Below are 46,809 nucleotides of genomic sequence, written 5' to 3'. Positions count from 1 at the left end.
TTCTCGCCACCAGCAACCCGTCCGCCACGACGGCTATCAATCTTACAGGCAACGAGTTCGCTCAGACGATCGTCGGCAATGCCGGCGCCAATGTCATCAACGGCCTCGGTGGCGCTGACAAGATGGTTGGCTACGGCGGCAATGACACCTACCACGTCGACAATGCCGCGGACCGGGTGTTCGAGGCAGCGGCTGGCGGCACCGACAAGGTGTTCACTTCGGTGAGCCATGCCCTTTTGGCCGGGTCGGAGATCGAGTTTCTCGCCACCAGCAATCCGTCCGGTACGTCTGCAATCAACCTGACCGGCAACGCTTTTGCCCAGACGATCCAAGGCAATGCCGGCGCGAACATCATCAATGGTGGCGGCGGTGCCGACATCTTGACCGGTAACGGAGGCAACGATGCTTTCGTGTTCAACAGCGCTCTTGGAGCCGGCAATATCGACAAGGTCACCGACTTCAACAAGCTCCAGGACAAGATCCAGCTCGACGATGCCGTTTTTGCCGGGCTTAAGCTTGGAGGCCTTTCATCCGACGCTTTCTTTGCCGGTACGGGCGCGCATGACAGCTCTGACCATATTATCTACAACAGCTCAACCGGAGCGCTCTCTTTCGACAGCGACGGGATCGGCGGCGCATCTCAAATACAGTTCGCCACTCTCTCTCCAGGTCTATCGCTTACGGCAGGTTCATTCCTTGTGATCTAAACCACCCGGGACGGCGGACCTTCGAACCGGTCCGCCGCTCCGTACTTGTTCAAGCACCCGTTTTTTTTTCCAAAGCGGGGTGCCCGTTTCCGCCGGTCCCGACGTTACTGCCTCGCCCCACGCTCAGCGCGATTGTTCAAGGCGATGAGGTTCTTTGCCCGCGAAGCACTCGGGCTGCTCATTGCGATATCGCGGTCCGATTTCCATGATGAGGACGGTCCCGGGCAAGAAAACCAACTCGCTGAAGATGTCATCCCGGTCGATATCGCCCCAGCCGAGCGGCATGTGCAGGTCGCCCAGCCCTAGCGCTGCATCCTCCTGCGGCAGGTAGGTCCGATGGAGACCCTGCGGGCGCCCGAAGGAATCATGGACATGCAGGTGCCCTGCCACCGGCGCCATGGCCTGCAGCTGCTCGCGGAAATTCAGGCCGCGATGGGTGGGTTCAATAGCCGTCAGCGGTCGGTCCACCAGCCGCTGGCGCGAGCGGCATCGAAGCACACTTTCCTAGGATGGGTGCCTTTGAGCGCGGCTTTCAGAGCGGCAACGCCACGATTGTACTCTTTAGTTTTGTCATACTTCCTATCCTCAACAAGAAAGTCGCCAAAACGTCTGTCGTTATAGATCGATTGAGAGCAAAACAAATAAGCCGCCATCTGATATCCATGATCGAAGGCAACCGAGTTGGCGTGGGCGGCGGTTGGAACGAACGAGTTTGCGCAAATCACCATTGCCGCGAGCGGCATCATGCAAATGCAAGATAATTTCATTGTTGTTGGCCCTCTCCCAAGACGCAACGAACTTGCCGAAGTTTTTGCCTTGATGCAAGACAGTCATAAATCGCCCTCGAAGGAGCTCGTGCTCCACATCCTTCTGTGCAACCAGTCGCAGATCTTAACCCGCAATGGCGTCGATAGCTGGTGGAACTGGCAAGATGCGCCGGATGAGGCAAATCAATTCGAACGCCGGAGGCCTCTGCAGAATTTCCGGGTTTTGCGTTTCATCGGTGCGGCGTGCTCGCAGGAGCCCAGGAAAAGATCGGTGAAGTTCGCAACACGTTGAATTCTCGGCGACACGCAGAGGTTACAGCCCGCCTGTATGCACCCGCAGTGGCTCAGATTTGTCTGGGTACGGTCTACTCGGCGCCTGGAGAAGGCGAAGATTCCCGGATCGAGCCGCTTGGGCACTGCGCCAGGGCAGAGCGATCAGATTCGTGTCATACCGTCAGAGGCAAGACACTCGCAATTTGGGGGAACAGATGAAGGAAGAGAACGACGTTCAGAAGCTGGTGCGCACGCTGCGTGCTCGAGCACCTGATGACGCGGCTGAATTGCTTGCCCGTGAGTCTCCCGAGCTCATCCAGGACGCACTAAAGTTGTTGCCGGATAGGCACGCCCGGAAGGTGGTGGAGCATTTGCCGCCGCATATGAGGCCTATCAAGGCTCATAGCGATGGCATCGCGATCCCGGAGTCGCTCGTCGAGCTGATGGACCCGATCCCCGGCAGCGTTCCTGTCGGTACGGCGGTCGCCGCCGCAGTGGACGCCGTCAGACGCACTCAGGTGCCGACCGAGCTCACTTATCTCTATGTCACCGACGAGGGCGACAAACTGGTTGGCCTCGTAGTCCTGCGCGATCTGATGCTGAGCGAACCGGACGCAACCGTGGATCAGATCATGCTGCCGAAACCGTTCGCCCTTCCCGTCAGTATGTCTTTGAGCGAAGCCTGCAAGGCGGCGGTACGCCGCCACTATCCGGTGTATCCCGTGGTGGACGCGGAGAACCGGCTGCTCGGGCAGGTTCGCGGCTGGCGGCTGTTCGAGCAGCAAATCATCGAGATTTCCGCCCAGTCTGGCCAGATGGTGGGTGTCCAGAAGGAGGAGCGTTCTTTCACGCCGCTGATTTCAGCCTTCCTGAAGCGTCATCCGTGGCTGCAGCTGAACCTGCTGACGGCCTTCATGGCCGCTTTCGTGGTCAGTTCGTTCACAGGCACGATCGAGAAGATCGTCGCCTTGGCAGCGTTCCTCCCGGTCTTGGCCGGGCAGAGCGGAAACACCGGCTGCCAGGCACTGGCTATGACGCTGCGTGGCCTTGCCCTGGGCGATGTGGACAAACGGCCGAAGCTGCACCTGGTGATGAGGGAGGGCGCGCTCGGGATCGCCAACGGCGTGCTCGTCGGTCTTGTGGCGGCTGCGGCGATGTGGTTCTACGCCTCGCGGCAACCGGAGTCGGCAGCCCAGGCGCCCATGCTGGCACTTGTGATCCTGCTCGCAATGTCCGGATCTTGCCTCATGTCTGGAATCTCCGGCGTGCTGATCCCGTTAGGGCTGCGGCGGGTCGGCGCCGATCCGGCCGTAGCTTCGGCGATCTTCCTCACCACCGTGACCGATATCGTAGGCATGGGCCTGATGCTGGGGCTGGCCACCATGCTCGTGCTGTAGTTAGGGGCGCGTCCGCCGATGCGCGTCCTGCACAGGACGCGGTCGGCGGGATCACACCGTGGGATTTTTTGGGGCTTTGAAACGCCGTGACTGAGCAGGTTGCGATACAAACGGATTTTGCGCATCGTTTGAGCGCAGGCATGGGCCTTCTGGCCCGGGAACTCACCGCGGGTGTGACGACCGCGGGCGTAGCGCTGCCGATGTGCGTCTCCTCCGGCGTCCTTGCCCTATCGCCGCTCGGCGCAGATCGGGTGGCGGAAGGCGCGCTTGCCGGCGTCATCGCTGCCATTGTCGGCGGCGTTGTCGCGTCCGCATTTCAACGGTCGTGCTTCGTGACGACCATGCCCAGTAATTCGCTGATCCAGGCCAGCCTGCTAGGATCCCTGCTCGTCGCTCTCGACGGCAACACGACCCAAGCGCTGCTTGCCTTCGTCGGCTGCGTGATGCTGACCGGCTTTTGGATGATCCTCATCGGCGCAACCGGTCTCGCCCGGATTGTCAAGCTTGCCCCCCATCCGGTTGTCGCCGGGTTCGTCTCGGGTGTCGGCATCCTGGTCATCAAGAGCCAGACGCCGATGCTTCTCGCAGTTTCCTCCTGGAGCGGCATCATCGCGGCGGATTTCAGCCTGGCCACGGTCACAAGACTTCCATTCGGTCTTGCGCTGATCGCGGTCATGGCGATGATCACGCGGCATGCGCCCAAAGTTCCGGCGCTGCTTGCCGGCCTGATCATCGGCTATGTCATCTACCATGCTGTCCGTCTGTGGGGGCCCGACGTTGAGCTCGGCCCTGTTATCGGCTCGATCGACATAGAGGGCTGGGCACCGGTAAGCATGACTGAGGCTGCCTCAACGCTCCGGCTGGGGCTGAAACATATCTGGTGGACCCTGATTGCCGGCTCGTTGACCCTGGCGATCGTGGGAACGCTCGACACCGTCTTTACCCTGCGCACTGCGCGCAACCTGGCCGACGTTCAGGTCGGCCAGGACCGCGCCCTCGTCGGGCTGGGCATCGCCAATCTTGTCTCTCCCCTCATGGGCGGCCTGTTCGTATCCACGTCGGCCGCGCTGACCGCCGCCAACTACCATGCCGGCGGGCGCATGCGCACCTCGACGTTTGCGAGCCGGGCGGTGCTGCTTGCGGCCATCCTTGCGTTCCCGAATCTGATCTTCTCGATGCCGCTGGTTGTGCTGTCCGCCATTCTGGTCTTCGTCGGCATCAATACCATCGACCGTTGGGCACTGCGGACGGCGCGGCAGGCACTTCTCGGCGACAGCGCGGCGGGCCGCAGCCAGGCACGGCGCAATATGGCCGTGGTCGCCGCTGTGGCACTCGCCACAGTCCTTGGCCAACCCGTTATCGGCGCCGTGGTCGGTGTGGCGCTGGCCTGCATCGTCTTCATGATCGAAATGAGCCGGCCGGTGGTGCGGCGCAAGGAGATCGTCGGCAAGACGCGCTCCAGGCGCATTCGCTCCACTGCTCAGACCGAGTTGCTGGCGATTCACGAGCGCGAGCTGGCAGTCCTCGAGCTGCAGGGGGTGCTATTCTTTGGCAATGCCGATGAGCTCGCGGAGGAAATTGACCGGCTGCCTAGCGTGGTGCGGGTGATCATTCTCGATTTCCGCGCCGTCAGCGACGTCGACGCCTCCGGCGCGTTGACCTTGCAGCAGATCTCCGCTCGCTGTGCCCGGCGCGGTCAGCGATTGTTCTTCAGTGATCTCAGGGATGCCGAGGCCCTGGAGGAGTTTACGTCACAAAGCGATAGGCCCAACATCTACCCCGATCTCGAGGCAGCGCTGGAGCGCTTCGAGGAGGAAATCGTCGAGCGGACCGACAGTGCTGCCCGCTCGGTGATAGAGGTGCCGCTCGAGCGCACCGATTTCGGCATGACCATGGCGCCGGAAGATCTGAAGATGCTGATGAGCTATCTCGACCGCGTCGAGTTCCCCAAAGGCGCCGTGCTGTGCCGCGCTGGCGATCAGGCCGACCGACTGTGGATGCTGACGCGCGGCTGTATCAGCGTCTGGGTGGATGCGCCTGGCGGGCGGCGGCGGCTGGCAAGCATCGGGGCTGGATGTACCGTCGGGGAAATGGGCTTCCTTACCGAGCGACCGCGCTCGACCGACGTGATCGCGGACGAGGACGTTGTTGCCTATGAGCTGACCTCGTCGGCCGCCAACAAGATATCAAAGGCCAAGCCGCATATCGCGCAAGCCGTGTTGAGAAGCATTGCCCGCCAGCTCTCCGATCGCCTCCGCAATGCGACGGAAGACCTTCGGATGAGCCATATGTGACATCGATGGGCTAGGCAGCGACCAAATGCGCGCAGAATCACGCGAACTATATTGATCTTGAAGAACGCTAGATTCGCTATCCGGAGATGAGTTTTGTTAGTTTATGCCGCTACCGAATACTTCGGCCAATACAGCAACGCTGCGAAGATGTTCTGGCAACCAGCGCAGCCGAAATGTGAATTGACCCTATTGTTTGTTGCGCGGCTGCAACAGCTGCTGAAAACTCGGACGAGTTCGTCACAGGTCAGTCGCCTTTTTCTTGTAGTCGTGCTAAGTCGTTCGCACTAGTCGGGTTTGGGGTGGGTTCTCGGCATGCAATCTTCGTTTCGAACGGTCGTCGGCTGCGCCGCAGCGCTGCTTTGTATCGGCGTATTGCCGGCCGGCGCGCAGGGTCTTTTTTCGGCCTATGACGATGCGTTTTCAGCCCGCATCGCCAGTCCGGCCGACAACGGAACACTCGCCCAGTTCGTCACGGTTGCCGTCAACGCCGGGCAGTACGATCAGGCGATCTCCTCAATCGAGCAGTATCTGATCAAATATCCCCGCGATGCACGCGCCCGGCTGGCGGCCAGCCGGTTGTACTATCATGTCGGCTCCTATGAATTGGCCCGGCGGCAGGTGCAGTACGGCATCGAAGTCGGCGGCCTAACCGCAAGTGAGCAGCAGGAAGCTGTTCGCCTGCTCGCCCGCATCGAGCGCGCGTTGCGTGGCATCACCTGGGAACTCGCCCTGACCGGCGGCGTGTTCAGCGCATTTACCGATTTTGAGCCCGGCGGGGCGCAGGACGACGACAGCTTCGTCTCGCCCTATGGGCGGGCGGAAGGCTTTGTCCGGTGGGACCTCGGCACGCCAAGTGCCGACGCTCTCGTCCTTTCGGGGTCGTTGACGGCGACACAGCGCTTTTTCACGGAAGACCTGTCGGTTCCAGGTAGCAAGGAGACCTTCATCCACGGCAACGCCGCGATCACCTGGGACAAGGGACTGCCCAATAGTGGGATCGATTCGCTGCGCCTGCTGCTTTCGGCGTTCACCGTTACAGATCGTTTCGACAGCGATATCCACGAAACCGGCATTGGCCTCAGTGGACGCTTCGTCGTTCGCCCGACGGTCGAGACGACGCTCTTCGCCGGTGGCGGCTACATCGATCTAAGCGCCTCGCAAGGCATTTTCGCCGATAGCAGGGTTTTCTATGAGGCAGGCGGCAGCTACCGCTTCCGCAATGGCCAGGCGCTCGGACTGCGCTTTGTCGGCTCGAATGACTTCGCCTCCGGATCTGGCGAAATCGGCCGCAGCTACACGGGCGAGGTCCGCTATGGCGGCCTGTTGATGAACGTACCGGATCTTTTCGCATGGTCGCACCAGGTCGCCTTCTCGGCCGGCCATAGCGACACTCCCGATCTGTCCATCGGCATCGGCACAAATATCAAGAGCGACTTCTGGCGCATTGCCTCGGAAAGCGATTTTCAGCTGACGGAGTCGCAGAAGATCAGCGTCGATCTTGCCTATCGCGAAACCAACTTCGACATCGCCAGCCGCGACCGAAAATCGTTCGAAATGCTCATGAGCTACACGTTGACGCTCAATTGAAAGAGGCCGCGATGAGGACCCCGTACCGTCAGATCGCCATTTTTGTCGCCTGCCTTGCCTTTGCGGCACCATCTGCCGCTGAAACGGTCGGGTCGATGACGGCCTACCAGACCAACATCGTCCGCAACAACGGCGGGACAATGAACGTCGGTGCCGGCGTCGAACTCGGCGACCAACTGCGCAGCAATCCCACTGGTCTTGGAATGCTGGTGTTCCGGGACGAATCGAGCGCCAAGATTGGTCCAAACACCAGCCTGACGATCGATGAATTCGTCTACAATCCGGGCTCCGGATCGGGAAAGATCGACATCGGGATGAATAGCGGCCTGGCCCGTTTCTATGGCGGCCAGGTTTCGAAAGGCGGCGTCATGCAGGTTGCAACGCCGCACATGGTGCTCGGGGCCAGAGGCGGCATCATCGAAGTGCTGGTGGCAGCTGGCCAGACCGTCGGCATACTGCGCGCCGGCCGCATGACCTGCACGATGAATGGCAAACGGCTGGTCATCACAAACCCGGGCTTCGCCTGCACGTCGGAAAATGGCAAGCTGCTGACCGGCTACGGCGGAATCGACACCTTCCCGATATTGGACAGCATCGACCGGATAGCCGGCACCGGCCTGCCAGGCGCACCGGGTCCGGGATTGGACGTAAGCGCGATTTGTGCGTCGGCACTCGGCGGTTCGCTCAAAGTCTGCGACTCCACCGACGGGGCATTGCCAGGAGTGGTCATGGAGTTCCCCGACAGCCCAACGCCACCTGTGGGCGGCGGCGTGGATGAGGATGGGTGTGAGGGTGAGGGTTGCTGCTACTACTGCAATTAAGCCCGGCGGCACGACATGAGCCTCTTGGTCGGTTCGGGCTGGGCTGATTGGCGGCAAGCTGCCAGGCGCAAAATATCCGGTCTTGCGGTCGTGCTCCTGCTGCTCGCTTGCCATTTGGCTTTCGACGGGCCGCTGTCGCGCCTCCGCGAACGCACGTACGACTTCTACCAGTTTCTCGCCCCGCGCCAGGCGACGAGCAATCCTGTCGTGATCGTCTCGATAGACGACGCCAGCCTCAAGGCACATGGGCGATGGCCCTGGAACCGTGGCCTCTTGGCCGATCTCGTCGATGGCATCACCGAATCCGGCGCCGTGGTCATCGGGCTTGCGCTGGTGCTGCCCGAGGCCGACACCTCGCCTGACGGCATCGCCGGAGACAAACGACTGGCAGCGGCCCTGTCGAAAAATCGAACGGCGATTGCCGTCAGCCTGGGCAACGAGGCGACGGTTTCAGAAGCAGAGCCCAAAGCCGGCTGGTCGATCGTCGGGCAAGTACCCGACACACTTCCCGGGTTCACCGGCCTGACCGGCTCGCTTGCCGAATTCTCGAACGCCGCCGCGGGCCTCGGCGTAATTCGCACCTTGCCCGATCCCGACGGCGTACTGCGCCATGTGCCGCTGCTCTGGCTTCGCAATACCGCTCAAGGCGTGCAACTGTGGCCGTCCTTCGCGCTCGAGCTCCTGCGCCTTTACGCCGGGCAGGACGGCTACATAGCCCGGATGAATGCCGCCGGGTTTGACGCGCTCAGGATGGCCGGCGCCATTGTGCCGCTCGAGCCGGAGGGGAGCATCCGCCTCTGGGAAACCGCCACCGACACGCCCCGCCTATCTGCCGGAACTATCCTTTCGAGCCATGGCGATCCGCGGCTGCGGGACGCCATCGCCATTGTCGATTTGTCGGCCGTGGGACTGACGCAGTACCTGCCCACCCCGACGCGTCCAGCGCGACCAGGCGCGGACATCCACGCCGATGCAATCAGCCAGATGCTTGCCGGGCGCTACCTTGCAGAGCCAACGCACGCGCGTACGCTCGAGCGGCTCTGGTTTGTCCTCAGTGGCGTCGTTTTCATCGGGCTTTCCGGAGTGCTCGCCGGGCGTGTCGTGCTTGGCGCCCTCGCTCTGGCGCTGCTGGCCGTCACGCCGTTCGTGTTCGGCGCTCTCGAATACAGCCTGCAGGGTGCACTCTATGACCCGCTGCAGCCGGCGCTTGCGACGATCCTGGTAGCCGGCTTCGAAGGCTATGTCCTCTACAGGCGCAGCGAGCAGCGCCGATCCACCCTGGCACGGCAGTTCTCCCAATATCTGTCGCCTTCCGTGGTGCAGCGCCTTGCAAGCTCGGACACCGAAGCGATCCTGTCCGGCGAGAAGCGCGAGATCACAATCCTGCTCAGCGACATACGCGGCTTCACGACGATGAGCGAACGACTCGATACCCAAGAGATCGCAACGGTGGTCAACCATTTCCTCGGCATTGCGACCGATGAGATCCTCAAGCGCGACGGCACCATCGACAAGTTCATGGGCGATGCGGTGCTGGCCTTCTGGAACGCACCGCTTGATCAACCCGATCATCGCGAGCGCGCGCTCGACGCGGGCCTCGCCCTGATCGAGCGGGTGAAGCGCGAAGACGCCGCCTTCACTGCGGACGGCCATCCCTCCATCGAAATCGGCGTCGCCATCGAGACCGGCATCTGCTCGGTAGGCAATTTCGGCTCCGAACGGCGCTTCGATTACACAGCGATCGGTTCGCCCGTGAACCGCACAGCACGGCTCGAGTCGACGACCAAGAAGCTGGGCATCCCCCTGGTGCTTGGTCCCGGCTTTGCCAAAGGAGCATCGATGCCCGTCGTCCAGGCGGGCGCCTTTGAGCTCCAGGGTTTCAAGGGCGAAGTGCCGGTTTTCACCGTTCCGGAGATGCACAAAGGTATGAGCCGCGAGAAAGCAGTTCAGAATGGCGAGCAATCTGGCGGCGGCCCAGCCATGCTGGACGGTTCACCGCCGTCCCCAAAAACAGCTCCTCCTGATCCTGCACCCCGAAACTGATCGGCTCCCGCGGATCGCGGGGTGCCGACCTGCATCACGACCTGACTACCCGCTTCGGGAGGCCTCGCAAATTTGCGTGGCCTCCCCCGGTTCGTCATTCGCCGCGCATGGTCGCCTGGAAGGCCGGCAGGTGCTTCTTCTGCGCCTCGAGCATTCTCTCGCGATAGACGCCATAGATGACGTCGGTATCGTGCAGCGTGACGCCGGCAATTGTCGGCGAGGCGAAAACCGGCAGCTCGATACCGCGTTTCGAAAGCGCCTCGGCCGTGCGGGCGATCAGCTCATGCGCCAGGATCATGGCAAGCACGGTCGACGAACCGGAGACCGGCCGGCTCCAGCCCTCGACCGGCACGATGGCATCCTCGATCGGCGAGCAGGTGTCGATGACAAGGTCGGCGGCATCGGCAAGCCGTTTGCCGGAAGAATGCGTCGCCGGCTTGTCGAGATTGTTCTTGCTGGTCACCGCGACGACGAAGATGCCGCGTTTTTTCGCATAGAGCGCGGTGTCGATGCCCGACGAATTGCGGCCGCTGTGGCCGAAGATGATGATCGAATCGCCTTTGTTCAGTGGCTGGTGATCGAGGAATTTCTCGGCGTATTTCTCCGTCCGCTCCAGCCACAGAAGCTCGCGCACGCCGCCGGCGCCGAGCACGTTGTGCCACATGACGCGCGGGTCGGTCAGCGGATTGAAGCCGACATAGCTGCCGTAGCGCGGAAACACTTCCTGGACCGGCAACACCGAGTGCCCCGAGCCGTAGAGATGAACCAAGCCACCGCTCTCGAGCGTGTCGGCAAAGCGCCTGGCCGCCTCGCCAAAGGCTTCGGCATTGGCTTTCGACGCCTGTTCGATGAGGGCGGCAAGGCGAGGTATGTAAAGATCGGACACGTCGGTACTCCTGTTATGTGTCGGCTTCGGTAATGGCTCAGCTTCTTGCGTTTGGCGCGGCGCGGCCGGCGCGCAGCGTCGAGCGGATTTCATAGCGGTCGCCGCGCATGACCGAGACGGTGAATTCGAATGGGCCGCGCTCGTCGGTAGTGATGCGCTCGACCACGAAAGCGGGACTCCCCGTGGGCAGATCGAGCAACTCGGCATCCGCCGCCCCGACCGCGCCGACACGGTAGTTTTCGCGCGCTGCGACCGGCACGATGCCATAGTGGCGTTCCAGTGCTTCGTAGAGCGAGCCCTGCAGCAGGCCGGCATCGAGAAAGCCGGGCACGCGCGCGGCCGAGAGCTGCGCCGTCTGGATGCCGATCGGCTCGTTGTTGCCGAGCCTGAGCCGCCGGATGCGCACCACCGGGTCGCCCTCCTCGATCTCCAGCGCTCCGGCCGCGGCGACATTGGCGGTGGTCAGGCTGCAGTCGAGCAAGCGAGAGCCGGCGACCACGCCCATATTGCCCATTTCCTGGGTGAAGCTGGTCAGTTCGCGGGTGCCGGCGACCAGCGTGGTGGAGCGCACGAAGGTGCCACGGCCATGTTCGCGCCTGAGCAGCCCGTGCTCCTCCAGATTGCGCAGTGCGTGACGCAGCGTGATGCGGCTCACCCCGAACAAGGCGCACAATCTGTCTTCGGCCGGAATCTGGTCACCGGTGGCCCACTCGCCGCTCTTGACGATGGCGCGGATCGCTTCCTCCACCTGATACCAGAGCGGCTCGGGCCTTCTGCGGTCGGGTTGCTGAAAGCTCGGCTCGCTCATCTTATCTGCCTCCACTGTGCTCCGGCGAGACCGGCCAGCGACGCGCCGACGAGACCGGCACGGGAACCGAATTCGCCGGACCGCAGAACGACATCGCGCAGATGCGGCGGCAGTTGACGCTGCAAAGCCGAAAGCAGCGGCGGTCCTACCACGTCCAGCGCATCGGCAAGACCGCCGGAAATCAGGATCGCCTGCGGATCGAGCAGCGCCACGGCACCCGCAAGGGCAGTGCCCAGCCGGCGCGCCGGCAGCTCCAACGCGTCAAGTGCGGCCGTCTTGCCAGCCCGGGCGGCCTCGACCAACCTGCCGCCATTGGCCAACCCGATCTGGCGCGCCGCGGCGTCGAACGCACGCCCGGAAGCGAAGCGCTCCAGCCAGCCGCTGCGGTCCTCGCCTTCGTCCTCGATGTCGGCGCAGGCCCAGCCGAATGAGCAGGCGCCGCCACGTGCGCCGGCGACGATGCGGTCATTGGCCAGAACGGCGGAGCCGATGCCGGTGCCGATCGCCAGCAGGATGGCATCGGACAGGCCTTTTGCGGCACCTTCGACCGCTTCGGCCAGCATGGCGATCTGTGCGTCATTGCCAATGGCAATAGGCAGACGAGGAAACAAGGCCGCGACATCGATGCCGTCCAGATAGGGCAGGTTCGGAATCCAGCGGCAGACCGAGCCTTCGACAAGCCCCGGCACCGCGAGGCCGAGTGCCTCGACCGGGCTGGCCTCGGCGCGCAACGCGTTGATGCGGACGACGAAGGCATCAAGGCTGGCCGGCGCGGGCTCGCGGCTCAGCATCTCCAGCCAGCGAACATCGCCGGTATGGATAGCGGCGCGCAAATTGGTGCCGCCGAGATCGATGGCGAGAACGCGTGTCATCGAGAGCGGCTCCGACTGGCGGTCGCCCGGTCCTCGGAGCGCCAGTTCCACAAGGTGTCGTCGGCTCTGGTCGGCATTGCGGTACATAGCCCGGTGCACGCGGCGGCAAAGCCGCCGAGCAGACTGAGCGCGGCGTGTCGATGAATCGAAAACATGCTCAGTCCCGCTCTTGTCGACATCCGCATCCCTGTGGCTTAATGTCATTATAACGACATGACGTCGATCGCAAGATCCTCGCGGCATGTTTTTGGCCTGGCGGCACGGAGGAACAGCTCGAACTATTTCAGCTAATTGTCTGTTTTCAAAAGGCTATCTCGCACTTTTTAGATCGAAGTAAGAAATCGCCGCAGCGCCGGCAGGAACTTTCCACGAAGATAGCGCTTGCATCATTACTTCAAGTTGTCATAACGTCATTGATATCGCTGTGCGGCTACGCGGAGGATCCGGATGTCTTTGGCTTGGATTTCGAAACTGGCACTGGCTGCAGGGTTGTTGACATCGCCCACCGTCGGCTGGGCTCAGTCGGTCAACATCTCCTATCTGACCCACTGGTCGCCGGAGACGGTGGCGTTGCTGGACGCCGCGGCCAAGGACTACGCCAAGACCAATCCGGATGTGACCGTCACCGTCCGCGCCGTTCCCTTCGGCGACCTCCTAACGACGCTTCGTTCCCAGGGCGGCAGTTCCGATGGGCCGACGATCGGCGGCATCTACGATTTGTGGCTGCCCGAACTGGCGCGAGACAAGCTGGTCGCGCCGGCCCCCGACACGGTTGCCGGCGAGGTCAAAAGTGCGTGGCCGGCCGGTGTCGTCAGCGCAGCCTCCGTTGGTGGCACGCTCTACGGCATTCCGAACGAGATCGACGTCTATGCGCTGAACTACAATAAGGAGCTGTTCAAGCAGGCAGGCATTACGGCCGCGCCGAAGACCTGGTCCGAGTTGAAGGATGCGGCCCAGAAGCTGACCAGGAAAGATGCCGGCCAGCAAGGTTTCGGCATAATCAACTCCTGGGCGGCGGGCGTCGTCCATCCCTTCGCCTCGCTGCTGGTCTCCAATGGCGGCGAGCTGGTCAAGGACGGCAAGCCAGTGCTCGACAGTGCTCAAGCCGGCGAGACGTTCCAGCTCTACGAGGACCTGATCAAATCCGGCGCAAGCGACCCCGCGATGGCCACCGCCGACGCCAACACCACCGGCCCCTTCCTCGACAATTTCGTCTCCGGCAAGACCGGCATGATCATCATGGCCAATTGGTGGGAAAGCGCGTTGAAGACCGGCATGGGCGGCAAGTTCTCAAACATCGCCACCGCACCCATCCCGGTCGGCCCGAGCGGTGGCAAGCCACACTCGATCTCCTATTCGTGGATGACTGTCGTCAACGCCAATGCCGGTGAGGCCGAGCAAAAAGCGGCATGGGATTTTCTGGCATGGCTGAACAATCCGAAATCCGGCAAGAACGGCGCCTCGGCAATGTCGGATATTCTGATGTCGATGGGAATCCTGCCGTCGCGTGCCTCCGATATCGAAGCCCATAAGGACAAGCTCGGCTCCGAGTTCCTGTCCGGCTATGTCAGCGTGCTTGCCGACGCCAAGCCCTTCCCTGTCGTGCCGGGAGGCCAGGAGTTCAGCGAGTCGCTGCAACAGACGCTCGAGGCGTTGCAGTATGGTCAGCTCTCGGCCAAGGATGCGCAGGCGAACGCGCAGGCCGATGCCGTCTCGATCCTGGAGCGTGCCGCCAAATAGCGAAGGCGCTGTTTCGAGAGCCGACGCTTTGGAAGCGGAGCGATGATCAAGACCTATCGTGCCTCGGCGGGCATCATGCTGGCGCCCGCCGTGACATTGATCGGCATTTTCATTCTGCTGCCGATGCTGCTCACCATCTGGCTGTCGTTCCAGGACTGGTCGACGCAAACACCTTTTTCCAATGCGAGCTTCATCGGCTTCGACAATTTTCGCGAAATATTCGGGCCGACCTCGGTCGGGCGGGATTTCAAACGAGCGCTGCTCAACACCGCGATCTACACGGCGCTGTCGGTGATCCTCCTCCTGCCTCTTTCGGTAGCGTTCGGCTTGATGGTCTACCAGCGCGAGGTCGCAGGCGGCACGGCGCTGCGGACAGTATTGTTTTCCACCTACATGGTGCCGATGATCGCCGTGACGCTGGTCTGGTCGAAGCTCTATTCGCCGAGCGAAGGGCCCCTCAACCAGATGCTCGGCCTCGCCGGCATCGGCCCGCAACCGTGGCTGTCCTCGCCAAGATCGGCGTTGATCTCGATCGTCGTCCTCAATGTCTGGCAGCAGATCGGCTATTTCACGGTGCTGGCAGTTGCCGGGCTGACCCAGATCCCGGGCAGTCTTTACGAGGCGGCGACGCTGGACGGCGCCAACCGGCGCGAACAGTTCCGCTTCATCACCTTGCCGCTATTGCGCCGCACGCTCCTGTTCAGCGCCGTCATCGCCATCATCAACGCCGTGCAGGTGTTCGAGCCGGTCGCGCTGATCACCCAAGGCGGGCCGGTCGGCTCGACCAACGTGCTGACCTACCATATCCGCCGAGTCGGCATCGAGCGCGCGCAAGGTGGGTTGGGCTCGGCCATGGCGGTGATGCTGATGCTGGCACTGATCGTCGTTGTGTGCGCGCTGTTCGCGTATGCCAACCGGAAGGACGACGAATGAGCGCGCCGAGCCGTTCGGGATGGTCGAGCCGGCTGGTGCGCAAGCGCCCGGCAGGCCGCAGAGCGCTGCTCGCGACGCTGATGCTGCTGGTTGCCGTCGCCTCAGCCTTCCCGCTGTTGTGGATGATGCTTTCCAGCCTGAAAACGCCGGCCGAAACCATGCAGGTGCCACCGGTGTGGATACCGCACACGCCGAGCCTCGAAGCCTATGAGAGGGTGTCCGGCGTGATCAATGTCGGCCGCTCGATGTGGAATTCTCTGGTCATCGCCACCATCACCACCACAGGCATTCTGGTCACCAGTATGATGGCTGGCTATGCCTTCGCCAAGCATCACTTTCCGGGCCGCTCGCTGCTGTTTTCGGTCCTGATCGCCACCATGTTCCTGCCGCCGATCGTCACGCTGATCCCGCTTTATCGTCTCGTCGGATCAATCGGGCTGAACGCCAGCCTTGCCGGCATCATCGTACCCAATCTCGCCAACGCGTTCGGCATTTTCCTGATGCGCCAGTTCATCGCCGGCGTGCCGGACGATCTGATCGACGCCGCACGGATGGATGGGGCGTCAGAACTGCTGATCCTGTTCAAGATCGTCGCACCGAGCGTGGCACCGGCGATCGCGGCATTGGCGCTGTTTGCCTTCGTCTATCACTGGAACAGTTATCTCTGGCCGCTCACCGTGCTGCAGGGCAATGCAGAGGATTATCCGATCGTCATCAGCCTGAGCCGTTTGCTCAGCTACAACAGAGGCGCCCTCAATACCGGACTGGTGATGGCCGGCGCCACACTCGCCGTGCTGCCGCCATTGGTGCTGTTTGTCTTCCTGCAGCGCTTCTTCGTCGATTCGATCGTCGGCTCGGCGATCAAGGGATAGTGTCAGCGGCACCGATTGAGTTCAGCAGGCATCCTTGGCCTGGCCGCGCCACAACGCTTTCGGCCATCGCCTGGTCAAAACGAAGATCGCGCATCCTCGATCAGTCCGCGGTCAGCACGACCTTGACACTCTGTGAACGGTCGGCGGCAAGTCGGAACGCATCGGGGGCGGAAGAAAGCGTGCGCTCGGCAGTCACCAGCTTGAGGACGTCGACCTCTCCCGAGACGATGAGATCGACCGCCCGGCTGAACTCGCTGCCGAAGCGGAAGGTGCCTTTGAGGTCGATCTCCTTGGCCATCACCGCGTTGGCAGGCAGCGGGATCTGGCCACCGGGAAGATTGCCGACCTGGACCACCGTACCGCCGCGCCGGACGCTGGAGATCGCAGCGGCAAGGCCGGCCGCGCTGCCCGAAATCTCGAACGCCACATCGAGCGAACCGCCGGCCGAGAGCGCGTGAAGCTCGGCGTTACCGCCGGAAAGGTCCATCGTCCTGTCAGCGCCAAGCCGGCGAGCGAAGGCGAGCGGCGCGGCGGCGATGTCGGCGACGGTCAGTTCAGCGCAGCCGGCAAGCCTGGCCGCGAGCATGGTCAAGAGACCGATGGGGCCGGCACCGAACAGGACGACGTTGCGGCCCCTGATGTCGCCCGCCCGCGCGACGGCGTGCAGGCTGACCGCCAACGGCTCGGCAAGTGCCGCCGCCTGGTAGGCCACGTCAGATGGAACCTTGAAACATTGCGCGGGCGTGGCGTCGAACAGACTGGCGAAGCCGCCCTGCATATGCGGTGTCTTCGATGCCGAGCCCATGAAGTAGATGTTCTCGCAGAGATTGACGCGGCCTTCCAGGCATCGCGCGCAATGCCCGCACCAGCGCGACGGATTGACCGCGACGTGGTCGCCGACATCCAGGCCGGGCGCGGCGCCATTGATCTCGACGATTTCGCCTGAGATTTCGTGGCCGAGGACAAGCGGCGAGGTCACCACGAAGTCGCCGGTACGGGCATGGCGGAAATAATGCAGGTCGGAGCCGCAGATGCCCCCTGCCCCGAAGCGCACCCGCACCATCCCTAGTGCCAGCGGTCCCGGCGGATGCTCCACGACGCGCAGGTCCTGCGGGCCGAACAGCGTCGCGGCAATCACCTGGCCACTCACCGGATCAAGCCCATCTCGGTCGGCAGCCAAAGCGTGATGGCGGGTATGAAGGTGATCAGAAGCAGCGCCACGATAAGCGGCACCAGCCACGGCAGGATCGCCATGGTGGTGCGCTCGACCGAAAGCTTGGCGACACGTGACAGCACAAACAGCACCATGCCGAGCGGCGGGTGCAAAAGCCCGATCATCAGGTTGAGCGTCATGATCAGCCCGAAATGCACCGGGTTGATGCCGTAGACGGCGGCGACCGGCAGCAGGATCGGCACCAGAATGGTGATCGCGGCGATCGTATCGAGGAAGCAGCCGACCACCAGCATCAGGATGTTGACCAGAATCAGGAAGACCCACTTGTTTTCGGTGAGCGCGAAGATGAAGGTCGAAAACAACTGTGCCGCCTGGCTGACGGTGAGCAGCCAGGCGAAGATCGATGCGGCGGTGACGATGAAGAGCACCGAAGCGGTCGTTTCGATCGTGTCGAAGCTGGCCTTGGCAAGCAAACGCAGCGTCATCGTGCGGTAGCGAACCAGGCCGAGGAAAAGCGACCAGATCACAGCCGCCATCGCCGCTTCGGTCGGCGTGAACCAGCCCATCGTCATGCCGCCGATCAGGATGACCGGCGTCATCAGCGCCATGACCGCGGAGAAGTCGAAATACCAGTCCGCCGCGATCAGCACCAGCAGCGCGATACCGACCGCGATGTTGATCGACAGGCCAAGTTGCACAAGCACGTAACAGCCAATCGGAAAGGCCGCCACCACCAGCACCTCGCCCGCCGCTTCAGCGAGCCGCCGAAGCTCGAAAGGTGTGTCGGAGCCCCAGCCGCGACTGTAGGCAAAGATGGCAACCGTAATCATCATCAGCACGGTCATGACCACGCCGGGCAGGATGCCGGCCATGAACAGCGCGCCAATCGAGACATTGGCCATCATGCCGTAGATGACGAAGGGCAGCGAGGGCGGGAAGATCGGCCCGAGCGTGGCGGAAGCGGCGGTGACGCCGACCGCAGCGTCGATCGGATAGCCGTGGTCCTTCATCGCCTTGATCTCGATGGTGCCGATGCCGGCGGCGTCGGCGAGCGCGGTGCCCGACATGCCGGAAAAGATCACCGATCCGATGATGTTGACCTGCGCCAGGCCGCCCTTCATCCAGCCGACCAGGGCAAGGGCGAAAGAATAGATGCGCCCGGTGACGCCGGCAATGTTCATGAGGTTGCCGGCCAGGATGAAGAAGGGAACGGCGAGCAGCGGAAAGCTCTCGACCCCGGCGATCATGCGCTGGGCCGCGATGATATCGGGCGCGACGCCGTAGATGACGAGGTAAAGGATCGAGGCGGCCGCCATCGAAACAGCGACCGGCACGCCGATGAGCATCAGGACAAGAAAGCCCCCTACCAGAAGCAGCATCGCTCAGACCCCCGCCGTCTCGAACGCACCGGGACGCTCGAGCACTGAATAGCCGCGCCTGTAATTGCCGACGAAGACCTGGATCGAGCGCAGAAGCATCAGCACGAAGCCAGCCAAGACGGCGTAGAAGAACCAGCGCCGCGGCAGGTTGACTGTGACCATGCGCTCATGCGCCACGATCATGACGTAGCGCCACATCAGCCATGTTCCGTAGGCGAAGAATGCTATGCGGATAATATCGACGGCGAGCGCCAGCCAACGGCCAACGCGCTCCGGCAGATAGTGGTAAAGCACGTCGACATGGATGTGGCGCGAAAGGCGCACGCACATGGCGGCGCCGAGAAAAACGACGACGACGAGCGCGTTGATGGCGATCTCCTCGGTCCAGGCAAAGCTGTTGTTCAGCGCATAACGGGTGAAGAACTGCAGGAAGACACACACGACCATGCCCCAGAACACGGCAAGCGTAATCCAGTCCTCGATGCCGTGGTCCGACAGGTCGACGTGTACCGGCACCTCCTCGAAGGCGTGGGCAATTTCTTCGACGGTGATCTCGGTGTGGTGTTCCTCGGCCATTGGCGCGGGCTCCCGAAGCTGGTGGGTCGTCAAGGATTGGAAAGGCCGTCCGGCGTAATTTTGAAGCCGGACGGATGGGCAGGTTAAAGCGGCGAATCCGATTGCCGCCCTATCCTCTTGATTGAGCATTCGATTTCCCGATGCCCTACTTGATGGCGCGGATCGCTTCCCAATCGGCCTTGTTGTAGCCGAATTCCTCGAAGGTGACCTTCTCCAGCACATTCTTCTCGAAGTCGGCACGGTCGACATCGGTTACGGTGATGCCGCGGTCCTTGAATACCTGCACCAGTTCCTTTTCGCGGGCGACGATCTTCGCCGTGGCGCGGGCGGCAGCCTCCTGCATCACCTCGGTGAAGATCTTCTTGTCCTCGTCGGATAGCGAGGCCCAGCGCGACGCCGATACGATGGTGTTGAGATGATCGACGATATGGCCGGTCAGCACGATGTTCTTCTGCACCTCGTAGAATTTCTTCGCCTCGATGGTGGTCAGCGGGTTCTCCTGGGCCTCGACCGTGCCGTTCTGCAGGGCGAGATAGACCTCGGCGAAGGCAATCGGCGCGGTGTTGGCGCCGCAGGCACGCGGCATGGCTAGATAGGCGGGCACGTCGGGGACGCGCATCTTCAAGCCCTGCATGTCGGAGCACTTGGCGATCGGCCGGTTCGAGGTGGTCTGCCGCGTCCCGTAATAGGTGGTGGCGGCGATGTGATTGCCGGTCTTGTCCTCGTAGCCCTTGGTCAGGGCCTTGTAGACGTTGCTCTTGGTGTATTTCAGCAGATGGTCGGCATCGCGGAAAGTGTATGGGAAATAGGTGACGCCGATCGGTGGATATTCGCGCGCCGCGAAGCTCGATCCGGAAATGATGATATCGACGGTGCCGAGCATCAGGCCCTGGTTGATGTCTGCTTCCTTGCCAAGCTGCGAGGCCGGATAGACGTCGATGGCGTAGCGTCCCTGGGTGCGCTTCTTGATCTCGTCGGCCGCCCACACGGATTCGGTGTGGAAGGGCTCCGTCGTCTCGTAGACATGTGCCCATTTCAGGACCGTTTCCGCCGAGGCCGACGCCATCGGTATGGCAATTGCGGCGATCGCACCGAGCAGAACTGCGTATTTTCTCAACATCTAATTCCTCCCTGGTTGGATTTGACGGCCGGATCTCCCCCCGGCCAACTGCTATTCCGCAACCTCCTTGGCTGCGGCTCTCTCATCGAAATTGCGTGAGAATCTGATTTGCGACTGGCGCAGATGCTGCTGCATGGCGGCCTTGGCCCGCTCGGGGTCGCGCGCGGCAATCGCATCGCGCACGACACGATGCTCCTTTGCCGCGATCTGCCAGGAATCGTTGGTCTCGAAATAGATCGACAGGCGTTCGAAGTACGGGTTCATGCGCTGGTCGAAAAGCTCGCCGATGAAGCGCACCAGCACCGCGTTCTCGAGAATGCCGGCGACTGCAGTATGGAATTCCCGGTCGAGCGTAATGGTCATCTTGTTGGGGTGACGCATGGCCTCCATCCGGCGCAGCACGTCGTCGAGCCGTTCGATATCTGCAGGCCGGACATGGAGGGCCGCTTCGGCGGCGATCGCGCCTTCGACGAATTCGCGCGCGCGCAACAGCTCGAACGGGCCTTCCTCGATTTCGGGTTCGGAGGCGGCGGCGCTCGGCGGATCGGTGACGTAGATGCCCGAGCCGACGCGGATGCGTATGCGGCCTTCGACCTCCAGCGCTATCAGCGCTTCACGGACCGTCGGGCGGGAAATTCCGAGCTGGTCGGCCAGATCCCGCTCGGTCGGCAGACGGTCGCCGACGGAAAACTCGCCGGCATCGATCAGCTGCCTGAGCTGATCGGCGACCTGTCGGTATAGCCGGCGTGGTTCAACGGCCTGGATCGGCATGCGCGTCTAATTCCCTCCCCGGCTCGCCCCTGGTACATTGGTCTGACCCATTGACCGCAAGCTTAGACGGACGATGCAGAGAGTCAAGCTCGACAGAACCGCGGCCCGCGCAGCGGAAGGCGGCGGCATTGCGCAGGCATTCCATGCGTCAGCGCCGTCCTCCGCGAATGATCAGGACGTTCCCGGCGGCGACGAGGACGAGCCCGATGATCGCGTAAGCGGTCCAGGCATAGCCTTCCAGCGCGGTGGAGATCAAAAGCGCAAAGACGGGAAATATGACGGTCGCATAACCGGCGCGGGCGCCGCCAATGCGTCCGAGCAACGTCAGGTAGGCGGCGAAAGCCATGACCGTTGATATGACGGCGAGGAAGACCAGCGAGCCGATATAGGAAGCGGTCGTCGCGAACACGAACGGCTCGCCGAGGAGGAAGGCCAGGAACGCCGACCACAGAGTGCCATAGAGCATGCCCCAGGCGCTGGTTGAAACGAGCGGCAGGCCGCGGCGCTGGTTTGCGACGGAGACGAGATTACCGGCGCAGAAGCTCAGCGTGCCACAGAGGCACAGCAGAAGGCCCACCAACGTCCTGCCTGAAAGCCCGTTCGCGGCAATTTCGGGAAAGAACATCAGCGCTATGCCGGCGAAGCCAATAACGCCGCCGGCGAGAATGCGCGGCGCCGGGCGCTCGCCGATGACCAAGGCACCGAGCAGCATGTTGATGACCGAGGCGAGCGAGAAGACGACCGAGAGCAATCCGCTGACGAGATAGCCGGCGGCGTAATAGAAAAACAGGAAGTTCGATGAGAAGATGAGGATGCCGAGCACAGCAAAGCGCAGATGATCGGTGATCGGAAAGCGGAGCCGCCCGCCGGAAAAACCCGCCCAGGCAAACATCAGCAGCGTGGCGATGGCGAAGCGCCAGACCAGATTGACCTCGTTCGATACGCCGCTGCCGACCTGAAGTTCGATCGCGAACCACGATGCGCTCCAGGCGATGACCGTCAGCGCGTAAAGCCCGTAGTCGACGGGTTCGAAGGGGCGGTCGCGCGTCGTCGTGCGCTTTTCCGCGGTAGCCGGCTCCGGGGCGCCGTTTGGTTCTCTTGTTACCGACATGCTGGCCAAGACTCTTCCGCTCATAAGGCGCTTATAGACCAACCGTCCGCCTTCGCCGCTTCTGACCCCAGACGACGAGACCGAGCAACAGCAGTGCCGGGATGGCGAACCAATAGCGCGACGGCCGTTCCGCAGGGACTAGCACCTGATTGATTTCGTCGCCCGGCTGCAGGCCGAATTTGGCCGCCTGGCTGCCCAGTCGCACCACGCCGACCGTCACGTTATCGCCAAGCGCACTGACGTCCAAGCCCGCGGCCTTCAGGCGTTCGGCCGATGAATTTCCAGGCCCGAGTTGTAGCCGCACCAGCTTCGATATCTCATCGCCGTTGAGGTTCAGTGTCGTCAGGCGCAAGCGAACTGCGCCCCCCTCGGCTGTCTCGTCGACGATACGGCCGAGTTCGGAGGCAGGCACTGCCCGATAGGGTTCGCTCACCTGATCGAGCAAAAGTCCCGGCCTGAACAAGATGAAACAGGCCAGCAGCAACGCAATCGTCTCGTACCAGCGGTTGCGCACGAGCATCCAATTCTGCGTCGCTGCTACAAACGAGACCATGGCCAGCGTCGACGTCACCACCATCGCGACGAAGTCGAACGGACCTTCGAGATCGATCATCAGCAGTCCGGTGTTGAAGATGAAGATGAACGGCAGCAGGCCGGTACGGATCTCGTATTTGAAACCCTGAATCCCGGTCTTCACCGGATCGGCGCCGGAAATTGCCGCAGCAGCATAAGCCGCCAGCCCCACTGGCGGCGTCACGTCTGCCATCAGCCCGAAATAGAAAACGAACATATGGACGGCGACCAGCGGCACGGCAAGATCGTTCTGCGCCGCCAAATCGACGATGACCGGCGCCATCAAGGTGGCGACGACGACATAGCTTGCAGTGGTCGGCATGCCCATGCCGAGAATGATGCAGATCACCGCGGTGAACAAGAGCATGACGATGAAGCTGCCGCCCGAGATGAATTCGACCAGCTCGGTCATCACCAGCCCGATGCCCGTGAGCAGAACCGTGCCGACGATGATGCCGGCCGTCGCAGTGGCAATGCCGACCGTCGTCATGTTCCGTGCAGCGGCGGACAGGCCACCGACCAGATCGTCGAAACCGCGAAGCCAATGCCGTGCCAGCGCACGGTCCTTGCGGAAAAAGGCGGTGAGCGGCCGTTGCGTCACGATCAGCGCCATCAGGGCGACAGCGCCCCAGAATGCCGACAGGCCGGGCGACAGCTCCTCCACCATCAGGCACCAGATCAGCAGGATCACCGGCAGCAGAAAATGCAGGCCGGTGCGCGCCGTCTCGCCGAAATGCGGAATCCTTACGATCTCGCCCTCCAGATCCTCCAGCGGCAGGTCGGGATAGCGCGCACGGTAGGCGACAAGGCCGATGTAGACGGCGATCAGCGCGGCACTGATCATCCAGGTCGCGGCCGCGCCGAAAACGATCTTCGTCCAGCCAATGCCGTAATAGACAAGCCCTGCGAGGACGATGAAGCCGCATATTGCCCATCAGCCCACGCAGCGCACCCTGAAATGCGGAGTGCGCGCTGCGTGACGGCAGGCCCTTCATCCCCGTCTTCATCGCCTCGATATCGACGATGTAGAACAACGAGCCGTAGGTCAGCAGCGCTGGGTAGAAGGCGTGCTTGACCACCTCGGCATAGGAGATGCCGACATATTCGGCGATCAGGAACGCGGCGGCGCCCATCACCGGAGGCATCAGCTGACCATTGACGCCGGCCGCACATTCGATGGCGCCCGCCTTGACCGCAGAATATCCGACCCGGCGCATCAGCGGGATGGTGAAGGTTCCGGTGGTCACGACATTGGCGATCGACGACCCAGAAATCATGCCGGTCAGGCCGGAAGCGACAACGCCGGCCTTGGCCGGACCGCCGCGGTATTTGCCGAGCAGCGAGAAGGCAAGCTGGATGAAAAAGCCGCCGGCGCCGGCGCGCTCCAGCAATGTTCCGAACAGAACGAACATGAAGACGACATTGGTGGACACACCGAGGGCAACACCGAAGACCCCCTCCGACGTCAGCCACATCTGCGAGGCTGCGCGCGATAACGTCGCGCCCTTGTGGCCAAGCAGGCCAGGAAGGTGAGGCCCGGCGAAGATATAGATCAGCATGATCGCCGCGATGACGGTGATGGCAGGCCCGACGGCGCGACGCGCGGCCTCGAGCAGGATGAGGACGCCGGCGATCGAGACGACCAGGTCAGCCGTAGTCGGAAGACCCGGCCGATGGGCGATATCGCTGTAAAAGACCAACAGATAGAGGGCGGACGCCGCCCCGGCGATGCCTAGCACCCAGTCGGGCAGCGGCACCCGGCTGCGCGACGAGGTCTTGAAGGCCGGAAACGTCAGCATCGCCAGAAACAGGGCGAAGGCCAGATGGATGGAGCGGGCGATGCCGTCGCTGACGACACCAAAATTGAGCATGAACGGAAGGGGCGAGGCATACCAGAGCTGGAACAGCGACCATGCCAGCGATACGCCGAGGATCAGCTTCGCGGTGCGGCCGGTCGGCTTGCGCCCACCGGTGTCGGCTTCGGCGACGATCTCGCTGAGCTTGTCAATGTCGATAGCGGGTTGGTCAGGCGCTGCCGCCCGCTGGCTTTGATCTGTCATCGTTCCCCACAATTATTTGCGATGCGGGGCGCCCGTGGGCGCCCCGCATCGGAGGCCTCAGAGCCAGCCCTTTTCCTTGTAGTAGCGCTCCGCGCCCGGATGTACCGGCGCCGACAGACCGGTCTCGATCATCTCCTTGGGATCGAGATTGGCGAAGGCCGGATGCAGCTTCTTGAAATCGTCGAAATTTTCGAAGACCGACTTCACCAGTTCGTAGACCACCTCATCGGGCGTGCTGGCGTTCGCCACGACGGTGGCGCGGACGCCGAATGTCTTCACGTCGTCCGGATTGTTGGCGTACATTCCGCCCTTGATGGTGGCGACCGAAAAGTAGGGATGGGCTGCTAACAGCGCGTCCACTGCCGGACCGGTCAGCGGGATGAGTTTGGCGCCACAGGCCGTGGTCGGATCCTGGATCGCGGCGGAAGGATGACCGACGCCGTAGAAGAAACCGTCGATCTTGTTGTCGCACAGCGCGCTGCCCTGCTCGTCCGCCTTCAGCTCAGCGGCAAGCGAGAAATCGTCTAGCGTCCAGCCAATCTGCTTGAGCAATTCCTCCATCGACGAGCGGGTGCCTGATCCGGGATTGCCGACGTTGAAGCGTTTGCCTTTGAAGTCCTCGAATTTGGTGACACCGGCGTCCGGCCGCGCCAGCACGGTAAACGGCTCGGGATGGACGGAGAACACGGCCCGCAGATCCTTGAACGGCTTGCCGTCGAAATTTCCAGTCCCCTCATAGGCCTGGTACTGGACGTCCGATTGAGTCAAGCCGAAATCGAGGTCGCCGGTCTGGATGGAGTTGACGTTGAAGACGGAACCGCCGGTCGACTCGGTCGAGCATCGGATGCCGGTTTTCTGCCGGTCCTTGTTCATCAGTCGGCAAATGGCGCCGCCCACAGCGTAGTAGACGCCGGTGACCCCGCCGGTGCCGACCGTGACGAAGCGCTGCTCGGCTCCGACGGATGGCAGCGCCAGCAGCATGCAGGCCGCCGCGCCGATCAGGGTTTTCATCGAACTATACATGGTTGCTACCTCTCTGGTGGTTGTCCCGGCCCGTCGCCGATGACGCGTTGGAATTGGGTTGAGGCGATCCGCGTCGTGCGGGTCAGGCCGCTGAAGCGATCGCAGCGTCGATCGCCTCACCGAGCCGTTCGACGATCCGATCGATATCCTGTTTGGAGATGATGAAAGGCGGCGCCACAAGCACATGAACGCCGCGCACACCGTCAATCGTCCCGGCCATCGGGTAAATCATCAGGCCGCGGGCCATTGCTTCGCGCTTGATGCGGGCGTTGAGTTCAAGCCTCTGGTCGAACGGCTCCTTGGTGGCGCGATCAACCACCAGCTCGATTCCCCTAAACAGACCCCGCCCGCGAATGTTGCCGACGTGATGGTGGTTATCGAAGCGTTGGTGCAGGCGTTCGTCCAACTGCGCGCCCATTGCGCTGACGTTGTCGAGCAGACGGTCACGTCGGATGACCTCCTGCACGGCAAGGCCGGCCGCGGCCGCCATTGGATGCCCCATATAGGTATGCCCATGCTGGAAGAAGCCCGAGCCTTGGGCAAAGGCGTCGAAGATATGCCTGCCAAGCAGCACCGCGCCAATCGGCTGGTAGCCGCCGCCGAGCCCCTTGGCGACGGTCAGCAGGTCGGGAGCGATGCCGTCCTGCTCGCACGCATGCAGCGTGCCGGTGCGGCCCATGCCGCACATCACCTCATCGAGGATGAGCAGCACGCCGTAGCGGTCGCAGATCGCGCGAATGCGTTTGAAGTAATCGGCGACCGGCGGCACCGCGCCGAGCGTGGCACCCACCACCGGCTCAGCGACAAAGGCGATTACCTCGTCCGGGCCGAGTTCGAGGATCTTGTCTTCGAGCTGCTGGGCAGCGCGCGCCGCATAGGCTTCGTCGCTTTCGCCATGCTTTTGATAGCGATAGGCGTAACAGGGGTCGATATGGTGGGTCTCGATCAGCAACGGCCTGAACTGGGCGCGCCGCCATTCGTTGCCGCCGGTGGCGAGAGCGCCGAGCGTATTGCCGTGATAGCTCTGCCGGCGTGCGATGAGATGGCGCCGTTGCGGCTCGCCTTTCTCGACAAAATATTGCCTGGCCATCTTGAGCGCGGCCTCGACCGCCTCCGAGCCGCCGCTGACCAGATAGACGTGGTCCAAGCCTTTCGGCGCGTCCTCGACCAGCCGATCCGCCAAGCGCTCCGCCACCTCGGTGGTGAAGAAGCTGGTGTGGGCGTAGGCGATGCGGTCAAGCTGGGCGTGCAGTGCAGCGATCACGTCGGGATGGCCGTGGCCGAGACAGGACACGGCCGCGCCGCCCGACGCGTCGATATAGGACTTGCCCTCGGCATCGAACAGTTCGATGCCTTGGCCGCGAATGGCGACCGGCAGCGTCGAGTGGATGGTTCGATGAAGAATGTGTGTCATCGACGGTCCCTCATGGGCATTTTCTTCGGCGGACGTTGGTTCAGATGGGTCTTGAGAGCGGCGCCCTGCTCATCGAAACGTCGCAGCGACTCAACAGCGCCCTCGCCTGCCTGCCCTGCGACAAGAGCACCGAGGACCTCAGCAACGATGAAAGCGGGCGTCATGGTGTGGAAAAAGGACGGGCTGCCGGTCGGCACGATGACCAGGTGATCGGCAAGCAGCGCCAAGGGCGCTACCCCGCTGTCGGTGATTGCAATGACCGGTACGCCGCGGCCGGCAGCATACTCGACAAGCTCGATGGTGAAGCGCGTGTAGGGCAGGACGCTGGCGGCGATCAGCACGTCGTCCTTGGTCGCGTGGGCCAGAGCGTCGCCGTCGGTTCCGCCGATGCCGTGCAGCAGCACCGACTTCTCGCCGATCAGCGACAGGATGTAATGCAGATGCCAGGCCACTGCGTGGCTCGAGCGCAGGCCGAGGCAATAGACACGCCTTGCCGAACTCAGCGCCCTCGCCGTGCCGACCAGACGGTCGATCGACCTGCTTTCGGCAAGATGGGCAAGCTGGCTGGAAATCGAATCCAGAATATCGGCCGCCAGCGCGTGGTCGCCCTTGAGCTTTTGGCTGGCCACCTGGAGGCCCGCCTTGCCGGCAAAACCGATTTCGCCGTCCCGGATCGCGGCGGCGTAGATATCGCGTACGGTCTCGTAGCCATCAAGGCCGAGATGCTGGGCCAGCCGCGTCATCGTGGCCGGCTGCACTCCCGCGTGCCGGGCCTGCTCCCGCATGGACAACAACGCGACATCATACGGCTTATCAAGGACATAGCGCGCGGCGGACCGAAGCTGCGCCGACATGCCGTCGAAGGCACTGACGATCTGTCCAGCAAGCTGTCCCTGGTCCATGGATATTGCTAGCTCGCCAGACCAGCGATTGCAACGTCTGTTTCAGTGTGGTCAAAGATTGATTCATATGAATCTTGTCACTCACAGAGCGTCTCCATGAAGCCGGCCCATGGTCTCGATCGCGTCGCCATAGCTGTCGCGCCGAACGGGGGACGTCGCAGCAAGGCCGACCATCCGGCGATTCCGCTGACACCAGCCGAACTTGCGCGGACGGCCGCGGAATGCGCCGATGCCGGTGCGGCTATGATCCACGTCCATGTCCGCGACAGAAGCGGCAATCATCTGCTCGACGCCGACGCCTACCGCCAGGCGATCGCCGCCATCCGCGGTGCCGCCGGCGACCGCTTGGTAGTTCAGATCACTTCCGAAGCACTCGGTATCTATTCGCCGGCCCAGCAGATGGCCGTCGTACAAGATGTGAAGCCGCAAGCTGTCTCCCTGGCGCTTCGCGAAATCGTTCCTGATGCTGGATCGGAGCTCGCATTCGCGCGCTTCATGGCCTGGCTGCGCACCGAGGGAGTAGCGCCGCAGATCATCCTCTATTCGCCCGAGGAGGCCGTCAGGCTTTCGGACATGCAGCAGCGCGGACTGATCCCCTGGGCAAGCATACCGGTTCTCTACGTGCTGGGCCGCTACACGCCGGGACAGACGTCCGTTCCTGCCGATCTCCTGCCATTCCTCGCGGCGAACACGCCGCGCTTCGACCATTGGAGCGTCTGCGCCTTCGGCCGCAACGAAGCGGCGTGCGTGATCGCCGCCGCGTTGCTTGGCGGCCATATCCGGGTCGGCTTCGAAAACAATCTCTTCCTTCCGGACGGCAGAATAGCTTCGTCCAACGCCGAACCGGTAGCGACGGTCGCACGCATACTCGCCGACTGCGGCGTCAAGATCGCCTCGGCCGCCGAGTTGGCGGCTCAATGGAACGCGCCGTTTCGTTCATATGACAAACCAAAGCCTATTTTCGGCGGCAAGCTCGCGTAAGGCATAGAGAGGCGGCTGCAATGTCATCGCCACGGAAGAACGACGTGTCCCCGCCCGCGGCGCGGCGATTGCAACAACAGTGCCGGTCGTTGTAACCATTCCGGCCGCTTGATTTTGGAGGAGACGCAGCATGGACCGATTCACCGGCGGGTGCCTGTGTGGCAACGTCCGAATTGTCGCGTCGGGGCGCCCATACCGGGTCGGCCTTTGCCACTGTCTCGACTGCCGCAAGCATCATGGCGCCCTTTTTCACGCTTCCGCGATTTTTCCTGAGGATGCGGTGACGATCGACGGCGAAACACGCGACTACGCCGGGCGGTTTTTCTGTCCCCGCTGCGGCTCCTCCATTTTCGGACGCACCGCCGACGAAATCGAAGTAAACCTGGGGTCGCTGGATGCGCCTGACCAACTGATGCCGACCTACGAAAGCTGGATCATCCGTCGCGAGTCCTGGTTGCCGCCGTTTCCGCTCACGAGACGATACGAGCGCGATCGTGACGCCACGGGTCGCTTTGGAGAGTAAGGTCGCACGAACGGTGCGCCGGCGCGTCACTCCGGAAGACCAGCCTTGCGGAAGCCATCGACGAAATGCTCAAGCGTCGCAGCGTCGCGGAATGGCTCAGTCGCGGCCCAGTGGCGGATTGTGAAATGCGGGTTGCCGACGAGGAACAGTTCGACCTCCGCACGCGCCTCGTCGAGCCGGCCGAGTTGGGCAAGGCTTGCCGCCAGGAAACGGCGTGAGCTTGTACGATAAGTCTCGTCCCTGCGCAGTGTCTCGACAGCAGCCTCGTATTCGCGGGCCGCGTATTGCGCCTGCCCGAGCGTCAGATAATACCAACTTGCCGGAAACGGGTTCAGCCGGAAGGCCTTGCGGATGTGCTCAAGGCCCTCCTCGACCTGCCCCGCCAAGATCGCGATATCGGACAGTGCCGCCCAGGCATCGGCCTCGTTCGGGTCGAGCTCGATGGCCTTGGCGAATTCCGCATCCGCCTCGGCGAAGCTGCGCTCATAGGCAAGCAGGTAAGCCAAGACCCAGCGGCAGCCGGCATCGTTGGGATCGATCGCCACGGCTTTGCGCGCCAGCTCCAAAGCAACGCTACGGGACGTTTCGGTTGGTCCGCCGGAATGCACCCATCCCATCCAGTGGTTCATGGCAAGCCAGCGATAGGCCTCGGCATATTCCGGATCGAGCGAAACCGCGCGGGTGAGCATCAGATGCGCTTCCCGCGCCGTCTGCGGCGAATCGTCCATCAGCTTGCGCGCGCGCACACACAGATCGTAGGCCTCGAGATTTTTGGGCCGATTGCGCGGCGGTGGTGCGCGTAGCCGGCCGAGCAGCGCCTCGACGATCTTGCCGGTGACCTCGTCCTGAACGGCAAAAATATCTTCCAGGCTGCGATCGAAGCGTTCCGCCCATAGATGATCGCCACTCGCCGCGTCGACCAGTTGTGCATTGATGCGCACCTGCCCAGCGGCGCGTCTTGCGCTTCCCTCCAGCAGGTAGCGCACGCCAAGTTCCCCAGCGATCCCGCGCACGTCCATCGCCTTTCCTTTGTAGGCAAAGGCCGAGTTGCGTGCGATGACGAACAGGCCGGAGATCCTCGACAGGTCCGTGATCAGGTCTTCGGTCAACCCATCGGCGAAGGATTCCTGCTCGGGATCGTTGCTGACATTAACGAAGGGCAGCACGGCTATCGATGGTTTGCCGGGCAGTGGCAAAGGTTTTCGCTTCGCGCCGCCGAGCTGTTCGACGGCGCCCGTGAAGCGGTAGCCGATGCGCGGAACCGTGACGATCCATTCACCGCCGTCGGCGGCCGGACCAAGCAGCTTCCGCAGCAGCGCTATCTGGACGGTAAGGTTGCCCTCCTCGACGGCGGTGCCCGGCCACGCCGCGTCCATCAACTCAGCCTTGCTCAGGATTTCGCCGGACCGTCCGACGAGCGCCGCAAGCAGCTTTAGCCCGCGGTAGCCAACGGCAACGGGGACACCGTTCCGGAGGAGCGTTCCCGCGCCCGGATCAAGCGCGAACGGTCCAAAGGCAAAGCGCGATCCCTGCATACGGCGCATCTATAGCCCGTTTGGAAGTTTTGAGAACTATTTGGGAGAGCTTAATTACGGCGCTGTTCGTATCCTGCAGAATTCCTCCTCTTTCAGGTCGAGGGTCCTCCCAAATCGTATTGGACCTCAAACCATATGGAGGTTTGCCATGAACGATATTCCTACCTTTGCCTCGGGCCAGCATAAGGCAGCTCGGCTGGCGGAAGTGTCGCGTCGGCACCACAGCCTGGCGACGCTGCGAAACATTATCGCGGCCTGGCGCGAGCCGACACGCTTTCGCTGGGACCTCAAGCGATTGGCGGAGACCAATCCCCATCTGATCGACGATATCGGTCTGACGAGACGACAGGCCGAGGAAGAGATCGCCAAGCTGCCCTTCTGGCAGCGATAGGCGAATGCTGCAAAGACACGGATCGCCAACGACCGGCGGCTGATGGCAGATGAAGACGAAGCCGCCGCCTCGAAACGATGATCACAGGCTAGTGGTCGCGGCGACAATCAACCCGCCCAAGACGGCAACATTGATGGTGAAGCCGGTACGAAGGGCTTCGCGTTCATAGCCGCTGTAGCGCCAGAAATTGAGCGCCATGAAAGACGCCGCGATGGTGAAGACGGCCAAAGCCGCGGCGGGAAAGGGTCCACCAAGGCCCGTTGCGAGGCAAAAGCCGCCGCCGATCTCAAGCACCGATCCGGCCGCGAGAAGAGGCTTGGGAGCAGGAAAGCCCCGTTCGGCCAGGGACGCTGCAATCGCCCGGAATCTGAGGAAATGCTCGGCGCCTGCCCAGATAAAGACGCCGCCGAGCAAAACCAGTCCGAGGTGGTGGAGGACCGCGATCATTCCTTGGTGCCGTCTTCGGTGTAAACCGCTAGCTCGTAACCGTCCGGGTCCGCAAAATGAAAGCGCCGGCCGCCGGGGAACCCATAAATCGGCCTGACGATCTTGCCTCCCGCTTGCTCGACACGCTTGACCGTTGCCGGCAAATCATCGGCATAGAGAATGACGAGCGGGCCTCCTCCGGACCTCGCTGGGCCAGCCGCAAAGCCGCCTGACAAGCGCCCGTCGTTGAACTCGCAATATTGCGGGCCGTAGTCAGTGAAGGTCCAGCCGAAGGCCTTTCCGTAGAAGTCGCGTGACCGCTGAATGTCTTTCACGTTGAATTCGACGTAGTCGATCCGTTGCTCGTTGTTGTTGCTCATGACGCATACCTCTCGTGTGATGTACGACGCCGAAAGATAAGCACGCATCTCGTTTGCCGGATTGAACAAAACGGCCATCGACGTATGAGCAGCAAACGGCGCTGCCGATGGCGATGCACGTGACATCACCCCTCATCTGCCCTCTTCGTTCCGGCCGGAAGAAAACAACCCATTCTTGCAACCGTTCTCGATTGGCAGACGTTGTCGGTCGTGCAGATTGTTGTCTCGAGCGACGGCCGGGCGCAGCCGCTGCGCCGTAGGTTCACCGCCGCTAATCCGAAGGGGAGCGAGATGAGCGATCCCGTCCCAGCGCAGGCAACGGGCACATTTCAGCAACGTCCAGTGTCGGCGCGGCTTCGCGGGACCTTCGCTTCGGTGTGGGTGCATCGAATGGACCCGGCGGGCTCACCGCCAATCGTCGTCATGCCCGACGCAACGATCGATCTGCAATGGATCGGAGGCAGCTTCCGAATTGCCGGACCTGACAAGGAGCCGCAGACCGAGGTTCTAGCGGCGGACGAGGTCGTGATCGGCTTGCGCTTCCATCCTGCCACGGCGGCGGCATGGCTCGGCGTGCCGCAAATCGAGCTGGTCGGTCAGCGGCTGTCGCTCGACGATTTGTGGGGAGCGCGAGCTCGGCGCCTCGCCAGCCGCGTGCGCGCCAGCGACAATCTCGAAGATCTGGCCTGCTCGCTCCAACAGGTCGTCGCCGAGGAGATGGCCTCCGACGCCCCAGACGTTCCCATGCAGGCGGCATATCGCTTGATCGAGCGCGGTCCGCCACCCGACGCGCCTCTCGTCCCTTGGTTGATGCGCGCCCTCGAGATGAGCGAAAGGACGTTGCGCCGGCGCTTCGACGAGAGCTTCGGCTATGGCCCCAAGACGCTTGAACGTATCCTCCGCTACCAGCGCTTTCTGCGGCTTTCGAACCAATCGAACAGCGCTACGGCCATCCTGGCAGCCGAGGCGGGCTATTCCGACCAGGCGCATCTTGTTCGCGAGAGCCGACGCCTGACAGGAAGCACCCCGCGACAGATTCATCACCTGCTGCACGGCGAGTGAAACCTCGGCGCGTTCTTCGACTTGGCGGCACGCTTTTGGCCGTTTTGTTCAAGTCTTCACTGTCGCCCGACTTTATCCTGGTGTCTCCGACAACCAGAGGAGACTGCCATGAAACCGCGCATTTCGGTTTTGACGATCGCTGTCGCCAACCTCGAGAGTTGCCTCGTGTTCTACCGCGACGGCCTCGGCTTGCCGACGGAAGGGATCATCGGCCGCGAATTCGAGCATGGCGCCGTCGCGTTCTTCACGCTGTCCGGCGGGTTGAAGCTCGCGATCTGGGCTCAGGACGACCTCGCCTACGACACCGGCCTGCCCAAAGCGCCGATCAGTTCGACCTCGTTCACAATCGGCCACACGTTGTGCGCCGCGAGGAAGTCGATCAAGTGATGGATGAGGCCGCCCGTGCCGGAGCCGAGATCATCAGGCCTGCCCGGGACACGTTCTTTGGCGGGTATGCCGGATACTTCCGCGACCCGAACGGACACCTGTGGGAGGTCGTCTGGAACCCCGCCAACATACCGAGTGAGGATTCTCTTTAGGGCGGCGCGGACCTGCAGTATCGAACGGCGTTAGTCATCCCCAGTGCTGGCAAATTCTGTCGGCATCGGGGCGGGCGGCCATGCTTTCCCTGGCAAACGAAGCCAGCTCGACGGCAGTCCACCAGTCTTAAGGGGCTGATTGTGTAGCTTTATCCAGATTCGCCTCGCCTGCATGGCGCATCATGCGGCGGAAGCTCATTGAGATATGCGCCCGCCTTATGTGCCCTATGGACTCCCAGTCGCCGATCTCGGCGGCGGCAAGGACCTCTTCCATTTCGCGGCGGAACGCGGTGAATTCCTCGACAAGGCCCAATTGCGGCATCAGCTTCAGGACGACGCGCGCAACCTGAAAATACAGGCGCTCGCTGATCTCGCGCAGTGGCTGGTTGCCGGTCATCGCCGTGAGCTCGTAAAAAAAGTCCATGTTGAGGCGCAGGAAAGCGCGCTGGTCGGGATTGAGTATATCGGCATCGCAGCGCGCGATGAGCGCCCGTATCCGGTCGAGGTCGTCCGCCGTGCGCGGGATCGGTGAAAGCTTGCCGACGAGGAGCGCCAGCTCCAGGCGCAAATGATAGACCTGCTGCAATTCCTCGATATCGACGTCGGTGACGATCGTGCCGACGCCGTGGACGGATTGAACCAGACCCTCGGATTCAAGGCGCGCCAGGACACGCCGGACCGGCGTGCGGCTGATCTCGAATTCCTGGGCAAGTTCTTCCTCGGACAGACGGCTTCCCGGCGCATAGACGAGCAGACAGATGCGGTCGCGCAATATCCGGTAGATGCGCTCGAACCGCTCTCGCGCGGAGAGCGGGCGCGGCGGCGCGGCGGTCACCGTCGTGGGCGGCTTGGCCTTTGTCTCGATCGTCACCCAGCCTCCAGGACAGCGTGCAGGAATTGCCGTGTCCGCTCGTTCTTGGGAGCACCAAACAGTTCGCTTGGCGGCCCCTGCTCGCAGATCTTGCCTTGATAGAAGAAGCAAACGCGGTCGGAAAACTCCTTGGCGAAGCCCATCTGGTGGGTGACCATCAGCATGGTTAGATCATGCTCGCGGCCGATCTGCCTTATCACCTGCAGCACTTCGCCGACAAGCTCCGGGTCGAGCGCAGACGTCACCTCGTCGAACAGCATGATCTTGGGCCGCATGGCAAGCGCCCTGGCGATGGCGACACGCTGCTGCTGGCCGCCGGAAAGCTGTGACGGATAGTGGTCCTTCTTCTGGGCCAGACCGACCAGCTCCAGCAGCTCCGCCGCTCTTGCCTCGGCGTCCGCCCGCTTCATGCCGAGCACCGTTATCGGCGCCTCGATGCAGTTCTGCATCGCCGTCATATGCGGAAACAGGTTGAACGACTGGAACACCATGCCGATCTTGGCGCGGATCTTACGGATATGGGCGAGATCGGCGGGAACAAGCTTGCCGTTCCTCTCCATATGGGTCAGCGGCTCGCCTTCGACCCAGATGACGCCGTCATTGATCGTTTCCAGCGTCATCAGCATGCGCAACACCGTCGTCTTGCCCGAACCCGACGGACCGATGACGGAGACTTTTTCGCCGCGCGCTATTTCGAGATTGAGCCCGTCGAGAACGGTTAACGTGCCGTAGCGTTTCGATACATTGTCGAAGCGGACCATCGGTTGTTCCGTCATCGCGTGGTCCTCCGGTTGAGCAGCCCTTCGAGGGAGCGGATGAGCGCCGCCGAAACCAGGCTCATGGCAAGGAAAAACAGGCCGACCAGCGTGATCGGCTCGGTGTAGCGGAACGTTTCGGAGCCGATGATCTTGGCAGTCTGCATCAGTTCCATCACGGCGATTGCGGAAAGCAACGGCGTCTCCTTGAACAAGGCCACCAGATAATTGCCGAGCGCCGGAACGATCGGCGGGATCGCCTGCGGGATGATGATGTCGCGAAACGTCGTCCAGGACGAGAGATTGAGCGCGATCGAGGCTTCCCACTGGCCGCGATGGATGTTGTCGAAACCGGCGCGATAAACCTCGGAGCAATAGGCGGCGTAGTGGATACCGATGGCCAGCACCCCGGCGGTGAAGGCGTCGAGCACGACACCGAATTTCGGAAAGACGAAATAGAGAAAGAATATCTGGATGAGCAGCGGGGTCGAGCGGATCAGCTCGACCAGCACCGAAATCGTCCAGCTGGTCCATGGCACGGCGATGCGGACGACCGCCAGCACCAGGCCGAGCGAGGCCGCAAGCGCAAAACCGATCAGCGTCGCCTCGATGGAAATGATGGCGGCGCGGGCGAGCACCGGCAGGATTTCCAGGGCAAATCCCCAATCCCAGATCATGCCGCCTTCCCCCGCGCCAGTCCGAGCGACGCCCGCCTTTCGAGAAGCCGCATGCCGATGGTCACAACCAGCGACATTGCCAGGTACATCAAAAGGACGAGGGTGAAGATCGGAATGGTCTTGAACGTGTTCTGGTTCATTTGCTGCGCCTTGAAGGCGAGGTCCGAAAGCGTGATCAGCGAAACCAGCGCTGTCGATTTCAGAAGCTCGATGAACAGATTGCCCCAGGGCGGGATCATCGCGACAAAGGCCTGCGGCAGGATGATCCGGCGCAACATCTGTGGGCGGCTCATGTTCAATGCCGTACATGCTTCCCACTGCCCGCGGGCGACGGACAGGATCGCGCCGCGCACGCACTCCGATCCGTAGGCGCCGACATTCAGGCCGAGTGCGAGCACCGCCACAACGAACGCGTTGATCGTGACGCCGAATTGCGGGAGCACGAAAAACAGCCAGAACAATTGCACCAGTGCCGACGTTCCGCGGAAGATCTCGACGTAAACCGTGGCCAGCCATCTGAGCGGCGTCGGGCCGTACATCCTTGCAAGTGCTGCAAGCACGCCCATGATAATTGCGAGCAGGCTGCCGAGGACGGCGATCTCGACTGTCAGGACCGCGCCTTGCAGCAGCCCCGGCATGAACACTCGGTAGCTTTCCTGTGTTGCCAAGGCGCCGATCACGACGAGCGCGATGACCAGCATGGCAACGAGCGTACGGATACCCATGCGATTCCCCCGGGGAAAAAGGGCGGCGCTTTCGCGCCGCCAGCAGTTGGGAACCTATTTGCCAACGCAGAGCTCTGCGGTGGTCTTGTTGGGGAGATAGTCCTTGCCGAAGCCGAGTGGCTCGACCAGCGCGATATGCTCCGCCGAACCGAGGAACTTCTTCAGCTCGGCGTTGAACGCCTCCTGCAGGTCGGTGTCTTCCTTGCGGAAGCCGAAGCCGCCATGACCTTTCACCGACTTGCCGGCGACCTCGCCGAAGGGCTTGGTCGATTCGACGCCGTCGGCCTTCTTGGCCATGTCGGCGATCGAAAGAGCGGTCAGTGCGGCAGCGTCGGCGCGGCCCGACTGGACGGCGGCGACCAGGCTGGACTGGTCGGGCAAGGAGACGATCTGCCCACCGGCAACGCCCGCTTCCTTGGCGAAGCCGCCTTCGACGGCGCCGGCCATCACGGCAAGCTTGAGATCCGGATTGTCCTTGATGCTGGAAAAATCCTTGATGCCTTTCGGATTGCCTTTTGCCACCAGCATAGCCTCGCCGATGCCGTAGGACGGCTCGGAGTAGTTGATCTCAGCGCAGCGCTTCGGAGTGATGAACATGCCGGCGGCGATGATGTCGAAGCGGCCGGCCTTGAGACCCGGAATGAGCGAGCCGAATTCGGTCAAAACACCGTCGACCTGCGGTATGCCCATCTTGGCGAGCACCGCCTTGGCGACTTCCGGCGCTTCGCCGGTCAGCTTGCCGTCTGGCGTGGCGTAACCGAACGGCGCCTCGTTGGCGAAACCGACGCGGATGTAGCCGTCCTTCTTGGCCCGTTCGAGGGTGGTTTCCGCGTGAGCGGACAGCGACGTCAATGACGTCGCGGCGAGCGCGATGCAGGCAGCCGCTTTCACGACCATGCGGCGCGATATCGATGATTTGAGCATGCTTTTCTCCCATTGAACAACTGTGGATGGTTCCCAGGGCGCGGCCTTCTTCGAGGTCGACGCCTGCTTGATCAGACGTATACAACTGCCCTAGACATTTCGCAAGCAGAGATATAGAAACCGTGTAAATTCGGCGCTAATTCGTAGTTATCCAACAAACTTGACGTCGAGTTGTGCACAATTTCGCCTGGTTTGCCCATTTACAAGAGGGCAACAGCGTACCCAGAAGGCAGGACTTCGGTGGCGACCGCGAACGAGTTCGGGACATTCACGCAAGCGGAGTATGGGCAGCGCCTGGCCGGCGTGAAGACACGCATGCAAAAAGCCGGCTTCGATCTCGTCGTCTGTCAGGATCCAGCCAACATGTGCTGGCTGACCGGCTATGACGGATGGTCGTTCTACGTTCCGCAGTGCGTGCTCGTCCATCTGGAGGAGGACCGGCCGATCTGGTTCGGCAGGGCGCAGGATGCCAAGAGCGCACGCCTAACCACCGGCCTGCCCGAGACAAACATCGTGCCGTTCTCGGAACGGCTGGTGCAGCAGCCGGTCGAACACCCTTATGACGAACTCGCGCAACTGATCCGGTCGCGCGGCTGGGGAAAGGCCCGCATCGGCGTCGAGATGGACGCGCATTATTACACTGCGCGCTGCCACGCCCACCTTGTCGAGGGGCTGCCCGACGCGCACTTCGCCAACAACCACGATCTCGTCAATTGGGCGCGGCTGGTGAAATCCGAAGCCGAGCTGGTGCTGATCCGCGAGGCGGGTGCGATCTGCACGCATGCAATGAACCGCGCCATCGAGAAAATGCGACCCGGTGTGCCTCAGAACCATGATCACGCACAGATCATGGGCGTGCCCGGAGCGGGCGGCGACTATGCCGCGATCTGTCCGCTGATGCCCGTTGGCGAAGGCACCAGCACGCCGCATCTGACGTGGTCCGACGCGCCGCTGCCGGACAGCGGCCTCGCCATTCTGGAGATCGCCGGCGTGCGCCGCCGCTATCATGCAGCCCTGACCCGGACGGTACATTTCGGCAAGCCGCGGCAAGCCATCCTCGACATGGCCAAGGCGATCGTCGAGGGCGTCGACGCTGGCCTCGAGAAGGCGCGCCCCGGCAACACCGCCGAAGAGGTGGAAGCCGTCTGGCAGGCAGTCCTGCGGAGGAACGGACTGAAGAAGGAAAGCCGCGTCGGCTATCCGGTCGGGCTCGCATACCCGCCCGATTGGGGTGAACGCACCGCAAGCCTTCGTCCCGGCGACACCACCGAGATGCAGCCTGGGATGTGCTTCCATTTCATGGCCGGCGTTTGGCTCGACGATTTCGGCATCGCCATCTCGGAATCGTTCGTCGTCACGGAACGCGGCGGCGAACGCCTCTGCGATGTGGCGCGCGAACTCATCGTTATCGATTGACATGGCGGCCGGGAAGCCGGCTGCCGAAAAGACCATGCCTGCCACCAAGCCGGCAACAAGCACGAGGACGCCCGATGGACCGTAATCCCTTTTCCGAAGCCGAAATCGCCGGCCGCCTTGCCAAGGTCCGTACTACACTGGCCGAGCGTGAGCTCGACGCGGCGGTCTTCGCCTCGCCGGAGAACGTCTTCTATCTCACCGGGCTCGATCACTGGGGGTATTTTGCCCCTCACCTGCTGATCGTCCCGCTCCAGGGAAAACCTGTCCTGGTCACCCGCTCGATGGAAAAGGTGACCATCGAGAAGCGGGTGAAGGCAGCGGAATTCCGTGGCCACTCCGACAGCGAAACGGCGGCCGACCTTGCCGCGCGGGTCCTTGCGGAGCTCGGCCTGTCCAGCAAGCGGATCGGCCTCGAATACTGGACGGCCGGCCTTAGCCATGGACTTGCCGTAGCACTCCAGATGCAAGCGGATGCCAAGTGGAGCGACGTCTCCGGTCTGATCGACAAGATGCGGCGGGTGAAGAGCGCCGAGGAACAGGTGCTGATGCGGCGCGCCGCAAAGGTGACGGACGCCGCCGCCAGTGCCGCGATCGCCGCGATCTCGGATGGCGCTTCCGAACAGGAGGTCGCCGCCCAATGTGTTGCGGCAATGATCCGCGCCGGCGGTCATGCGCCGGGCTTCGGACCGTTCATCCGCCCGGCCGCGCGCCTCGGTGAAGAGCACACGACCTGGGGCGACGGTATCTACCGCAAGGGCGAGCCGGTCTTCGTCGAACTGTCCGGCTGCATCTCACGCTACCACGCGCCGCTCGGCCGGCTCGTTCGCATCGGCCACATCAGCGACGAAGACGCCACAATGGCGACGGTGACCGCCAAGGCGTTCAACGCTGTCGTCGAGGCGCTGCGGCCGGGCGCCAAGGCGCGCGATGTCTACGCCGCCTGGCAGGCCGTCGCCGACGAGGCCGGTCTTTCCCACTATCGCCGCCATCACTGCGGTTACCTAGTTGGCGCTGGCCAGCCGCCATCATGGACCGGCGGCAATTCGGTGACCGGCTTGAGGCACGATTCCGACCTTGAGATCGAGACCGGGATGAGCTTCCACATCCTGTCGTGGCTGATGGGAACCGGTCGCGGCGATGACTTCGTCTCCAACACGGTGCTTTTGACCGACGCGGGTGCTGAAGTGCTCACCCGCACGCCGGCCGGCCCGATCGTTCGATAGGCCCGCACGTATGGCGCGCTACTCGGCACTCTCGATTTTCCGCAACGCGCTGTCTGGCCAGAAGAATTGGCAGCGCGCCTGGCGGGCGGCGGAGCCAAAACCGTCCTATGACGTGATCGTCATCGGCGGCGGTGGACACGGCCTCGCCACCGCCTTCTACCTTGCCGATAACCACGGTATCCGCAACGTCGCGGTGCTCGAAAAGGGCTATGTCGGCGGCGGCAATGTCGGCCGCAACACCACCGTCATCCGCTCCAACTACCTGCTCGACGGCAACACCCAGTTCTACGAATTCTCGATGAAGCTCTGGGAGACCATGTCGCGGGTGCTGAATTTCAACGTCATGTTCTCCCAGCGCGGCCAGCTCGTCACAGCGCATTCGGCCGATCAGCTCGACGGTTTCAGCCACCGCGCCAACGTCATGCGGCTGAACGGCATCGATGCCGATATCCTCGACCGCGAAGAGGTGCGCCGGCTGGTGCCCTATCTCGATTTTTCCGACACTGCCCGCTTCCCGATCCATGGCGCCATCTTCCAGGGCCGGGCGGGCACGGCACGCCACGACGCCGTCGCCTGGGGCTATGCGCGCGCCGCCGATAGCCATGGCGTCGACATCATCCAGAACTGCGAGGTGACAGGCTTCCTCCGCGACGGCGACAGTATCGTCGGCGTCGAAACGACGAAAGGCCGGATCGGCGCCGGCAAGGTCGGCCTCGCTGTTGCCGGGCATACATCCGTGCTCGGTGCCAAGGCCGGCCTTGAACTGCCGATCGAAAGCCACGTCCTGCAAGCCTTTGTCACCGAACCGCTGAAGCCGCTGGTAGATCACGTCGTCGCCTATGGCGCCGACCACTTCTATGTCAGCCAGTCCGACAAGGGCGGGTTGGTCTTCGGCGGCAATCTCGACGGCTACAATTCCTACGCCCAGCGCGGCAATCTCGGCGTCGTGCGCGAGGTGGCGGAGGCGGCGATTGCATTGATGCCGTGTATTTCGCGCGTCCGCCTGCTGCGCCACTGGGGCGGCGTCATGGACATGACCCCCGATGCCAGCCCGATCATCTGCCGGACGCCGATCGACGGCCTCTATCTCAACGGCGGCTGGTGCTATGGCGGCTTCAAGGCAACGCCAGCTTCCGGCTGGTGCTTCGCCCACACGATCGCCACCGGCAAGCCGCATCCCTTGATCGCGGCCTACGGGCTCGATCGTTTCCGCACCGGCCACACGCTCGATGAGGCCGGCGTCGGCCCTTCCGCTTGGCTGCAATAGGAGGCGGAACAAAATGCTGCGCATCGAATGCCCCTGCTGCGGCCCGCGCGACCATGACGAGTTCCGCTACGGCGGCGATGCCTCGGTCACGCGTCCGGCCCATGACGATCCCGATCCGGAGGCCTGGTACCGTTACGTCTATATCAGGACAAACCCGGCCGGCCCGCACCGTGAATACTGGCAGCACGTGACCGGTTGCCGGCAATGGCTGGTGGTCGAACGCGACACCCGCAACCATGCCGTCGCATCAGTCGACTTCGCCAGGAAATCAACTCTCAGGAAATCACCGGCATGAGTTCGAACCGCAAACGCCTGCCGGTGGGTGGCCGTATCAGTCGCGAGGTGCCGCTCGATTTCACCTTCGACGGCCGCAAGCTGATTGGATATCGCGGCGACACCCTTGCCTCCGCGCTGCTCGCCAACGGCGTCACTCTCGTCGGGCGCAGCTTCAAATATCATCGCCCGCGCGGCATCTTTTCCGCCGGGCCGGAGGAACCGAATGCGCTGGTTACGCTCGGGATCGCAGGCAGGCGCGAGCCGAACCTGCCGGCGACGACACTGGAACTCGCCAACAGCATGGACGTGGAAAGCCAGAATCGCTGGCCATCGCTGGCCTTCGACGTACAAAGCGTCAACGGGCTGTTGGCGCCGTTTCTGTCCGCCGGCTTCTACTACAAGACCTTCATGGGCCCGACGCGCCGCGCCTGGATGTTCTACGAGCACTTTATCCGCAAGGCGGCCGGTCTGGGCAGAGCCGGCACCGGCCCGGATCCCGACCGCTACGAGGTTCGTCATGCTTTCGCCGATGTCGCAATTGTCGGCGGCGGCCCGGCGGGATTGTCAGCAGCGCGGGCAGCCGCCGCGGCCGGGGCGCGGGTCGCGCTGATCGAGCAGGATTTCCTGCTTGGCGGCCAGCTTCTGGCGGAACCGTCCGACAGCGCAGCGGCCGCATGGTTGAGGCAGGCCGAGGCCGAGTTGAAGGGCTTCGAAACCGTCGTGCTGATGAAGCGGACAACCGCTTTCGGCAGCTATGACGGCAATGTCATCGGGCTGGTCGAACAGCGCGATCCAACCGGTCCGAAGCCGAACGGCGAGGCGCGGCAAACGGTCACCATGCTGCGCGCCCGCTCGATCGTTTTCGCCACTGGCGCCATCGAGCGACCGATGGTGTTCTCGAACAATGACCGGCCCGGCGTCCTGCTTGCCTCAGCCGCCCGGACCTATCTCAACCGTTTCGCTGTCCTGCCGGGCAAGAAAATCATTGTCGCCACCACCAATGACGGTGCCTGGCGCACCGCCTTCGACTATGCCGCAGCCGGCGCGGAGGTGACGGTTGCGGATCTGCGCGCAGTCCCGCCCGCAGCACTTGCCGCGGAAGCCGCACGGCTCGGCGTAATGATACGGGCCGGGACGCGGATCGTCGACCTGCACGGCGGCCATGCCGTCAGGCACGTAACGCTCAACGGGCCGGAGGGCCAGTCCTCGGCCGCCTGCGACCTGGTCTGCGTGTCCGGCGGCTGGTCGCCAACCGTGCATCTCACCTCGCACCTCGGTGTCAAACCTGTCTATCGCGACGATATCGGCGGCTTCGTGCCGGGCGCGTTTCCGGCCGGCCGGCTGGGTGCCGGCGCGATGATTGGGGCCTATGCAACTGCCGATGCCATCGAGGACGGTCATCGCGCCGGCATCGACGCGGCAGCCTCCGGCGGCAAGTCGGCGCCGGTTCCCGCTCCGGCCAAACTCGATCTCGGCGACACCGCCACGACGCTACTTCGCGAAGCGCCTTCCGTCGGACATGGAAAAGCCTTCGTCGATTTTCAGATGGATGTGACGACGAGGGATATCGAACTCGCCCATCGCGAGGGCTATGAATCGGTCGAGCATCTGAAGCGCTACACCACGCTCGGCATGGGTACCGATCAAGGCAAGACCAGCAATTTTCCGGCGCTTGCCGCGATGGCGGCGCTGCGCAACGCAACGATTCCCGAGACCGGCGTCACGACCTTCCGCCCGCCCTATACGCCAGTTGCCATCGGGGCGCTTGCCGGGCGCGCCATGGGCCATCATTTCAAGCCGATCCGCCGCACGCCAATGCACGACTGGCACATGGCCAACGGCGCCGAGATGCTCGAGGTGGGGCTCTGGATGCGGCCCTATTTCTACCGGCAGTCCGGACATGACGTGAATGAAGCCTATGTCGCCGAAATGCGGAATGTACGTCAGGCCGCGGGGCTGATGGACATCTCCACGCTCGGCAAGATCGACGTCCAAGGCCCGGATGCGGCAATCTTCCTCGACCGCGTCTACGCCAACGGCTTTGCCAAGCTGGCGGTCGGCCGCGCCCGCTACGGCGTCATGCTGCGCGACGACGGCATCGTCTTCGACGACGGCACCACGACGCGGCTGGCGGAAAACCGGTTCTTCATGACCACTTCGACCGCCAAGGCCGCCGATGTGCTGTCGCGTCTCGAATTCCTGCTCGACACGGCCTGGCCGGATTTGCGCGTGGCCGTCACTTCGGTCAGCGACGAATGGGCGGCGATGTCGGTTGCCGGGCCTAACAGCCGCGCGATCCTGAATGCAGCGTTTCCCGCTCTCGACGTTTCCGACGCGGCGCTTTCGCATATGGGACTACTCGAAAGCGAATGGGGGGGCCGTGCGCTCCGCATCCTACGTCTCAGTTATTCCGGCGAGCGCGCTTACGAAGTCTATACCGGCGCCACTGCCGGTGAACAGCTCTGGAGCCGTCTGCTCGAAGCCGGCAGACCATTCGACCTGAAGCCTTACGGCGTCGAGGCGCTAGGTGCGCTGCGCGTCGAAAAGAGCCATGTCGCCGGACCTGAAATCGATGGACGCACGACGCTCGACGATCTCGGCCTCGGCCGCATGGCCGGCAAGCGCAGCGGCTTCGTCGGCGACGTCCTGCGACGGCGCCCTGCCCTCCACGCGCCCAACCGGCAGCGCCTGGTCGGACTGGAATGCATCGAGGACGGAAAACGCCTGCGCGGCGGCGCCATCCTGTTCCTGCCGGATGAGAAACCCTATGGCCATGGGCGCGGTCGCATCACCTCCGTCACTTTCAGCCCCGAGCGCGGCCATTATGTCGGGCTGGCCCTGCTTGCCGGCGATGTCGCGGCAGAAGGAAGCGAGGTCGTGGCGGTCTATCCGATGAAGGCCGAAACAGTTCGCGCCCGCATTGTCTCGCCAGTATTCCTCGATCCACAGGGAGAACGGCTGCATGACTAGCTTGACCTCTTCTCGGGATTTCAGCCTATCCGTGGCCGATTGTCCGCTTATCCAGATCGAGGGCTGGGACGGGACACTGAGACAATTCGAAAAGAGCGTCTCGGCGTCGCTCGGCACGAAACTTCCCGCTTCGGTCGGAGAGACGGTTCGCCACAAGGGGCTTCTAATCATCCGCATTGCACCTCGCCGCCTCTGGCTGGTTCTCGACGAAGGCACGCAAGCGCCCGCGCTTTCCGTCGACCCCGATCTCGGCTGTTCTGTTCCCCTCGGCGAAGGTCGTGTTCGTTTGAAAATGGCCGGCCCTGACATCGCAAGGCTTCTGTCCGGCTGCATTACCGTCGACTGGCACGCGCCGGCCGCCGCTCCGGGCCGCGCCGTGCAGACATCCTTCCATCATGTCTCCGTGCTCTTCCTGCGCACCGGCGAGGCCGCGTGCGAACTCATCGTGCCGCGAAGTTTTGCCCGCAGCCTCTCGGATTGGATTGCGGATGGCTAGCCAATGGTGGTTTCTCGGGCAAGGATCGGCTTTAGCGGCCGATCCAAGCCGCTATCACGAAACCGTTTACCCTCTTGCTGGCCAGTCTTGCAGAAGCGTAATCCCAAATTTCGGCGCGGCTGCTTTGAGCCGCTCGATATCGGCAGGCGTCGGCGGCCCGACCACCTCTCCCTTGCCGAGTTCATGGCCACCTTCGGCGAGGAACTGCTCGAACACACTTGGCGTGTCTATCAGGATGTAGCGAACGGGCTGGTTGCCGGGATTCACGAGCTGGTGCGGGATGCCGCGCTTCAAAAACATGCTCTCACCGGGCGAGAGCGTTCGGACCTCGCCGGCCACAATTGCGGCCAACTGCCCTTCGATGACGTAGACTGTCTCGTCGTCATTCGCGTGAACATGGATTGGTGTTTTCGTCTGCCCGTCGCTTCGGTTTTCGAAGAGACTCAACAAGCCTCCCGTCTGTTCGCCGGAGACCAGTCGCTTCATGACGATGCCTGCGAGCACGAATTCCTTTGGGTCAACATCTGTCATTGATCCAATCTGCCAGGTACATTCGGAGTAGGCCCGTACCGTGCCGTCAAGCAGACAAACTGCGCAGCGACATCCGGCAAACGTCGAACGGGCTCACGGGTTCCCGGTCGCCGGAGTTCCCTCTTCCCAAGCTCACTTTGGACGAAAAGCCGGCTAACCGGACATGCTGGCCGACACCGACATACGCCAACTCGAGGGCGCCGCAGAGGTCCGTCTAATTGACGGCGAAGCTGCAACGGGCTGCCAGACTCTCGCCAGGGCCAAGCACCGACAGTCCATTCCATTTGTCGATCGAACCACGATTGTGAGCATCGACCGCATGACTGACCGGTTCAAAACAGAAGAAGTCGCTCTCGTCCGATGGCGAATAGACCAGGTAGAAGTTCAAGGGCGACGAAGCTTCAATCCGCAGGCTGCAACTGTGCTCCGGCCACGATATGGTAGCGACGCCGTCCCAGCCGGCAAACAGATTGTTTATCCATCCGCTCGGCAATACGGCCGGGGCGCCGAAATCCCAATCGGGACGGGTTTTGACATCCACAAACCGTTCGGGGAGATGGCTGGGCAGTTCGAGACAAACCTGCGAGGCCGGCGCATGAAGCGCGGTCCGTGCCGTTCTCGGGAACCATGGATGGATACCAAGCCCGAACGGCAGCCTGACCGAGGCCCGATTGACGATGCGAAGCTTCAGCTCGAGCCCTTGTCTGGCTAGCGCGTAGCTCACATCGGCGCGATATC

At 62.8% G+C, this 46,809-nt stretch carries 43 protein-coding genes and 4 pseudogenes (1 of these 47 only partly in view); 21 read left to right on the top strand and 26 right to left on the bottom strand.

The features are described 5' to 3' along the window. A pseudogene (locus tag NKI01_RS17590) lies at positions 1 to 707 on the top strand (calcium-binding protein); the annotation flags it as partial. A 104-nt stretch (positions 708 to 811) separates the two neighbouring features. Here NKI01_RS17590 and NKI01_RS17585 read toward each other — a convergent pair. Continuing rightward, positions 812 to 1,178: pseudogene (locus tag NKI01_RS17585) on the bottom strand (sugar phosphate isomerase/epimerase); the annotation flags it as partial. Then, positions 1,160 to 1,360: a hypothetical protein gene (locus tag NKI01_RS17580; protein ID WP_352964045.1), complete on the bottom strand. Its 201-nt coding sequence runs from the start codon at positions 1,358 to 1,360 to the stop codon at positions 1,160 to 1,162. The gene NKI01_RS17580 and the pseudogene NKI01_RS17585, both read right to left, overlap by 19 nt. A gap of 28 nt (positions 1,361 to 1,388) precedes the next feature. Between NKI01_RS17580 and NKI01_RS17575 the strand changes: the two genes are divergently transcribed. The 6 genes from NKI01_RS17575 (at position 1,389) to NKI01_RS17550 (ending at position 9,889) form a co-directional block, all read left to right on the top strand. Next, complete coding sequence (locus NKI01_RS17575; protein WP_352964042.1) at positions 1,389 to 1,766, top strand: hypothetical protein; 378 nt, start codon at positions 1,389 to 1,391, stop codon at positions 1,764 to 1,766. A 196-nt stretch (positions 1,767 to 1,962) separates the two neighbouring features. Next, positions 1,963 to 3,144 carry a magnesium transporter gene (locus NKI01_RS17570; protein ID WP_352860608.1) on the top strand — a complete coding sequence of 394 codons (1,182 nt, stop codon included), beginning with the start codon at positions 1,963 to 1,965 and terminating at the stop codon, positions 3,142 to 3,144. A 140-nt stretch (positions 3,145 to 3,284) separates the two neighbouring features. After that, on the top strand, positions 3,285 to 5,438 hold the full coding sequence (locus tag NKI01_RS17565; RefSeq protein WP_352964039.1) for a SulP family inorganic anion transporter: 2,154 nt from the start codon (positions 3,285 to 3,287) through the stop codon (positions 5,436 to 5,438). Between the two features lie 312 nt (positions 5,439 to 5,750). Beyond that, on the top strand, positions 5,751 to 7,025 hold the full coding sequence (locus tag NKI01_RS17560; protein ID WP_352964036.1) for a tetratricopeptide repeat protein: 1,275 nt from the start codon (positions 5,751 to 5,753) through the stop codon (positions 7,023 to 7,025). Positions 7,026 to 7,036: 11 nt separating this feature from the next. Next, the gene (locus NKI01_RS17555; protein WP_352964033.1) at positions 7,037 to 7,846 is read left to right on the top strand and encodes a FecR family protein; all 810 of its coding nucleotides are present in this window, start codon (positions 7,037 to 7,039) and stop codon (positions 7,844 to 7,846) included. A gap of 15 nt (positions 7,847 to 7,861) precedes the next feature. Next, the gene (locus NKI01_RS17550; protein WP_352964030.1) at positions 7,862 to 9,889 is read left to right on the top strand and encodes a CHASE2 domain-containing protein; all 2,028 of its coding nucleotides are present in this window, start codon (positions 7,862 to 7,864) and stop codon (positions 9,887 to 9,889) included. 94 nt (positions 9,890 to 9,983) lie between these two features. Here the strand turns inward: NKI01_RS17550 and NKI01_RS17545 are convergent, their stop codons facing one another. Genes NKI01_RS17545 through NKI01_RS17535 form a run of 3 tightly spaced genes read right to left on the bottom strand, consistent with a single transcriptional unit; the run spans position 9,984 to position 12,455 of the window. Then, the gene (locus tag NKI01_RS17545) at positions 9,984 to 10,775 is read right to left on the bottom strand and encodes a sugar isomerase domain-containing protein (protein WP_352918574.1); all 792 of its coding nucleotides are present in this window, start codon (positions 10,773 to 10,775) and stop codon (positions 9,984 to 9,986) included. Between the two features lie 37 nt (positions 10,776 to 10,812). Then, positions 10,813 to 11,583, bottom strand: a complete 771-nt coding sequence (locus NKI01_RS17540) for a GntR family transcriptional regulator (RefSeq protein WP_352964027.1) — start codon at positions 11,581 to 11,583, stop codon at positions 10,813 to 10,815. Continuing rightward, entirely contained in the window at positions 11,580 to 12,455 is an 876-nt protein-coding gene (locus NKI01_RS17535) for an ROK family protein (protein ID WP_352918577.1), read from the bottom strand. Before NKI01_RS17535 ends, NKI01_RS17540 begins: the two co-directional genes overlap by 4 nt. Before the next feature lie 447 nt (positions 12,456 to 12,902). Here NKI01_RS17535 and NKI01_RS17530 point away from each other — a divergent pair, with 447 nt between their 5' ends. Genes NKI01_RS17530 through NKI01_RS17520 form a run of 3 tightly spaced genes read left to right on the top strand, consistent with a single transcriptional unit; the run spans position 12,903 to position 16,000 of the window. Next, positions 12,903 to 14,195, top strand: coding sequence for an ABC transporter substrate-binding protein (locus tag NKI01_RS17530; RefSeq protein WP_352918579.1), 1,293 nt, complete (start codon positions 12,903 to 12,905; stop codon positions 14,193 to 14,195). Positions 14,196 to 14,237: 42 nt separating this feature from the next. After that, positions 14,238 to 15,128, top strand: coding sequence for a carbohydrate ABC transporter permease (locus NKI01_RS17525; protein WP_352918581.1), 891 nt, complete (start codon positions 14,238 to 14,240; stop codon positions 15,126 to 15,128). Then, a complete protein-coding gene (locus NKI01_RS17520; protein WP_352918583.1) occupies positions 15,125 to 16,000 on the top strand; it encodes a carbohydrate ABC transporter permease in 876 nt (291 codons plus the stop codon). The genes NKI01_RS17525 and NKI01_RS17520 overlap by 4 nt, the downstream gene beginning before the upstream one ends. A gap of 100 nt (positions 16,001 to 16,100) precedes the next feature. Here NKI01_RS17520 and NKI01_RS17515 read toward each other — a convergent pair whose 3' ends face one another. The 11 genes and pseudogenes from NKI01_RS17515 to NKI01_RS17465 all read right to left on the bottom strand — a co-directional run bounded on the left by NKI01_RS17515 (position 16,101) and on the right by NKI01_RS17465 (position 28,103). Continuing rightward, positions 16,101 to 17,150 (bottom strand): L-idonate 5-dehydrogenase, encoded by a 1,050-nt coding sequence (locus NKI01_RS17515; RefSeq protein ID WP_352964024.1) that lies wholly within the window; start codon positions 17,148 to 17,150, stop codon positions 16,101 to 16,103. Then, the gene (locus NKI01_RS17510) at positions 17,147 to 18,553 is read right to left on the bottom strand and encodes a TRAP transporter large permease (RefSeq protein ID WP_352639198.1); all 1,407 of its coding nucleotides are present in this window, start codon (positions 18,551 to 18,553) and stop codon (positions 17,147 to 17,149) included. Before NKI01_RS17510 ends, NKI01_RS17515 begins: the two co-directional genes overlap by 4 nt. A 3-nt stretch (positions 18,554 to 18,556) precedes the next feature. Continuing rightward, positions 18,557 to 19,129 carry a TRAP transporter small permease gene (locus tag NKI01_RS17505; protein ID WP_352639197.1) on the bottom strand — a complete coding sequence of 191 codons (573 nt, stop codon included), beginning with the start codon at positions 19,127 to 19,129 and terminating at the stop codon, positions 18,557 to 18,559. A gap of 145 nt (positions 19,130 to 19,274) precedes the next feature. Continuing rightward, the gene (locus tag NKI01_RS17500; protein ID WP_502899439.1) at positions 19,275 to 20,249 is read right to left on the bottom strand and encodes a sialic acid TRAP transporter substrate-binding protein SiaP; all 975 of its coding nucleotides are present in this window, start codon (positions 20,247 to 20,249) and stop codon (positions 19,275 to 19,277) included. 51 nt (positions 20,250 to 20,300) lie between these two features. Then, the gene (locus tag NKI01_RS17495; RefSeq protein WP_352964021.1) at positions 20,301 to 21,020 is read right to left on the bottom strand and encodes a FadR/GntR family transcriptional regulator; all 720 of its coding nucleotides are present in this window, start codon (positions 21,018 to 21,020) and stop codon (positions 20,301 to 20,303) included. Positions 21,021 to 21,168: 148 nt separating this feature from the next. Beyond that, on the bottom strand, positions 21,169 to 22,131 hold the full coding sequence (locus NKI01_RS17490; protein ID WP_352964018.1) for a DMT family transporter: 963 nt from the start codon (positions 22,129 to 22,131) through the stop codon (positions 21,169 to 21,171). Positions 22,132 to 22,162: 31 nt separating this feature from the next. Continuing rightward, entirely contained in the window at positions 22,163 to 23,575 is a 1,413-nt protein-coding gene (locus NKI01_RS17485; RefSeq protein ID WP_352964055.1) for a DUF3394 domain-containing protein, read from the bottom strand. Between the two features lie 157 nt (positions 23,576 to 23,732). Further along, a pseudogene (locus NKI01_RS17480) lies at positions 23,733 to 24,764 on the bottom strand (TRAP transporter permease); the annotation flags it as partial. A gap of 57 nt (positions 24,765 to 24,821) precedes the next feature. Continuing rightward, positions 24,822 to 25,775, bottom strand: a complete 954-nt coding sequence (locus tag NKI01_RS17475) for a TAXI family TRAP transporter solute-binding subunit (RefSeq protein WP_352547705.1) — start codon at positions 25,773 to 25,775, stop codon at positions 24,822 to 24,824. A 94-nt stretch (positions 25,776 to 25,869) separates the two neighbouring features. Continuing rightward, a complete protein-coding gene (locus NKI01_RS17470; protein ID WP_352964015.1) occupies positions 25,870 to 27,201 on the bottom strand; it encodes an aspartate aminotransferase family protein in 1,332 nt (443 codons plus the stop codon). Further along, positions 27,198 to 28,103, bottom strand: a complete 906-nt coding sequence (locus NKI01_RS17465; RefSeq protein WP_352964012.1) for a MurR/RpiR family transcriptional regulator — start codon at positions 28,101 to 28,103, stop codon at positions 27,198 to 27,200. Before NKI01_RS17465 ends, NKI01_RS17470 begins: the two co-directional genes overlap by 4 nt. A gap of 96 nt (positions 28,104 to 28,199) precedes the next feature. Between NKI01_RS17465 and NKI01_RS17460 the strand changes: the two genes are divergently transcribed. After that, complete coding sequence (locus NKI01_RS17460) at positions 28,200 to 29,084, top strand: beta-keto acid cleavage family enzyme (protein ID WP_352639191.1); 885 nt, start codon at positions 28,200 to 28,202, stop codon at positions 29,082 to 29,084. Positions 29,085 to 29,214: 130 nt separating this feature from the next. Beyond that, positions 29,215 to 29,607: a GFA family protein gene (locus NKI01_RS17455; protein WP_352918593.1), complete on the top strand. Its 393-nt coding sequence runs from the start codon at positions 29,215 to 29,217 to the stop codon at positions 29,605 to 29,607. A 26-nt stretch (positions 29,608 to 29,633) separates the two neighbouring features. Here the strand turns inward: NKI01_RS17455 and NKI01_RS17450 are convergent, their stop codons facing one another. Further along, entirely contained in the window at positions 29,634 to 31,142 is a 1,509-nt protein-coding gene (locus tag NKI01_RS17450; protein ID WP_352716416.1) for a winged helix-turn-helix domain-containing tetratricopeptide repeat protein, read from the bottom strand. A gap of 148 nt (positions 31,143 to 31,290) precedes the next feature. Here NKI01_RS17450 and NKI01_RS17445 point away from each other — a divergent pair, with 148 nt between their 5' ends. Further along, the gene (locus NKI01_RS17445) at positions 31,291 to 31,533 is read left to right on the top strand and encodes a DUF1127 domain-containing protein (RefSeq protein ID WP_023717030.1); all 243 of its coding nucleotides are present in this window, start codon (positions 31,291 to 31,293) and stop codon (positions 31,531 to 31,533) included. 81 nt (positions 31,534 to 31,614) lie between these two features. Here the strand turns inward: NKI01_RS17445 and NKI01_RS17440 are convergent, their stop codons facing one another. Together NKI01_RS17440 and NKI01_RS17435 are read right to left on the bottom strand one after the other, a co-directional pair. Continuing rightward, entirely contained in the window at positions 31,615 to 31,980 is a 366-nt protein-coding gene (locus NKI01_RS17440; RefSeq protein ID WP_352813440.1) for a DoxX family protein, read from the bottom strand. Beyond that, complete coding sequence (locus tag NKI01_RS17435; protein WP_352964009.1) at positions 31,977 to 32,339, bottom strand: VOC family protein; 363 nt, start codon at positions 32,337 to 32,339, stop codon at positions 31,977 to 31,979. Before NKI01_RS17435 ends, NKI01_RS17440 begins: the two co-directional genes overlap by 4 nt. 210 nt (positions 32,340 to 32,549) lie before the next feature. Between NKI01_RS17435 and NKI01_RS17430 the strand changes: the two genes are divergently transcribed. Beyond that, positions 32,550 to 33,401: an AraC family transcriptional regulator gene (locus NKI01_RS17430; RefSeq protein WP_352964052.1), complete on the top strand. Its 852-nt coding sequence runs from the start codon at positions 32,550 to 32,552 to the stop codon at positions 33,399 to 33,401. A 108-nt stretch (positions 33,402 to 33,509) separates the two neighbouring features. After that, positions 33,510 to 33,940: pseudogene (locus tag NKI01_RS17425) on the top strand (VOC family protein). A 127-nt stretch (positions 33,941 to 34,067) separates the two neighbouring features. Here NKI01_RS17425 and NKI01_RS17420 read toward each other — a convergent pair. The 5 genes from NKI01_RS17420 to ehuB are packed head-to-tail and all read right to left on the bottom strand — an operon-like array spanning position 34,068 to position 37,892. Then, positions 34,068 to 34,811 (bottom strand): GntR family transcriptional regulator, encoded by a 744-nt coding sequence (locus NKI01_RS17420; RefSeq protein ID WP_023717025.1) that lies wholly within the window; start codon positions 34,809 to 34,811, stop codon positions 34,068 to 34,070. After that, the gene (gene ehuA, locus NKI01_RS17415) at positions 34,808 to 35,587 is read right to left on the bottom strand and encodes an ectoine/hydroxyectoine ABC transporter ATP-binding protein EhuA (RefSeq protein WP_023717024.1); all 780 of its coding nucleotides are present in this window, start codon (positions 35,585 to 35,587) and stop codon (positions 34,808 to 34,810) included. Before ehuA ends, NKI01_RS17420 begins: the two co-directional genes overlap by 4 nt. After that, positions 35,584 to 36,243, bottom strand: a complete 660-nt coding sequence (ehuD, locus tag NKI01_RS17410) for an ectoine/hydroxyectoine ABC transporter permease subunit EhuD (protein WP_352547624.1) — start codon at positions 36,241 to 36,243, stop codon at positions 35,584 to 35,586. Before ehuD ends, ehuA begins: the two co-directional genes overlap by 4 nt. Beyond that, positions 36,240 to 36,968 carry an ectoine/hydroxyectoine ABC transporter permease subunit EhuC gene (gene ehuC / locus NKI01_RS17405; RefSeq protein ID WP_352788277.1) on the bottom strand — a complete coding sequence of 243 codons (729 nt, stop codon included), beginning with the start codon at positions 36,966 to 36,968 and terminating at the stop codon, positions 36,240 to 36,242. The genes ehuD and ehuC overlap by 4 nt, the downstream gene beginning before the upstream one ends. A 54-nt stretch (positions 36,969 to 37,022) precedes the next feature. Continuing rightward, positions 37,023 to 37,892, bottom strand: coding sequence for an ectoine/hydroxyectoine ABC transporter substrate-binding protein EhuB (gene ehuB / locus NKI01_RS17400; RefSeq protein WP_352964006.1), 870 nt, complete (start codon positions 37,890 to 37,892; stop codon positions 37,023 to 37,025). A 240-nt stretch (positions 37,893 to 38,132) separates the two neighbouring features. Here ehuB and NKI01_RS17395 point away from each other — a divergent pair, with 240 nt between their 5' ends. The 6 genes from NKI01_RS17395 (at position 38,133) to NKI01_RS17370 (ending at position 45,540) form a co-directional block, all read left to right on the top strand. Then, positions 38,133 to 39,308 carry a M24 family metallopeptidase gene (locus tag NKI01_RS17395; RefSeq protein WP_352964003.1) on the top strand — a complete coding sequence of 392 codons (1,176 nt, stop codon included), beginning with the start codon at positions 38,133 to 38,135 and terminating at the stop codon, positions 39,306 to 39,308. Positions 39,309 to 39,382: 74 nt separating this feature from the next. Next, positions 39,383 to 40,531 carry a M24 family metallopeptidase gene (locus NKI01_RS17390; RefSeq protein WP_352964000.1) on the top strand — a complete coding sequence of 383 codons (1,149 nt, stop codon included), beginning with the start codon at positions 39,383 to 39,385 and terminating at the stop codon, positions 40,529 to 40,531. 10 nt (positions 40,532 to 40,541) lie between these two features. Continuing rightward, entirely contained in the window at positions 40,542 to 41,798 is a 1,257-nt protein-coding gene (locus NKI01_RS17385) for a sarcosine oxidase subunit beta family protein (protein ID WP_352788286.1), read from the top strand. Positions 41,799 to 41,811: 13 nt separating this feature from the next. After that, positions 41,812 to 42,093, top strand: coding sequence for a sarcosine oxidase subunit delta (locus NKI01_RS17380; RefSeq protein ID WP_023717017.1), 282 nt, complete (start codon positions 41,812 to 41,814; stop codon positions 42,091 to 42,093). Further along, positions 42,090 to 45,044 (top strand): sarcosine oxidase subunit alpha family protein, encoded by a 2,955-nt coding sequence (locus NKI01_RS17375; protein WP_352963997.1) that lies wholly within the window; start codon positions 42,090 to 42,092, stop codon positions 45,042 to 45,044. The genes NKI01_RS17380 and NKI01_RS17375 overlap by 4 nt, the downstream gene beginning before the upstream one ends. Continuing rightward, entirely contained in the window at positions 45,037 to 45,540 is a 504-nt protein-coding gene (locus NKI01_RS17370) for a sarcosine oxidase subunit gamma family protein (RefSeq protein WP_352963994.1), read from the top strand. The genes NKI01_RS17375 and NKI01_RS17370 overlap by 8 nt, the downstream gene beginning before the upstream one ends. A 66-nt stretch (positions 45,541 to 45,606) precedes the next feature. On the opposite strand, the gene NKI01_RS17365 is transcribed toward NKI01_RS17370, so the two are convergent. Both NKI01_RS17365 and NKI01_RS17360 read right to left on the bottom strand, forming a co-directional pair. Continuing rightward, positions 45,607 to 46,071 carry a cupin domain-containing protein gene (locus NKI01_RS17365; protein WP_352589071.1) on the bottom strand — a complete coding sequence of 155 codons (465 nt, stop codon included), beginning with the start codon at positions 46,069 to 46,071 and terminating at the stop codon, positions 45,607 to 45,609. A 214-nt stretch (positions 46,072 to 46,285) separates the two neighbouring features. Next, a protein-coding gene (locus NKI01_RS17360; RefSeq protein WP_023717013.1) for an aldose 1-epimerase crosses the window boundary here: on the bottom strand, positions 46,286 to 46,809 show its 3' portion. 352 nt of this gene lie beyond the right edge of the window; only the last 524 of its 876 coding nucleotides appear in the window; its start codon lies off the right edge, out of view — the gene reads right to left on this strand; it ends in the stop codon at positions 46,286 to 46,288.

This window comes from Mesorhizobium sp. M0815, assembly GCF_040319995.1.
Taxonomy (GTDB): Bacteria; Pseudomonadota; Alphaproteobacteria; order Rhizobiales; family Rhizobiaceae; genus Mesorhizobium.
The sequence above is the reverse complement of the archived record's forward strand: the minus strand, read 5'-3'. Positions and strand labels throughout refer to the sequence as shown.

Coding starts and splice junctions, on each gene's coding strand:
- NKI01_RS17580 (WP_352964045.1), bottom strand. CDS start 1,360: ATGGCGGCTTATTTGTTTTGCTCTCAATCGATCTATAACGACAGACGT.
- NKI01_RS17570 (WP_352860608.1), top strand. CDS start 1,963: ATGAAGGAAGAGAACGACGTTCAGAAGCTGGTGCGCACGCTGCGTGCT.
- NKI01_RS17565 (WP_352964039.1), top strand. CDS start 3,285: ATGGGCCTTCTGGCCCGGGAACTCACCGCGGGTGTGACGACCGCGGGC.
- NKI01_RS17560 (WP_352964036.1), top strand. CDS start 5,751: ATGCAATCTTCGTTTCGAACGGTCGTCGGCTGCGCCGCAGCGCTGCTT.
- NKI01_RS17555 (WP_352964033.1), top strand. CDS start 7,037: ATGAGGACCCCGTACCGTCAGATCGCCATTTTTGTCGCCTGCCTTGCC.
- NKI01_RS17550 (WP_352964030.1), top strand. CDS start 7,862: ATGAGCCTCTTGGTCGGTTCGGGCTGGGCTGATTGGCGGCAAGCTGCC.
- NKI01_RS17540 (WP_352964027.1), bottom strand. CDS start 11,583: ATGAGCGAGCCGAGCTTTCAGCAACCCGACCGCAGAAGGCCCGAGCCG.
- NKI01_RS17535 (WP_352918577.1), bottom strand. CDS start 12,455: ATGACACGCGTTCTCGCCATCGATCTCGGCGGCACCAATTTGCGCGCC.
- NKI01_RS17530 (WP_352918579.1), top strand. CDS start 12,903: ATGTCTTTGGCTTGGATTTCGAAACTGGCACTGGCTGCAGGGTTGTTG.
- NKI01_RS17525 (WP_352918581.1), top strand. CDS start 14,238: ATGATCAAGACCTATCGTGCCTCGGCGGGCATCATGCTGGCGCCCGCC.
- NKI01_RS17520 (WP_352918583.1), top strand. CDS start 15,125: ATGAGCGCGCCGAGCCGTTCGGGATGGTCGAGCCGGCTGGTGCGCAAG.
- NKI01_RS17510 (WP_352639198.1), bottom strand. CDS start 18,553: ATGCTGCTTCTGGTAGGGGGCTTTCTTGTCCTGATGCTCATCGGCGTG.
- NKI01_RS17505 (WP_352639197.1), bottom strand. CDS start 19,129: ATGGCCGAGGAACACCACACCGAGATCACCGTCGAAGAAATTGCCCAC.
- NKI01_RS17500 (WP_502899439.1), bottom strand. CDS start 20,249: ATGTTGAGAAAATACGCAGTTCTGCTCGGTGCGATCGCCGCAATTGCC.
- NKI01_RS17495 (WP_352964021.1), bottom strand. CDS start 21,020: ATGCCGATCCAGGCCGTTGAACCACGCCGGCTATACCGACAGGTCGCC.
- NKI01_RS17490 (WP_352964018.1), bottom strand. CDS start 22,131: ATGTCGGTAACAAGAGAACCAAACGGCGCCCCGGAGCCGGCTACCGCG.
- NKI01_RS17475 (WP_352547705.1), bottom strand. CDS start 25,775: ATGAAAACCCTGATCGGCGCGGCGGCCTGCATGCTGCTGGCGCTGCCA.
- NKI01_RS17470 (WP_352964015.1), bottom strand. CDS start 27,201: ATGACACACATTCTTCATCGAACCATCCACTCGACGCTGCCGGTCGCC.
- NKI01_RS17465 (WP_352964012.1), bottom strand. CDS start 28,103: ATGGACCAGGGACAGCTTGCTGGACAGATCGTCAGTGCCTTCGACGGC.
- NKI01_RS17460 (WP_352639191.1), top strand. CDS start 28,200: ATGAAGCCGGCCCATGGTCTCGATCGCGTCGCCATAGCTGTCGCGCCG.
- NKI01_RS17455 (WP_352918593.1), top strand. CDS start 29,215: ATGGACCGATTCACCGGCGGGTGCCTGTGTGGCAACGTCCGAATTGTC.
- NKI01_RS17450 (WP_352716416.1), bottom strand. CDS start 31,142: ATGCAGGGATCGCGCTTTGCCTTTGGACCGTTCGCGCTTGATCCGGGC.
- NKI01_RS17445 (WP_023717030.1), top strand. CDS start 31,291: ATGAACGATATTCCTACCTTTGCCTCGGGCCAGCATAAGGCAGCTCGG.
- NKI01_RS17440 (WP_352813440.1), bottom strand. CDS start 31,980: ATGATCGCGGTCCTCCACCACCTCGGACTGGTTTTGCTCGGCGGCGTC.
- NKI01_RS17435 (WP_352964009.1), bottom strand. CDS start 32,339: ATGAGCAACAACAACGAGCAACGGATCGACTACGTCGAATTCAACGTG.
- ehuA (WP_023717024.1), bottom strand. CDS start 35,587: ATGACGGAACAACCGATGGTCCGCTTCGACAATGTATCGAAACGCTAC.
- ehuD (WP_352547624.1), bottom strand. CDS start 36,243: ATGATCTGGGATTGGGGATTTGCCCTGGAAATCCTGCCGGTGCTCGCC.
- ehuC (WP_352788277.1), bottom strand. CDS start 36,968: ATGGGTATCCGTACGCTCGTTGCCATGCTGGTCATCGCGCTCGTCGTG.
- ehuB (WP_352964006.1), bottom strand. CDS start 37,892: ATGCTCAAATCATCGATATCGCGCCGCATGGTCGTGAAAGCGGCTGCC.
- NKI01_RS17390 (WP_352964000.1), top strand. CDS start 39,383: ATGGACCGTAATCCCTTTTCCGAAGCCGAAATCGCCGGCCGCCTTGCC.
- NKI01_RS17385 (WP_352788286.1), top strand. CDS start 40,542: ATGGCGCGCTACTCGGCACTCTCGATTTTCCGCAACGCGCTGTCTGGC.
- NKI01_RS17380 (WP_023717017.1), top strand. CDS start 41,812: ATGCTGCGCATCGAATGCCCCTGCTGCGGCCCGCGCGACCATGACGAG.
- NKI01_RS17375 (WP_352963997.1), top strand. CDS start 42,090: ATGAGTTCGAACCGCAAACGCCTGCCGGTGGGTGGCCGTATCAGTCGC.
- NKI01_RS17370 (WP_352963994.1), top strand. CDS start 45,037: ATGACTAGCTTGACCTCTTCTCGGGATTTCAGCCTATCCGTGGCCGAT.
- NKI01_RS17365 (WP_352589071.1), bottom strand. CDS start 46,071: ATGACAGATGTTGACCCAAAGGAATTCGTGCTCGCAGGCATCGTCATG.